Genomic DNA, 57,671 nt, shown 5'->3' with positions numbered 1-57,671 from the left:
CCCGTCAATGTTCATCGCGCAGGATCCGCAAATGCCTTCGCGGCAAGACCGGCGGAACGTCAAAGTCGGGTCAATCTCGTTTTTGATCTTGATCAGCGCGTCCAGAACCATTGGCCCGCAGGTGTCCATATCGACCCAATACGTATCCAACGACGGGTTTTTACCATCATCCGGATTCCAGCGGTAAATGCTGAATTTGCGAAGGTTTGTAGCGCCTTCGGGTTTTGGCCACGTCTTGCCCGTGGTCATCCGAGAGTTCTTGGGAAGTGTCAGTTGAACCATATCTGGTCTCCTTTCAAGCGGTCAGCACGGCAAGGCCGGCTTTCGCTACGCACTGTTGGGTCTTGGGGCGTTCAAGAATGCTTTGCACCAGAACGACTGTAGATTCATCGACGCCGACCACGGCATCTTTTGCAAATTCGCCGATTTCGCGCCCCGATGCGTTATCGATAACGCAGTCCGAAAATGGGGTCACAGCGGCTTTGGGCACAAAGGGAAAACGTGTGGACAAGGTTTCCGCCACAGCGGCTTTGGCGCTTTTACGCGCCACATCGTCCACCGCTTTGGTGGCCTCGTCGCAGCCCGCGAGGGCTACAACACAAAGTCCAAGTGCTGCGATGCGCATCAGAATGTGCGCACTTTCGGGGCGATTTTCTTGGGATCGATCCCACCATCATTGTGGCTGGTCAAAGGCGCCACATGCACGCCGCGATAGCCCAAAGAGGCTTTGTTTTCGCCTTGGAACCAGATCAGGGAGTGCTTGCGCCAGTTTTCGTCGTCGCGTTCGGGGAAGTCTTCGTGGGCATGCGCCCCCCGGCTTTCTGTACGCGCCTCGGCACCCACAATCGTGGCTACGGCATTGGGCAACAAATTCGCCAGTTCCAATGTTTCCATCAAATCGGAGTTCCACACCAAGGACCGGTCCGTCACACCCACGTCCGACCACTTGGCCGCCACGTCTTCCATCTTCGCTTTGCCTTCAGCCAGCGTGTCTTTGGCACGGAACACAGCGGCATCTTTTTGCATGGTTTGCTGCATTTCCAGACGCAGTTCAGCCGTTGGCGTGTGCCCTTTGGCGTAGCGCGTGTTGTCAAAGCGCTCGATCGCGGCATCCACGGACTTCTGGTTCGGCGTTGGGATTGCACTGTCGCGATCCACAACTTTGCCAGCGCGGATCGCAGCCGCGCGACCGAACACCACAAGATCGATCAATGAATTCGATCCAAGGCGGTTTGCACCATGCACCGACGCACAGCCCGCTTCGCCCACAGCCATAAGGCCCGGTGACACACGATCTGGTTCGTCCGCTGTTGGTGCCAGCACCTCGCCCCAATAGTTCGTCGGAATGCCACCCATGTTGTAGTGCACCGTTGGCAGCACGGGGATCGGTTCCTTGGTCAGGTCAACACCTGCAAACACACGCGCACTTTCAGAAATGCCCGGCAGACGCAGGTCCAGCGTTTCTTTGGGCAAGTGGTTGAGGTTGAGGTGGATGTGATCCCCCCCGGACCCAACGCCGCGCCCCTCGCGGATTTCCATTGTCATGCAGCGGCTCACGTAGTCACGTGGTGCAAGGTCCTTGTACTGCGGCGCATAGCGTTCCATGAAACGCTCACCTTCAGAGTTTGTTAGATACCCGCCTTCGCCGCGCGCCCCTTCCGTGATCAAACAGCCAGCGCCGTAAATGCCGGTTGGGTGGAACTGAACGAACTCCATATCTTGCAATGGAAGGCCGGCCCGTGCGGTCATACCGCCACCGTCGCCTGTACATGTATGTGCAGACGTCGCCGAGAAGTAAGCACGCCCATAGCCGCCCGTTGCCAGAACAACCATTTTGGCGCTGAACAAGTGCAGGGTGCCGTCGTCCAGTTTCCAACACAGTACGCCTTGGCACACGCCATCATCGGACATGATCAGGTCGATTGCGAAATATTCAATGTAGAATTCAGCATTATTCTTCAGGGATTGCCCATACAGCGTGTGCAAAATGGCATGCCCTGTGCGGTCTGCGGCGGCGCATGTACGCTGCACCGCAGGGCCTTCACCAAATTCAGTGGTGTGACCACCAAAGGGGCGCTGATAGATTTTACCCTCTTCGGTGCGCGAGAATGGAACGCCGTAGTGCTCAAGCTCATACACCGCTTTGGGGGCTTCGCGGGCCAGGTATTCCATCGCGTCAGTGTCGCCCAACCAATCAGAACCTTTGACGGTGTCATACATATGCCACTGCCAGTTGTCTGGGCCCATGTTGGACAATGACGCCGCAATCCCGCCTTGCGCCGCAACTGTGTGGGACCGTGTCGGGAACACCTTGGTGACACAAGCAGTACGCAAACCCTGTTCAGCCATGCCAAGTGTGGCGCGCAATCCAGCGCCACCGGCACCGACCACAACCACGTCATATTCATGCGTTTCGTATTCGTAAGCAGCCATCTCAAGGCCTCCTGTCGGTTAAAGCGCCAGCCGTGCAACGGCGAAAAGGCCTGTCGCGGCGGCAGCGTAGCTAAGGCTAATCATTGCAAGGATCGCTATTTTTTGCGCCGTACCATGAACGTAGTCCTCGATCATGGTTTGCACACCATTTTTGAAGTGCATCATTGTTACGGCGATGGTCAGCCCAGCAACGATCGCAGGAAACGGACGGGCGAAATACGCTGTGACCGTTTCATAATCTTGGCCCAGCATTGGGCCGAATGTGAAGACAAACAGGGGAATAAGAAGCAGCAAACCGAATGCGCTGACCTTCATCACCCAAAAATGTTCTGTGCCCGTTTTCGCGGACCCCATGCCCACAGCGCGTTTGCGGTCGGTCAAAAATGCCATGTCAGCGCCCCTTAAACTACAATTATGGTGATCAACGTCAAAAGAATGGAACCGCCAATGCAAGCGTACCCCAACTTTTCCGCTGTCGGAATATCAAGGCCGATGCCGTTGTCCCAAATCAGATGTCGCACACCTGCAAGTGTATGATACCACAGCCCAAGAACGGACAAGGTCATGACAATATCGCCAAACCAGCTTGTCAGAACACCATTCGCCACGGCGTAATATTCAGGCGATGTTGCTGCAGCTAAAAACCACCAAATCACCAACAACGATGAAATCAGCAATGCGTTGCCTGTGATCCGCGTCAGGATTGACGTCATGGATGTCAGTTGTGGGCGGTAGATCGTCAAATGCGGCGAAAGCGGGCGGCTGCCCCGGTTCACGTCGGCCATAGCGGTGTCCTTTTTCGTTCCCTGCGCTCTTAGTACCTGTTTTTCGCCCCATGTCACCTAGTGCGCGGGGGGAAAGCATGCGGTTTTTTGACCGTATTACCCTAATTTATCGTAAATGTGATCACAGTTTTGCGAGGCGTGATCACATTTAACGATTTTCTAATAATTGCATCTGAGTCTCTTCCAAAGCACTCACTTGCTTGGTGGTTTCGCGCTGTAATTTCCGCCTGATTTGCTCAGGATAGTCTTCAAAGCCCACAGCTGTGACCACAAACGCTTGTGGCCCCATGATAAGGTTCTCATAAAAGTACGCGGTTAAATCCGTGCTATCCGTCTCGATGGCTATCGCATTTACCGTTATGGATTCATGGCGGATCACAGCGTGCAAAGAGGTGGGCAAAACACCCTCATTGGACACACCATCGCCCGAAACGTCGATCACTTTTCGTGCACACTGGGGCACATCCTGCAGCACATCGCGCGACAGGGCCAAAGCCTCGCCAATAGCAGTGGAAAAGTTGCGCCACACGCGAGGATCTTGTTCCACAGCTTGCGCAAACTCCAACACGTCTTGTTCTTGTCGCAGCGCGGTCCACGGCAATGTCTGACGCTGCCGTCTCGATCCAGACCACTGGATCAAGGTGACATGAGCCTGTTGGGAAACAAGCGCATCCATAACAATTCCGTCCCGAAGGCCCGCAGACAGCCCATCCATCTGAATGCGATACTCTGTCGGATCAACCGATCCCGACACATCCACAGCCAACACCAGTGCCAGTTCGCAAGCAAAGCTCCGAAACGGAACGATTGAAGAAACAAGGGCAATGCAACGCAACATAAGGCCAAGTCTACGCGATCTTAGGCGACTTGCACCTCACGATTGTGTTCCGACACTTTATTCGGGCACAGGCAATTCACGCAACCACGCTTCGAACTCGGCGCAAACAACAATTTCCACACGCTGCGGGTCATAGAACGCGTTGGGCTCATCACAGGTGTCGACGCGGATGGTTATAGGTTGGGGAAAGACAAAATCTTCGTTCAAAGCAGCAACTTCTCCGGCGACAAGCCGTTCTGTAAAGCTGGTTGCGTCGCCATCAAAGATCAGACTTTGGCCAGGCGCTTCTTCGGCGAGTTCATCAAAAACAGGGGCCCAACTGTCGTGGGCCAACTCAAATTCCTCTTCGCAAGTGTCCATACGGTCGTCGGGCAATCCCAAGTCACGGGCAATGTCATCTCGCGCTTCCAAATCGGCACCGGCAAACAAACACACAAGTGTATAAAAACGTTGCAAGTCAGGACCGTGCACATCCCACCAGGCCTCTTGTTCGCTGTCTTTGACGCGTGCTTCGCCCAAAAAACCAAATGCGGCGTCATAGGCGATGCGCGTTGCCACCTCTTCGTCAAACAGATCGTTTATAAGAAGAATAGAGGCCACATCAGCCGCATCTTCTTCCTGACCGAAAACCGGTAACCTCATAACATCAATGATGGCATGGCCCAGTTCGTGGTACAGAACTGACAGAAGGTTCGCTTCCACAAAAGCATCATCGTTTTGTGCAAAAGCGGGGACAGACAGCACGCACAAACCGACAACGGCACACCAACGCTTCAATAGAAAAACCATCAAATACCCCTTCTTTTCGCTACAAATATCCCGGGGTCTGGGGCAGCGCCCCAGCACGTTCCTGCCTCAGGAACCCCGATCAGACAGGAATCAAAACCCAGTAATCCAAGTCCAACAAGACTTCAGGGGCGTATTTGCCATCGTCTGTACGCAAATTAAAGGGGGCGCCCCCTTTCGTAGCCACCAAACGCAACCGCAAAGCACCCACACCCGGGGCCGCTGTTTCGGCTTTGTCCAGCACTTCGGACCAAGCTCGAACTGTATCACCTGCGAGACACGGATTGGCGTGGGCACCTGCGTTCAGACCGACAACCATTTGCGCATTGGCCAAGCCATTGAAGGACAAGGCGCGGGCCATGGAGATCACATGCCCCCCATAGATCAGCCTGCTGCCGTCGGGCCGCGCTGATGTATCGAAATGCACTTTGGCTGTGTTTTGCCACAAACGCGTTGCCATCATATGTTCGGCTTCTTCGATGGTCACCCCATCAACGTGATCGATTTGCTCGCCAACCTGATAGTCGCCCCAACGGTGGGCTTCACCGGCTTGGTCAAAATCATAGTTGGAAAAATCCAAACCACTTGGAACAACAAGATCAGACACAGTCAGCGCTTTTGGCAAATCAGGAACCACAGTTTCAGGCGCTGGCGCATCGGCATCGCGTTTGCGCACCATGACCCAGCGCACATATTCCATAACCGTTTCATCGCGTTGGTTCAGACCGGTGGTGCGCACATAAACAACACCTGTTTTACCGTTGGAGTTTTGCTTGACCCCAATAACTTCGGACCGTGAACGCAACGTGTCCCCGGCATAAACAGGCAGCAACCAACGTCCCTGCGCATAGCCCAAATTGGCAACGGCATTTAGTGAAACATCTGGAACCGTCTTGCCAAAAACCACGTGGAAGGCTGCCATGTCATCCAATGGGCTGGAAGGCAGGCCGCAGTTCTGCGCAAACTGATCGGAAGAATACAGCGCATGACGTGCTGGATACAGTGCGTGATACAATGCGCGCTCACCACCCGAAACGGTGCGTGGTACGGCGTGATCCATAACCATACCAACACGGTAGTCTTCAAAGAAACGGCCGGCGTTGGTCTTGACTGCTTGCAGTTTGGTCATAGTGGTTGTCATGCTCATCGTTAATGTTGTCCCAGTTTCGTATCAGATGTGTAGGTGCCATCTGCTTCTTTCACCACGGCTTGCCCGCAGCGCATTACACCTGCTGCATGGTCCCATGTTTGGGTCGGCGCTCCATGCAGTTCCCAGCCTTTGTTCAAGGCATCGGTCACTTTATGGCAAAAGGCGGATGTGTCCTCTTCGGACAAAAATCGATAAAGTTTCATGTGCTTATCCGAACGGGTTCACGCCAAGCCAGATGTGCACACCAGCCGCAACGCCAAAGGTCACCAGCGTGATCACAACCAGCAATACGTCTTTTGATGCCGGCCCGGGTTCTGGACGTGTCCAGTTCGGTTCCGCCTTGTTGATCAAAATCACGGACCCCACGGCCCAAGCCAACATGCCGCCGAACAAAATGATTGCTGCCAGATCACCGTTCACCAGCAAATGGGCGATCGCCCAGATTTTGACCGAAATCAACATGGGATGGCGCCAATACCCTTTCAAACGCCCCGTTGTAGCGGACATGCCGAACACAAAAAACGCAACCAGCATCAGCAGGTTGTTGATGTGGCGAAAAAACTCGGGCGGGCTCCAGACATGTATGAAGTCGGCGGCGCGGTAGCCCACAACCATTAACGCAATCGCTGCAAAGCTGGACACCGTGACAACCAATTTGCCTTTGTCGCCAAATCCCGCACGGTGATCCGGCGCAAGTCGTTTCCAGTAATGTGCGCCAGTCCAAAGGATCAGACCAAGGATAATCAATAGCATATTGGAGCTCCGAAGATGGGGTTAGGCGGTCAAGGCCGCGATTGCCTCTACCTTTGCCAGAGTATCACGGGCCGTGGCAACATGCAGATTTTCTACGATCTTGCCATCCACCACAGCCACGCCCTGCCCTGTTGCCTCCACTTCGTTGAAGGCGTCAATTTGGCGGCGGGCCAGTTCCACTTCGGCATCAGACGGTGAAAAGGCTGTGTTTGTCACATCCACTTGCGCCGGATGGATCAGCGTTTTGCCATCAAACCCCATATCGCGACCCTGATCGCATTCAACTTTCAACCCATCATCGTCTTTAAACGCATTGTAAACGCCATCGATGATCACGCACCCGTTGGCTTTGGCGGCAAGCACGCAAAGCCCCAAACCAGCCTGAAGGGGCAAGCGGTCGGCGCGGTGGCGGGTTTGCAATTCCTTCGCCAAGTCGTTGGTGCCCATCACCATACCTTGCAACTTTGGGTGCGCCCCAATGGAAGCTGCGTTAATCATACCGGCGGGCGTTTCCATCATGGCCCACAACGGGGTGTCCCCAGTGATCTCGGCCAGCGCATCAAGGTCTGCCGGGCTGGATACTTTTGGCAACAAAATTGCATCTGCCCCCATTTTTGCGGCCGCCTCTGCATCGGCTTTGCCCCATGGCGTGTCGAACGCATTGATCCGGATGATTTTCATACGACCGCCGTAGCCATCTTGCGCCAAAGCTTCGGCCAGTATGGCGCGGGATGCCTCTTTTTCGTCCACGCTGACTGCGTCTTCCAGATCGAAAATGATCGCATCTACGGGCAATCCGCGAGCCTTGTCCAAAGCACGAGGCTTCGATGCAGGAATATACAAAACAGAACGCAATGGGCGTGCAAGGGTCATGAGAAGCGGCTTTCGGTAAGGACATAATATTGCGCAGAACCAGTACATTCGTTGTCAAAAAGTACAAGCGCTTTTCGCTGCGTTGCGGCAAAAATCAAATTGAAAGCAACCAGCGGACGCAGCGTTAACCATTGTTTCAGCCCTATTGGCGCAAAGTCCTGTCATCGGATGTCACCGGGAGGGCCGTTTCAGCAAAGCCGCTGAACCTTTGCGGAAGGGGCAATCGATACGCGATTGGAACCGGGGCCGCCCGGTCATCGCCGGATATCCGGCAAGGGCTTGATGACTGCGGGTGACGCTTTTTGACAAAAGGCTGAACAACATGAAACGCAAAAACAAAATCCTGCATCTGGGTGCACTGACCGTTACAACATGTCTTTACTTGACGGTCGCGACCGACGCCGTTGCACAAAATGCCCGCAATTGTGGTCCCCGTGAAATCGTGGTGGACCGTTTGGCAGACGGGTACGGTGAGACGCGCCAATCCATGGGCCTTGGCGCAAACAACTCTGTTGTTGAGGTTTTTGCCTCTGATGCATCGGGCACATGGACCATCACCATCACATCGCCAAATGGCGTGACCTGCCTTGTGGCATCTGGCCAAGCATTTGAACCCTTGGTCGAAGCTTTGCCCGCGAAAGGCAACGACGCTTAAAAAGCTGCAAATTTCGGCACTTGTGTCCGCGATACTGATGGTACCAGATTTGGAAGGCGGGTGTTTGCATCCGCCTTTTTTCTGTCTCGACAGCTTCTATGGCAGGTCAGCGATAGATCTGCGCTTTAGAATAAACCGTCCCAGATCAGCTTCATACCCGTGACCATCAGAACAAGATATGTGAACCCGAAAAACAGCCGCTCAGATACCAAATGATGCGCTTTCACGCCCAGCCACGCCCCCAGCAAAGCAAAAGGGGCCAAAACAATATTCGCTTGTATCGTTTGCACCGTAAACATGCCCAAGAATGCATAAGGTACAAACTTTGCTGCGTTTATGGCCCAAAAGATAAGCACGGTGCTGGCTTGGTATTCTGTTTTGCTTAACCCACGTGACAACAGGAACACGGCTGCAGGCGGCCCGCCGGCATGGCTGACAAAACTGGTAAAACCAGCTGCAAATCCTGCAATCCAGCCGATCCAATCGGGCCAAACCATTTGGCCCAGCTTGATCAGGCCCTGTCCCACCGACAACTGCCACACCACAAATCCTACAGAAATCGCCCCGATCAGAACGCGCAACGCGTCATCGCTGACCATAGTAAAAAGCACGACCCCGAAGGCCACTCCCGGAACGCCGCCGACAATCATCAATTTCGCATCTTGCCACCGCCATTTGCCCCAATAGGGGCGCAGGCTGGCGACATCGATCAACATCAGCATGGGCAGCATGACACCCAAAGCCATGGCAGGCGGCACCACAAGGGCAAGAATCGACGCTGCCGCAAATGCGGCCCCGGACCCAAATCCACTTTTGGAAATTCCTGCAAACATGACCGCAGGCCCTGCAATCGAGAAAAAGCTCAAATCCAAGCTAAGCACTGTTTGCTCCGTCAAAATCCAGTTAGTCTATGTGCTTAAACGCTTGATTGGGGACAAGGTACACCCAAAGGTGACAGGCGCCGCGGCGCCACACACTTGCGCGGAACGCAAAATGGCTCTAGTCACGCGGGCGAAATTCAACCCAGAACGGAGAATTAAAATGGCCAGACCCAAGATCGCGCTTATCGGCGCAGGTCAGATCGGTGGCACGCTTGCACACCTCGCCGCGATCAAAGAATTGGGCGACGTCGTCCTGTTCGACATTTCCGAAGGCACACCAGAAGGCAAAGCCCTCGACATTGCTGAATCCGGCCCCTCCGAAGGCTTCGACGCAAAAATGTCCGGCACACAGTCTTATGCAGACATTGCAGGCGCAGACGTTTGCATCGTAACAGCAGGTGTACCACGCAAACCAGGCATGAGCCGTGATGATTTGCTGGGCATCAACCTGAAAGTCATGAAATCCGTTGGTGAAGGCATCCGCGATCACGCGCCAAATGCATTTGTGATCTGCATCACCAACCCGCTCGACGCGATGGTTTGGGCGCTGCGCGAATTTTCCGGTCTGCCCCACGAAAAAGTCTGTGGCATGGCGGGTGTTCTTGATTCCGCTCGCTTCCGCCACTTCTTGGCAGAAGAATTCAACGTCTCCATGCGCGACGTTACGGCCTTCGTTTTGGGCGGCCACGGCGACACAATGGTGCCTTTGACACGGTATTCCACCGTTGGCGGTATCCCGTTGGACGATATGGTCAAAATGGGTTGGACCACGCAGGAAAAACTGGACGCCATCGTTCAGCGCACCCGTGATGGTGGCGCAGAAATCGTTGGCCTGTTGAAGACTGGGTCTGCGTTCTATGCCCCTGCGACGTCCGCCATCGAGATGGCAGAAGCCTTCCTGAAAGACCAAAAGCGCGTGTTGCCTTGTGCAGCCTATGTTGACGGCGCTTTGGGTCTGAAAGGCATGTATGTCGGAGTGCCAACAGTCATCGGCGCAGGCGGCGTTGAGCGCGTTATCGACATCCAAATGACCAAAGACGAGCAGGCCATGTTCGACAGCTCTGTCAAAGCCGTTCAGGGTTTGGTTGAGGCGTGCAAAGGTATCGATGGCTCTTTGAGCTAAATGCAACGTATTAAAAACGCATGGAAGGCCGCTGCAACCAGCGGCCTTTTTTGATCGTTAGTCGTTAAGATACCGCAGCGCGATTGATGACAGCCCTGCCCCGTCTTGAGACGTGACACGATCTTTAGTCTTTGGATAAAAATGAATATCTGAAGAATCTGCAGCGACCTGTCCCGTCAAAAGACAAGTCCACGCAAAGGCAAGAACGAGTGACTTCATGTTTGCTGGCCTCATTATTATGAATGACTGCTTTGATTCGGCGTCCCCAAGTCTATTGCAACTGTAACTTAAGACTGACTGCAAAAAATTATTCTAAAACCAAACATCCTGAATTGCCTCCCGCCAGTTTGTGATCACACGATTTTTTAATGTGATCACAAATGCTTCAAATCAGTGTGAAATACATGCCATAATCTATTTTCCCGTTTACCCCACCTTCATGGATAATCGTATACCGACAGGTAAATGCAGCCAAACGGGACTGAAGACACATGAACATCCACGAATACCAAGCCAAAGCTCTTTTGCGCAGCTACGGGGCGCCGGTCTCTGACGGTCGCGTTGTTTTGAAAGCCGAAGACGCCAAATCCGCCGCAGGCGAGATGGACGGCCCGCTGTGGGTGGTCAAAGCCCAAATCCATGCCGGTGGACGCGGCAAAGGCAAGTTCAAGGAAGCTGACGCAGGCGAAGCCGGCGGTGTGCGCTTGACCAAGTCCGTTCAAGAAGCTGCCGAGGAAGCAAAGAAAATGTTGGGCCGCACATTGGTCACGCACCAAACGGGTCCGGCGGGCAAACAAGTCAACCGCATCTACATCGAAGACGGCTCTGGCATTGAAACCGAACTGTACCTTGCATTGCTGGTCGATCGTCAGACATCCCGCGTATCCTTTGTGTGCTCTACCGAAGGCGGTATGGACATCGAAGAAGTGGCCGCCGAAACACCTGAAAAAATCTTGTCTTTCTCCGTTGATCCGGCGTCAGGGTATCAGGCATTCCATGGCCGCCGCATCGCATTTGCGCTGGGACTGGAAGGCAAACAGGTCAAGCAGTGTGTCGCGTTAATGGGTCTGTTGTTCAAAGCCTTCATCGAAAAAGACATGGAAATGTTGGAAATCAACCCGCTGATCGTCACTGACAGCGGTGATCTGAAAGTGCTCGACGCCAAAGTGTCCTTTGACGGCAACGCCCTGTATCGCCACGCCGACATCAACGAATTGCGTGATGAGACCGAAGAAGATGCAAAAGAACTCGAAGCATCCAAATACGACCTGAACTATATCACTCTGGACGGTGAAATCGGGTGCATGGTCAACGGCGCAGGCTTGGCAATGGCGACCATGGACATCATCAAGCTGTATGGCGCGGAACCTGCGAACTTCCTGGACGTAGGCGGTGGTGCAACCAAAGAAAAAGTCACCGAGGCATTCAAGATCATCACCTCTGATCCAAACGTCAAAGGCATTCTGGTCAACATCTTTGGTGGTATCATGCGCTGCGATGTTATCGCAGAAGGTGTTGTCGCCGCTGTAAAGGAAGTCGGCTTGCAAGTGCCGTTGGTCGTGCGTTTGGAAGGCACAAACGTGGAAGAAGGCAAAGAGATCATCAACTCCTCCGGTCTGGATGTCATCGCAGCAGATGATCTGAAAGATGGTGCGCAAAAGATCGTGAAAGCGGTCAAAGGCTAAGCCAATGCGCTCTGGTGCCCTCTCAATTGCAGCTGTGGTTTCGATGGTTTCAGCTATTGCTTTGTCTGCCGAGCAGGCAAAGCAAGCTGATGGCCTGACTACACCTCATTTGGCGATGGCCACGGATGCGGCGATCGCAGCTTTTACAGGGTTTTGCTTTAAAGCGGGGCAATCTCCGGATCAAGCACGTCAAAACATGGAAAAGGCCGTGGGGTCGCCCCTACCCTTTGAATTGACCTTCTGGGACAGCACACGTGCGCCTGCCCCAGACGCACCAGGCATAATCGAACGGCGCTGCGAAGTTGCTTGGCCCGGCCAACACACAGCCGTCGCCATCGTGGCTTTGCGGTCCAAAATGGCAGAACCACCAGTATTTGGAACGCAAACTGCACTGCCAGAAACCCACCAATCCTTAAGTGGCACCGCCTTGATCGAAGGCCGTGCTTTGCTGCGCGGACGGATTGCTGTGGTCCATGTTGGAACGCGCGATACTGCAGGCGTGAAACAAACCTTCATCGCAGTAGACCGCCTGCCTGCTGATTGGCAAACGCGTCTGGAAGCCAAAGCATGATAGTGAAAGTTCAACCTACGATAGCGAAAAACATCGCCATAAAACAGGCAATGGCTGTCGCCGGCATCGGGCTATTGCTGTCGGGATGTGTGCATGTTCCAAAAGGCGAAATGACTGAAGAAAGCTATTTTCCACCTCTGGGTCTCGGTCAGGAAGGCGCCGCTTTAGACGCGCGACGCAGCCAGCACTATACAACATCTGGCGCGCCTCACACCGTGCGCACGACTGAACCGGTTGCCAACGCCGAAGTCCCCTTGGACGAAGTGGTCTTTGAAGATGCCGCGGCGTTTCAAACACACAGCCAAACGATTTTGCCCACATCAAACACATCCGCCGCGCCTTTTCGCGGCGCCTCATACACCGCCCTCACACGGCACTGAAATACACACGAAGGAAAACAACACATGGCAGTTCTCATCGACGAAAACACCAAAGTCATCTGTCAGGGCCTGACCGGCTCTCAGGGGACATTCCACACAGAACAAGCCATCGCGTACGGCACGAAAATGGTCGGCGGTGTAACGCCGGGCAAAGGGGGCCAAAGCCATTTGGACCTGCCCGTGTTCAACTCTGTCCATGAAGCGATGCATGTGACCGAAGCCAATGCGTCCGTGATCTATGTACCACCGCCATTTGCAGCCGATTCCATACTGGAAGCCATCGACGCCGAGATGCCGCTGATCGTGTGCATCACCGAAGGCATTCCGGTTCTGGATATGATGAAAGTGCAGCGCGCGCTGGAAGGCTCCAAATCACGCCTCATCGGCCCAAACTGCCCTGGCGTGATCACGCCCGACGCCTGCAAAATTGGTATCATGCCTGGCCACATCCACAAGCGTGGGACCTGTGGTGTTGTGTCCCGCTCCGGCACTTTGACGTATGAGGCCGTGAAGCAGACAACCGATCTTGGCCTTGGCCAGTCTTCGGCTGTGGGTATCGGTGGTGACCCCATCAAGGGAACCGAACACATCGACGTATTGGAAATGTTCTTGGCGGACGACGAAACCCAATCAATCATTATGATCGGCGAGATCGGCGGCTCTGCGGAAGAAGAAGCGGCACAGTTCCTCGCAGATGAGAAAAAGAAAGGCCGTTGGAAGCCAACAGCTGGTTTCATCGCAGGTCGCACAGCCCCTCCCGGTCGCCGCATGGGCCATGCTGGCGCGATTGTTGCAGGCGGCAAAGGCGGCGCGGAAGACAAGATCGAAGCGATGAAAGCCGCTGGTATCGTAGTTGCCGATAGCCCTGCTACGCTGGGCGAGGCCGTACAAGAAGCCATCACCAAAGGCTAATTCGGAACGTGTCCTTCGCTTTGCTTCATTCTTCCAAATGAAACAAAGCGCACCTTGACGGCAATCTAGACCAAAGCGTGTTGGGAAACAAATATGACACTTGTCAGTCACGACCATAAATTCATTTTGCTGCGAACGCGCAAAACTGCGAGTACTTCTGTGGAGATGTTCTTACAGCCTTTTTGCACACCTCCCAACACGCCCGTCGTCGAAGTCAGCCGCAGTATTGTGTCTCCTCATGGTATTGTTGGACAAAGGCTTGGAAAAGAGCGCCACACGATGCCAGTAGAAGAAGGCGAAATCCGAGACGTTTGGTTTTCGCACCAAAACGCCGACAGTTTGAAAAAGCTATTGGGAAAGAGGGTTTGGTCAAATTACCAGAAAATTTCGATTGTACGCAACCCATTCGAAAAGGTGCGTTCCGCGTTCATTTGGACCATGCGGGCTAGGCTTCAGGATCTAACAGACGAACAAAAAATTGCGAGGTTCCGCAAAAAAGTCCGCGCGGGAAAATTCAAGAATGACGCCGAAGTTGTCTTTACCGGTTTGAAAACAGGAAAAAAACCAAAGTTTGAGCCAGATATCTTGTTAAAAACCGAGAACATCGCAAATGACCTCTTGGATTTGTGCAAAACACTCAAGCTAGATCCTTCAGGAACAGAGCTTCCGATCACAAAGCAAATTGTAAAGAAATCTAAGGCAATTCCTTTGGCCGATTGGTATGATGACGAAACGATAGACAGTGTCAGACGAGATTTCAGTTGGATATTTGAACACGGTGGGTATCCAGATGCACCAACTTAACTGAAGTCAGCAAATTAACGCCAGCAGTTGAATTTTGTTACCACCCGAAATTCAAACTCTCCCATCATATCCCTCATGTGAGGTAATCACCATGACCGACCATCCAGCCAACGACCAGTTCCATGCCTCCAGCTTTATGCAGGGTCATAACGCCGAATATCTTGAACAGATGTATGCGCGCTACGCCAACGACCCGTCGGCGGTGGATGAAAGTTGGCAAGCCTTTTTCAAGGCCATGGGCGATGATGAGGTCAGCGTGAAACGAGAAGCACAAGGTCCCAGCTGGGCGCGTGGTGACTGGCCGCCAATGCCAGCCGATGATCTGACGGCTGCATTGACGGGCGAATGGGCCCCTGAGGCCGAAGTCAAAGATGCCGGCAAAAAGATCAAAGACAAGGCCGCCGAAAAAGGTGTCTCGATCAGTGATGATCAAGTAAAACGTGCTGTGCTGGACAGCATTCGGGCATTGATGATCATTCGGGCGTACCGCATCCGTGGCCATCTGGTCGCTGACCTTGACCCCTTGGGCATGCGCGATCAGACCCCGCACCCGGAACTCGACCCAAAATCTTATGGCTTCACAGAAGCCGATATGGATCGTCCTATCTTCATCGACAACGTTCTCGGCCTTCAAGTCGCCACGATGCGTGAAATCCTCAGCATCGTGAAGCGTACCTACTGTGGCACCTTTGCGCTTCAGTACATGCATATTTCCAACCCCGAAGAAGCGGGTTGGCTGAAAGAACGTATCGAAGGTTTGGGCAAAGAGGTTCAATTCACCCGCGAGGGACGTAAAGCGATCCTGAACAAGATGGTTGAAGCCGAAGGTTTTGAGAAATTCCTGCATGTCAAATACATGGGCACAAAACGCTTTGGTCTTGATGGCGGCGAGAGCCTGATCCCCGCGATGGAACAGATTATCAAGCGCGGTGGCAGCCTTGGCGTGCGCGATGTCGTGATCGGCATGCCGCACCGTGGTCGGTTGTCTGTTTTGGCAAACGTCATGCAGAAACCCTACCGCGCCATTTTCAACGAATTTCAAGGCGGCAGCTTCAAGCCTGAAGACGTAGACGGCTCCGGAGATGTGAAATACCATCTGGGCGCCTCCTCTGATCGTGAATTCGACAACAATACTGTTCACCTGTCGTTGACTGCCAACCCCAGCCACCTCGAAGCGGTAAACCCGGTTGTTTTGGGTAAGGTTCGTGCCAAACAGGACCAATACAAAGACAACGAACGCACATCCGTCATGCCAATATTGCTACATGGCGATGCAGCTTTTGCTGGCCAAGGTGTGGTCGCAGAGTGCTTTGCCCTGTCCGGTTTGAAGGGCCACAAAGCCGGCGGCACCATGCATATCGTTGTGAACAACCAGATCGGCTTTACGACTGCGCCGCATTTTTCGCGCTCAAGCCCTTACCCCACGGACAACGCGCTGGTTGTCGAATCTCCGATTTTCCATGTGAATGGTGACGATCCCGAGGCCGTGGTACATGCAGCCAAAGTTGCCACCGAGTTCCGTCAAAAATTCCGCAAAGATGTTGTTATCGACATCATTTGTTACCGTCGGTTTGGGCACAACGAGGGTGACGAACCCATGTTCACCAACCCGATCATGTACAAAAAGATCAAAACCCAAAAGACGTCGCTTAGCCTTTATACAGAACGTCTGGTGCGTGATGGCCTGATCCCAGAAGGCGAGATCGAAGACATGAAGGCCGCGTTCCAAGCCAAGATGAACGCCGAATTCGAGGCGGGCAAAGACTACAAACCGAATAAAGCCGATTGGCTGGATGGCAAATGGTCCCATCTGGACCGCAACAAGGACGATTACGTGCGTGGCAACACCGCGATTGATCCGGAAACTTTGGCGGATGTTGGCAAAGCTTTGTCCACGCCACCCGCGGATTACCCGTTGCACAAAACCGTCGGGCGTTTGCTGGACAGCAAAGCAAAGATGTTTGAAACTGGCGAAGGCTTTGATTGGGCCACTGGCGAGGCATTGGCCTTTGGATCCTTGTTAACCGAAGGATACCCGGTACGGTTGGCAGGTCAGGATTCCACCCGTGGGACCTTTTCACAACGCCATTCGGGACTGGTAAACCAGAACACGGAAGAACGTTATTACCCTTTGAACAACGTTCGTGCGGGACAAGCGCATTACGAAGTTATCGATTCAATGCTGTCAGAATATGCCGTGCTTGGGTTTGAATACGGATACTCGATGGCGGAACCAAATGCGTTAACGCTTTGGGAAGCGCAATTCGGGGATTTCGCCAACGGCGCACAGATTATGTTCGACCAATTTATCAGCTCGGGCGAAAGCAAATGGTTGCGCATGTCTGGTTTGGTCGTGTTGCTGCCACATGGGTTTGAAGGCCAAGGGCCGGAACATTCGTCCGCACGCCTCGAGCGCTTTTTGCAAATGTGTGGCCAAGACAACTGGATCGTTGCCAATTGCACAACGCCCGCAAACTATTTCCACATTCTGCGTCGTCAGCTGCATCGGTCCTTCCGCAAACCGCTGATCCTTATGACACCTAAATCATTGTTGCGTCACAAACTGGCCGTCAGCAAAGCAGACGAATTCACCACCGGGTCGTCCTTCCACCGCCTGATGTGGGACGATGCACAACACGGCAATTCCGACACCACGCTGGTCGCAGACGAAAAGATCAAACGCGTCGTTATGTGTTCTGGCAAAGTGTACTACGACCTTCTGGAAGAACGCGACGCACGTGGCATCGACGACATCTACTTGCTGCGGGTCGAACAATTTTATCCCTTCCCTGCCCAATCCGCCGTACGCGAATTGGAACGGTTCAAGAATGCCGAAGTGGTCTGGTGCCAGGAAGAGCCCAAAAATCAGGGCGCTTGGACCTTTATCGAACCAAACATAGAATGGGTTCTGGGACGCATCGACGCCAAACACAAGCGTCCCGTTTACGTGGGCCGTGCGACATCCGCATCCCCTGCCACGGGCCTCGCCTCCATCCACAAAGCACAACAAGCAGCCCTCGTTGACGACGCGCTGACCATCAAAGGAAACTGATCCATGACAATTGAAGTACGGGTGCCCACATTGGGCGAAAGCGTCACGGAAGCCACTGTTGCCACATGGTTCAAGAAACCGGGTGATGCAGTCGCGGTCGATGAAATGCTGTGTGAGCTGGAAACAGACAAAGTCACCGTCGAAGTGCCAAGCCCGGCAGCAGGCACGATGGGCGACATTGTGGCTTCCGAGGGCGAAACAGTAGGCGTTGACGCGCTGTTGGCCACGATCGCCGAAGGTGGCGAAGCTGCCGCGCCCGCGTCCCCAGCTGCGGAACAAAAACCGCAAGCTGATGCGCCAGCGGTATCCGGTGGCGACAGTGTAGATGTTATGGTTCCCACATTGGGCGAAAGCGTCACGGAAGCCACAGTTTCAGCATGGTTCAAAGCCGTCGGAGACAGCGTCGCGCAAGATGAAATGCTATGCGAACTGGAAACAGACAAAGTCAGCGTAGAAGTTCCTGCACCTGCTGCCGGCGTTCTGGCAGAAATTTCTGCCCCCGAAGGCACAACAGTCGATGCAACAGCCAAATTGGCCGTGATATCTTCCTCTGGTGCGGTTGCGGCGGCGCCCGCTGCTGCCTCTACCCCAACTGAATCCTCCTCGTCCAAAGACGTCGAAGATGCCCCTTCCGCCAAAAAAGCCATGGCCGAAGCCGGTGTATCGCGCGATCAAGTCACAGGCACAGGCCGCGATGGTCGTGTCATGAAAGATGATGTCGCCAAAGCCGTCGCCGCTGCGGCCTCTGCCCCGGCACCGACTGCAGCCCCGCGCGGCCCTGTGTCCGCTGATGACGCATCCCGCGAAGAGCGCGTAAAAATGACCCGCTTGCGTCAGACCATCGCCAAGCGTCTCAAAGACAGCCAGAACACAGCTGCCATGCTGACCACATACAACGAGGTCGACATGACCGAGGTGATGGCGCTGCGCAACGAATACAAAGATCTGTTTTTGAAGAAACATGGTGTGAAACTTGGGTTTATGTCCTTCTTCACGAAGGCTTGTGTGCATGCTTTGAAAGAAGTGCCAGAGGTCAACGCCGAGATTGACGGAACCGATGTGGTATATAAAAACTTCGTGCACATGGGCATCGCCGCCGGTACGCCGTCCGGTCTTGTTGTGCCGGTGATCCGCGACGCCGACGCCATGAGCTTTGCCGCCATCGAAAAAGCTATTGCCGAAAAAGGTGCGCGGGCACGTGACGGCAAATTGTCCATGGCGGAAATGCAAGGCGGCACCTTTACCATTTCCAACGGTGGTGTGTACGGATCGTTGATGTCTTCCCCAATCCTGAATCCACCGCAATCGGGCATCTTGGGCATGCACAAGATCCAAGATCGCCCTATGGCGATCAAAGGACAGGTTGTGATCCGCCCGATGATGTACCTCGCGCTTAGCTATGATCACCGTATCGTAGATGGCAAAGGGGCCGTCACCTTCCTTGTGCGTGTCAAAGAAGCCTTGGAAGATCCGCGCAGGTTGCTGATGGACCTCTAAGTGTTTCCAAACCCCAAACCCTTCTTCGACCAGCCACCGTTCAGCGGACAGCAACGCAACCGAAATCTTAGGTTGTCGGCTGAACGCTATCCTGACCGGTTGGTCGACGTGCGTCATGCAAAGCGTGTGATGCAAAGGATCGTTATGCCAGCCGATGGCACGTGGGCCTATGCGGAAAACCAAAAATCCGCAACAATGACCACGTATGCCGCGCTTTATGAATTGACCTTCGGGGTCAAGTTAAGCGCCCATATGGATGAGGATATCGAACAGTGGTTGGATCAGTCGCCACAAAACCTAGATAGAGCTCAAATCTTTTATCAATTGGCGCAATTCGAAACAGCATTGAGGCTTTGGACAAAGCCTTTCGCTTTTCCGTGGTCCGCAATCCGGTTGAACGCGCCGCTTCGTCTTTCCATTTTATTTGCTTCACCCAGAAAAAGTCCCTGCCGCAGTTCTATGCAGATCGGGTTCGCATGAATGTCTTGGGGTTTGACTGGGACAACGATCCCTACACACAAATCGGGTTTTCGAAGTTCCTGCATTACGTGGAACAAGAAGCGATAATGGTGCACACAGCAGGGCGATTGGCCGATCCCCATTTTCGCCCCCAAGCGATGAACATGTCGCTTGAACTGCTTGATCCGCATCTGGTTTTTCGCGTCGATGATTTGGCTGAAGGGTTGGATACACTGGCGCACAACCTTGGGCGACCTGCCGTCGCGCAGGACACATCCAAGGCAAGATTGAACGCTCAGCCTGAACGCCAAACATATACTGCGGAAATGGCATTGATCGAACGCGTCTATGCAGACGACTTTGAAATCTACGAAAGCGCAAGCCTGCAATTGCGCAAAGACTGGACCATCCCTAACCGCGCACTTTGACGCGCCAAACACGGAACAACAGACGTCATGCCTTTAATATGCGCCTTGATGAAACAACCCGAAGCGCCGTCTTTTTTGTCGAAACGCCAACACGCCCGCGTATCCTGTTGCGCGACCTTAGGGGCATAGGGAAATGGCATACCTGCAACCTGCAAATCTGCACTGCCCCAGTTGCGGTTTTGTACAACAGATATCAACAGTTGTCGGCGTCGGGCCTGGCTCCGAAAAAGGGGACACTCCGTATCGCACCTACCGCTCAACCGGGGACTGCATCGAAGGCAACCGCGATGACGGCAACAAGGACGGCACACTGCGCTGCCCGCATGACGACACGGTTTTGTGGTCGAATGTCGCTGGAAAAAAGGCGCAGCACACATGAAACGCATCGCTGTTTTCGCCGCCATCGTTGTGAGCCTGTTTTTTGTTGCTGTCATCAACGCATCACAACCACAAACACCGCCACCGGCCGTCGCGAAACAACACGAAGCGCATGAGGTGTTGGTCATCAAATCAACACGCGAACTGCATCTTCTGCGAAATGGAGGCACCTTCAAACGCTATGCAGTTTCTTTGGGTGCCGCGCCAAGCGGTCACAAAACCCAAGAAGGCGATGAACGCACCCCCGAGGGCAAATACATTATTGATTGGCGGAATGCAGATTCTATCGCGCATCTCAGTTTGCACATTTCCTACCCAAACAGCGACGACAAAGCCCGGGCTGCGGCCAACGACACAGCCCCCGGCGGCAACATAATGATCCACGGGCTTCCCAATGGCTGGGGATGGTTGAACAAGCTTCACTTGGCTTGGGATTGGACAGACGGCTGCATAGCAGTCACAAATAAACAAATGCGTGAAATATGGGCACATGTACCCAATGGCACGCCCATCACGATAGTGGATGCAATATGACACATGAACTTACCGCTTTGACGCTGGCGGGCCTATTGCAAGTGATACAGTTTGTATTGATGTCGGTGCCTGCAAATCTTGAATTGGGCACACGGCAAACACTTGGAAACCGCGACAATTTGAACTTTGAAGGCGAAGTCAGCCCGCGAACAGCCAGACTGTACCGCGCACTCAACAATCACTTCGAAGGTTTAATTCTGTTCTCGATCGCCTGTGTGGTTGTTTCTGTCAGTGCACAATCCACAACACTTACCGTCGTGTGCGCCTACACCTACCTTGCCGCACGCGTGCTCTATGTGCCGGCCTATGTATTTGGATGGACGCCTTGGCGTTCCTACATCTGGATGATCGGCTTTTTCGCAACTTTCGTGATGCTGGCGGCAGCACTCTTTTAAACACTTTTTTCTAAAACATCCCGGGGGAGGCGCGAAAGCGCCGGGGGCAGCGCCCAAAACCCCTTCAGACGCAAAGGACCACATCTCATGGCCAACTACGACGTTATCATCATCGGCTCAGGCCCCGGCGGCTATGTCAGCGCAATTCGCTGTGCGCAACTTGGACTGAAAACAGCATGTGTCGAAGGGCGCGACACTTTGGGTGGCACCTGCTTGAATGTAGGGTGCATTCCATCCAAAGCCTTGCTGCACGCCAGCCATATGCTACACGAAGCGGAACACAATTTTGCGGCCATGGGTCTGAAAGGGAAAAGCCCTTCGGTCGATTGGAAACAAATGTTGACGTACAAGGCAGACACCATCGGCCAAAATACAAAAGGTATCGAATTCTTGTTTAAAAAGAACAAGGTAGACTGGTTGAAGGGCTGGGCTTCGATCCCGGAAGCCGGAAAAGTGAAAGTCGGCGACGAGGTGCACGAAGCAAAGAACATCATCATTGCGTCCGGCTCGGAACCGGCATCACTGCCGGGTGTTGAAGTCGATGAAAAGACTGTGGTCACATCGACAGGGGCACTGGAACTTAACAAGATCCCCAAGAAACTCGTGGTGATCGGGGCTGGTGTTATCGGCCTTGAACTGGGCAGCGTGTATGCCCGCCTTGGCGCTGAAGTCACCGTGGTTGAATTCATGGATGCCGTCACCCCGGGAATGGACGCTGAAGTTCAGCGCAGTTTCCAAAAGCTGCTGACAAAGCAGGGACTGACTTTTGTGATGGGTGCGGCCGTGCAGAAAACTGAAACGGCCAAAGGCAAAGCGAAGGTACATTATAAACTGCGAAAAGACGACAGCGAACATGTGCTGGAAGCCGACGCAGTTTTGGTTGCCACAGGACGCAAACCCTTCACCGACGGACTAGGCCTCGATGCTTTGGGGCTTGAGATCAGCAAACGTGGCCAGATTAAAGTGGGCGCAGATTGGCAGACAAACATCAAAGGCATATACGCCATCGGTGACGTCATTGACGGCCCAATGTTGGCGCACAAAGCCGAAGACGAAGGCATGGCAGCAGCTGAACAGATCGCCGGCAAACATGGCCATGTAAACTATTCTGTCATTCCGGGTGTCATCTACACCCATCCAGAGGTGGCCAATGTCGGCGAAACAGAAGAAACGCTAAAAGACGCGGGGCGCGCCTATAAAGTGGGCAAGTTCAGCTTCATGGGCAATGGTCGGGCCAAGGCGAATTTCGCAGGTGACGGCTTTGTCAAAATTCTGGCCGACAAGGACAGCGATCGAATTTTGGGCGCACATATCGTTGGCCCTGCTGCTGGGGATCTGATCCACGAGATTTGCGTGGCAATGGAATTTGGCGCGTCTGCCGAAGATCTAGCAATGACATGTCACGCGCATCCGACATACTCCGAAGCGGTACGAGAAGCCGCTTTGGCCTGCGGCAGTGGTGCAATCCACGCATAAAGCGGTAAGGTGGGCCTTGGCCCACCATCTGCGGTCAAAACATCCAAGCAGGGTGCGTGAAAGCGCCCTGCTTACCACATGGTTTGCGCGGCGCGAGAACCCCATGCCTGATCGTAAGGTGCACCGCCTTCTTCCCCGTCGGTCATTTCCGCAAGAATATCTCCGACGCTTGGCAAATCTGCGCTATCGTCGCGCACCCATGTTTCAGCACGCATCAATGCGCGGGCACATTGGGTGTAAATTTCCGAAATCTCGATCACGATAACAGTGGCTGGTTGTCTGCCCTTTTTCTCAAAACGGGCTTTCAGCGCCGCATCTGTTGTCAGTTTCGCATGCCCGTTGACGCGCACCACGTTGTTCGACCCCGGCACCACAAACATCAAAGATACATGGCCATCCAACACAATATTACGCAGCGAGTCCAACCGGTTGTTGCCTCTCCAATCTGGCATAGCCAGCGTGCCCGGATCCAATTCGGCAACGACAGGGCCGTCATCACCGCGTGGGCTGCCATCGGTACCGTCTGGCCCAACGGTGCTGAGCACACATAAGCGCGATGCCATGATCCACTTACGGTACAAAGGGGTCATGCGCCGCGCAACCTTGCGGGTGGCGGCAACCCCTGGAGAGCCGTAAAGCGCTTCTAGGCTTTCAATGTCATTGACGAATTGCATCCGGTTTAAACCCCGCGTCTTGCATCAAGCGATCAGAATTGGTTTCCACAACCTCTTCGAGTTCGGCCATGAAAGCATCACGCGACACGCCGGGTGCGATGGTGGGAAGAAACTCCACAACAGCATGGCCCGGTTTGCGCAAAATCCCACCCTTCGGCCAGAACAGGCCAGCATTGGTGGCCGCAGGCACGCAGGGTTGTTCCAGTTGTTGGTACAAAACCGCAGAGCCTACTTTATAGGGCACTTTATCACCTGGTTTCACGCGTGTGCCCTGACTGTAGATAATCAGCTGACCCGGCATAGCGCGTCCGGCTTTCACGTCCGCCACCATTTTGGCAATGGCTGCCCCGCGTTTACCACGTGCCACGGGCACACAGCCCAGACGCTTGGCGTAAATTCCGATGATCGGCGTCCATAACAGTTCGCGCTTCATGATAAATTTTGGCACCGGCACCGCATAAAAAATCATCATGATGTCCAAGAAAGACTGATGTTTTGCAGCGATAACGACCTCGTCTGTGGGCACGGGCCCCCGCACTTCGGTCGTCAACCCGATCATCCAACGCGCTGTCCAGAAAATCCAACGGCAATAGGTTTTACAGGCCGTTCGTGCACCCACGGGGCTGAATATTGCCCAAGGCGCGAATACTATTCCCAGCACCAGCATCGCCACAGCGCCTTGCACCACAAACACCAAAGACCGCAGCCATTGAACCATTAACTTAGCGCCTCCAACGCGCGACGGGACGCAAAGGCCGTCGCCATCAACGCGACCCCGGCAGTAAGAACAGGCACAAATAGCGGCACCAACCATGACATGCCTTGAAATCCGAAGCCTGTCAAAAAGCCTGACGCATCCCCTGACGATGGCAATAGAATAATTGCAATCATGCCCAAGACCATGCCAATCACGCTACCAACCAAAGCCCGTAATGTGAACCGACGCACGAAGGCTTGTGAAATGTAACGGTCTGTCGCGCCCACAAGGCGCAACACCGCGATCACTTGCGCATTGGCGGCAAGGGCCGCATTCGCAGCAAGGGTCACCATCGCTGCGACGGCTGCAGCAATCAAAAGCAAAGCCACCCATCCCAACAACCGCAATCGCGATGCGGCTTCGACCAAAGGTGCGCGCCAGCGGGTATGATCATCCAGAAACGCGCCCGGCACCTCAGCACTTAGTCGCAAGCGCAATCCATTTGCATCAAAACCGCTTGCCGCTTCAATCACCTCAATCAAACGCGGCACAGGCAGGCTGTCCAATTGCAAATCCGCCCCGAACCAAGGCGCAAGCAGCGCCTCTTGTTCCTCATCCGTCAAGGCACGCGCAGACGCGACCCCTGCCGTTGTGCTCAAAACCGCCAAGGCCGCGTCCGTTTGTGCACCCACTTGGCCCACAGGTGCGACAATGCGTATTGTCGATGTCCGCGCCAATTCATCGCCCCAGCGTTCAGCCAAACGCCCGGCCGCCAAAGACAGAGCCAGTGCGAAAACGGCCAAAAACGCCATCGCCCCTGCTGCAAAAAGCGTCAGCTGCGCTGTGAAACCCGTGGGCGGCACGATACGGTCGGCCTGCCTGTCTCCTGCGATCAATGCGCCGACCAGTTTGAAATCAACCTTCACAAATCCGCCCCTGCCAATTGGATACGACGGTTGGAAATGCGCAAAACCCGCGCTTGCACTTCGGCTTTGGCAGCGCGGATCAAAGACAGATCATGCGTTGCGATCAAAACGGTTTTCCCCATTTTGTTCAACTCAAGCAACAATTTGAGAATACGCTGCGACATTTCCCAATCGATGTTGCCAGTCGGCTCATCTGCCAAAACCACGTCCGGGGACATAATGACGGCCCGCGCCACCGCTGCACGTTGGCGTTCCCCGCCCGACAGTTCAGGAGGCAATGCCGCGGCCCTGTTTGTCAGACCAACCCATTGCATCAGCTCGTTCAGATCAGCTGAATGAGCATCGGCAGCCTTCCCCGAAACAGTCAGAGGCAACGCAATGTTGTCGGCCACCGGCAAGTGATCCAAGAACTGCACATCCTGATGCACAACACCGATCTTGCGGCGTACGTTGGCAACATCATCCCGATCAAGGCCACGCACATCGGCATCAAACACCCGCACATGTCCCGCAGTTGGCAACAGCGCACCATAACACAGCTTTAAAAACGTTGTTTTGCCGGCCCCGGACGGTCCGGTCAGAAAGTGGAAAGATCCCGGTGCCAGTTTGACGGAAATGTCCGACAAAAGCTCTCCTCCGCCGTAGCTATAGGCCACATTTTCAAGATCGATCACACGCCGTCCCCACTTCTTCGCACCTGTTGTGCCTTAGCAGCACTTGGCATGCAATCCGCCTCTGGGACCCATCGCGTCAAAGTTAGCACTTTTCTGTGCAAATCCACCGACATAAGGTGCGAACCAAGAAACTCATGAGGCACTTTATGCGGCAGGCACCAAAATGCGACTGATTTGTCCGAATTGCGATGCGCAATATGAAGTCCCTTTGGACGTCGTTCCCACCGAGGGTCGTGACGTCCAATGTTCCAACTGCGGCCAAACCTGGTTTCAGCACCATCCCGATCACATGCCTGCCGAACCGGAGCCGGAATCCGAGACCGAAGCCCATGTGAAAGAGGCCACGATACCGCCTGCCTCTGATGAAGAACACGTAGCTATTCCACCGTCTGCGCCGCCGTCCAGCCCTGCCCCGACGCGGCAGGAATTGGACCCGCAGGTGTCGGATATTTTGCGCCAAGAAGCAGAACTGGAAACTGCCGCACGGGTTCAGGATGCGGACCCTTTGGAAAGTCAGCCGGAACTGGGTCTGCCTGACACCGAAGACGAAGCTGCAAAGCGTGCCCGCGAAGCCCGTGACAGGATGGCGCGTATGCGTGGTGAAGACCCGCAGCCCGATGTGGCAGCCGCCGCTGTCGGGTCACGCCGTGATCTGTTGCCCGACATCGAAGAAATCAATTCTACCTTGCGCTCTACCGGTGATCGCCAAATTTCCGGTGACGCCGCCGCAGCGGCATCTGAACCCAACCGTCGCAAGCGCGGCGGGTTCAAGCGCGGCTTTTTCTTTGTTGTTTTGATCGCGGTTGCGCTGGCGGCATTGTATATTTTTGCACCTGCCTTGGCCAAGACAGTGCCTGCGTTGGATGATCTTCTGGCTGGGTACATTGGCGTGATCGATCAAGCACGCGTCTGGTTGGACGTCAAAGTGCAAGATCTGCTGAAATGGCTGGACGCAACGGCGGCATCCCAATCACAATAGGCACACCCGTTTTTGTCACCAACGGCCTTGGTGCGTTCAGAAGCGATCCAACAGGCGTTTGAGGTAATCCAATTCCACCTCGCTGCGTTCGTTTTCACCCGAGCGGCGACGGATTTCGTCTAGCAAATCCTGTGCGCGTCGATACACATCTTCGCCTTGCAGCAATTCACCGTCGCTGCTGCCACCTTCGCCATTGCCTTGGTTGCGGCCCAATGGGTCAGTGTTCTGGGTTTGGCGGTTGGCTTCTGCGTTGCCTTGGCCCTGCTGTTGCTGTTCGTTTTCTTGCGCCAGTTGTTCGCCCAGCGCTTGTAACCCGTCGCGCAAGGCCTGCATGGCTTGCGCCTGATCATCAATGGCACCGGCAAGATCATCGTTGCGTAAGTTTTCCGCCGCGTCGTCCATCGCACGGCCGGCACGATCCAATGCGTCGCGTGCAGCTTGACCTTCAGGCGTTCCCGCACCCGGCAAACTGCCTTGCTGACGGTTCAGTTCATCCCGTAAGGCTTGCTGGCGGTCTGCCAATGACTGTTCGCCTGCACCAGATTGTCCCGACTGTGTGCCGCCTTCGCCTTGTTGCTGGCCTTGTTCTTCGCCTTCGCCGCCTTGCCCCTCATGGCTTTGGCCTTGCCCCTGACCGCCATTTCGTCCCTCGTTGCCCTGGCTTTCGCCGGTTTGAGCGTTTGGGTTGAACTGTTCTTGCAGATCGCGAAATGCCTGATCGCTCAGCCCTTGCTGGTTGCGCAGCGATTCCGACAGGTCTTCCATAGCTTGTTCGCCAGCAGAGCCTTCGCCCCCCTGTTGTTGCGACATCTGCATATTTTCCATCATTTCCTGGAATTCACGCAACGCTTCTTCGGCTTCGGCCATACGGCCCTGTTCCATCAACTCCTGGATGCGGTCCATCATGCGCTGGATGTCATCTTGCGTCAGCGTCAGCGCATCGTCAGAGTTCTGACGCTGCTCCGCGCCGTTTTCCTCATCGGAACCACGTTGTTGGGCCTCCCGCCGCAACTGGTTCATGTAGTCTTCGGTGGCACGGCTCAGTTCTTGCATCAGCTCCTGGATTTCCGCATCAGATGCGCCGTCGCGCATTGCCTGACTTAGGCGTTCCTGCGCACGGCGCATGCGTTCCAATGCGTCTTGCAAATCGCCCTCTTCCAGCTCAAGCGCCAACGCCCAAAGATCGGCTGCGATGGCCTCTTGCTGTTCCGTATCCAGTTCCAGTCTGGCTTGGGTTTCCAAGCTGCGGATCACTTGGCGCAAACGCAATGCCGTGACTTCGGATCGCATAATATCTGAGGGGCGATGCACCACAGCCCGCAAAATCTGCGCCACGCGCCCGGCATTGCTGCGCGACCACAAAAGATCGCGCCGTTGTTCGATGATCGCCGCCGCCGCAGGGTCAAAGAACCTACGTCCCGGCAGAACAATCGCCCGAGGTGCCGTTTGTGTGATCTGTTCGGATGCATCAAGCGCCGTAAGCGTAATTGTGACGGGTAAATTGGACCATGGATGCTCTGAAAAGTCTTCGACCAGATTTTCTTCAAATTCGGCGCGGTCCCCCGAGATTGGCATCGGCAAAGGCACGACAATTTCACCGCGCATTTCGGGTGTGACCGCAAGTCCATGTGTGCGGGTCACTGCCTTCAGGTCTAACGCGATGCGGGCTTCGCCTGCTTCAACGCCATAGTCATCACTGGCAGCAAAAGGCAATGTCATTTGACCAAGCGCAGATGCTTCAGGATCGGCGAGCACTGCGACCCGCGGGGCTGCGTCTTCAACCACAGCAATGTCCCACACCCGACCGCCTGGACCGTTGATGGCAATCGTGCCGTCTTGTAAGATTGTGAAGTCCTGTTCGCTGTTGGACGCAGGGGGCACTTCGGTGCGGCCCGACACAGTTTCCGACAGGGTCAATGCGCCCACTTCGCCGTACATTCGCAACGTGATCAAACTGCCTGAAGGCACCGACAACGGACCTTCAGGAATGTCGTTCAAATAGATAGTGGGCTTTCCGGTATAGCGCGGCGCATCCAGCCAGCCTTCCCAAACAGGGCCGTTCGCAAGCGCTGTGCCACCTGCCCCAAGGTCTGTCACCGACCCAACACGCGTCAATGATCCGAAAAAGACAGCAACCACCAATGCCAGCAAGGCAGCATAGCGCAACGCATAAGGGTCACGGTCCGCTACACGCAAATCGCCAGCCACAGGTGTTGCAGCTTCGGCCCGCGCGGCCATCCGCGCCTGATGTGCGCGCCAAACGGCTGTGGATGCCGCATCGCTTGCACCGATTGCCTGACTGTCGCGCAACGCCTGAATGGGCCGCCCGGGCAGGCTTGCATCAAGTCGTGCAAGAGCCTGTTCACGACTGGGCAGCCGAAATTTACGAAACGCGTAGAACAGCGCGACCAGCCCAAAGGCGCCCGCAACAACCGCGCAGATCCAGATCGCTTCAAGCGGCACCATATCGTGCAGGCCCATCATCAAGAAGGCGAGCACCGCCATCACCACCGTCATAAGTGGCCACAAGGCACGCATCAGGTTTTCCGAAACCATGCCGAACCACGTCAGGCGCAAAGGCCACACCAGTGACTTCATGCTGCGGGCAATGTCATGTTTCGAAAAAGAAGCCATTTGGTAAACTCTCCGACCCCTTCCGACGCAAACCGACGCCTAGAGCCATTCTGGAATGGTATCTCGATTTATCATTTCGTCAAAGGTCGGACGTCGGCGGATAACCGCGAATTGATCGCCGTGCACCAAAACTTCCGGAATAAGGGGCCGGGAATTGTATTCAGACGCCATGACAGCGCCATAAGCACCGGCAGATCTAAAGGCGACCAGTTCGCCTGCCTTCATTTCCGGCATATCGCGGTGCTTTGCAAAAGTGTCGCCAGATTCGCAAACCGGACCAACAATATCGTAGGTCGCAGGCTCTGCGCCGGGCGTTGGTTCTACCACGGGGATGATATCGTGGTGTGCATCGTACATTGCGGGGCGGATCAGGTCGTTCATTGCACCATCAATGATCAGAAATTCGCGGTCTTCGCCTTCTTTGACGTAGATCACTTCGCTGACCATGAGCCCCGCATTGCCCGCGATCAAGCGGCCCGGTTCTATTTCGATTTCGCACCCCAAATGACCCAAAGTGCGCTTGACCAATGCGCCGTAGTCGCTGGGCAGTGGCGGGGCCTCGTTTGATTGGTGGTAGGGAATGCCCAAGCCGCCGCCCAGATCCAGACGCGTGATGGTGTGGCCTTCGGCGCGCAGTTCCTGCGTCAATTCCGCCACTTTGTTGTAGGCGTCTTCATAGGGTTGCAGGTCTGTCAATTGACTGCCGATATGCACGTCAATGCCGATCACTTGCAAACCTTTCATGGTCGCGGCCAATGCGTAGACCTCTTTGGCCCGTGAAATCGGAATGCCAAATTTGTTTTCGGATTTGCCCGTTGCGATTTTCGCATGCGTTTTCGCGTCGACATCGGGGTTCACCCGAATGGTGATGGGCGCCACTTTGCCCAGCCGCAACGCAACAGCGTTCAGCACGTCCATTTCAGGTTCGGATTCCACGTTGAATTGACGGATACCTCCGGTCAACGCCAACTCTATTTCCTCAGCCGTTTTGCCCACACCTGAAAACACGATACGGTCGCCCGGCACACCCGCAGCCCGCGCCCGGCGGTATTCACCACCCGAAACCACGTCCATACCCGCGCCCGCGTCGCCCAAAGTCTTCAGGATCGCCTGATTGCTGGCTGCCTTCATTGCGTAACAGACAAGATGGTCCATGCCCTCCAAGGCATCATCAAACAACTTGAAATGACGCAGCAAGGTCGCAGTCGAATAGACGTAAAACGGCGTGCCCACAGCGGCGGCAATCTCGGCCACAGGGACATCTTCGGCGTGCAAAGCGCCGTCTTTGTAAAGAAAATGATCCATGGCACCGCATTAGCCACGAATCCAGAAACCCGACAACCCCAAAGGCGTATCAATACAACGCCAGTCAAGAAGCACACCGGAAGAAAAGCGCGGAAAAAAACGACGTACCGTGCAAAGGGTACGCCGCTTGGCAGCAAGTCTGACTTGGAGGGTCAGTAAGCCGTCATTTACCCTTCAACCGGGCCAGTTGTTTTGTTTGTCGCGTCGCAACAGCGGCCCAAACGGGGGCCAAGTCAGCGTTGTTGACCCCTTTGCCTGAAGCAAGCTGATAGAGCATATGCGATGGGTTATCGTTGCATTCCAGAACCTTGGGACCATCTGGCGTTACGGCAATGTCAAATCCACAGACGCCGAATTCAGGAAAAACTGCATGCGCGTCGGTGGCCATTTGAAGCGTTTCTGCCCAGAATGGCAATGTTTGCCCAACCACGGCAACACCAGAAACCGGATGATCATCGAAGGTTTCCGTCTCAAGGCCTGTGCCCCGATTGCAGGTTGTCACTGTGCCGCTGGCCAGATCCAGCATCGCCAATAGGCTGCCGTGTTGCCAGAAGTTGTCCGACATCGCGTCCGGCGCGGGCATTTTCCAGAGTGCGTAAGCTGGTTTCGCGCCGGTCCCGTCATTGACAGTCACCACACGGACGCATCCCACCGCAGGCCCTGCAATGTGGGCCATATCCGCATGCGGGTCCAATGCCGTCTGTATCATAAAGCCGCCTGGATACTGTGCGAACACATCCTTGGCAAACTGCTCGACCCCGATGCGGCGGCCGTTGGCCATCAGCAATTCGTCACCGTCGGTCCCGTTGATGCGCACCGACCCTTCAGACAAAGATCCGTGATGCGGTTTGCCAAACAGCGGATATTTGGCATCGTTTCGCAAGAAATCGACAAGCGTTTGCGCGTCTTTCAGAACTGGTAGCGTTCCCAATGTGCGAAACGTACTGACCAACGCCTGAGTGTGTGATGTGGCAATGCCCAACTTCGCCAACAGTTCTGTGTACAGCAGTTTATTGCCCACAAACGCGCGTGTCGGAACCGCCATCGGCGGGTTCATCGACGCGTTCAGTGCGTTTATACCGTTTTGTCCTGTAAATGATGCTTTGTCTGCACGTGCTGGGTCAAACAGCCGCAAACTGTAGTATTCTGCCCCACTCATTTTGCGCGCACCGAACCGCAGCCCCATGATATCGCGCATTTGCCGCACGGGCGATACGCCATATTCTTTTGCAACCTGAACGATGGCCGGTGTCTGCGGGGTCGCCGTTTCGGTTGGGGCCTCCAACAATGAGGACTGGGCTGTATCTATGCTTGCGTCTGCCATGGGATTTCCGTCTTGCGTTGCGTCAAAAATATCTATCGCACACACATATATTCAGAAATAATGGCGCAAATTGGGCAGTATTGTTTCCAATTTGAACGAACGCAGTGTTACGCTACAGGCCGCGTCCGTAAAAACAAATACAGTGGGAGCCCGCATGAAACCCCGATGCAGAAGGTGGCGGGAATAGCCATCAGCGCCAGCCAATTGCGCCGCACAGCCACCTCCGCAATGATCCAGATTGTTAACGTCACAGCGGCAATCGTCAGATCCCACACCAGACCGCTGGCTGCTGCATTGACGTGCCACGCATCGACCATAGCCATGATATCATAGCCATTTTCGTTGAACCACGTGATGAAGTAATACATCGGGTGGATTGCCCCCCAAATGGCAAGGGCAAGATAAATCATACGCAGCAAAGACATTCAGAACGACCTTTTGACGCCCACCTTGGCATGGCCCGACACTGTGACGCCGGGTTCATATTTGGAAGGCTGTTGCTTGTCTGACGTATACGTAGGACCACCGCCGCCCGGATCACACGCCCCGAGCCCCAGAACGATCAATATCGCAGCAAAGCGCATCAAAAGATGTTCCAGCCGATGCTGACCGGGCCTTTGCGTACGGACACGCCGACATTGCCATTCACGCCGCCGGATCCGACACTGACGCCTGCGCTTAGGTTCGGCTGTACTGGTTCGCCATCGGCGCCGCAGGCCGCCAACACAACTGCAAAGATCAGCCCAAAGGTCAGTCTCATGCCAGAATTTCCTTCCACCGTTTGATCTGTTCACGCACCTGTGCCGGTGCTGTCCCGCCATAGGATATACGCGAATTGACCGAGTTTTGCACGCCCAACACGTCAAACACGTCAGCGGTGATGTGCTTATGCACCGATTTCATATCATCAAGACTAAGGTCCGGCAGGTCACATTCTTTAGATTCCGCCATGCCCACAAGGGTGCCCGTCACGTGATGCGCATCGCGAAATGGCATGCCCAAAACACGCACCAGCCAGTCTGCCAGATCGGTCGCAGTCGAAAACCCTGAGGCTGCGGCCACTGCAAGGCTTTCGCGGTTGGCGGTCATGTCTTTGACCATGCCTTCCATCGCAGCCATCGCCAGCATCCAACTGTCGGCGGCGTCAAAGACCTGTTCTTTGTCTTCCTGCATGTCCTTGGAATAGGTCAGTGGCAATCCCTTCATCACCATCATCAACCCGGTGTTGGCCCCGTAAATGCGCCCCACCTTGGCACGGATCAATTCCGCAGCATCGGGGTTTTTCTTTTGCGGCATGATCGAAGAGCCTGTGGAAAAGCGGTCCGACAAAGCCACAAAGCGGAACTGGGCAGATGACCAGATCACCAGTTCTTCGGCAAAGCGCGACAGATGCATGGCGCTGATGCTGGCCACGCTCAGGAACTCAAGCGCAAAGTCGCGGTCGCTGACGGCGTCCAGCGAATTGGCGGCAGGGGCGTCAAAGCCCAGCGCCTTGGCCGTCATGTGGCGATCAATCGGAAAGGACGTGCCAGCCAAGGCCGCCGCACCCAAAGGCGAAGTGTTCATACGCGCACGCGCGTCGCGGACGCGGGACAGATCGCGGCCAAACATCTCGACATAGGCCATCATGTGGTGACCCCATGTGACGGGTTGGGCCACTTGCAGGTGCGTAAATCCGGGCATGACCCAATCCGCGCCGGCCTCAGCCTGTCCCAAAAGGGCGTGGATCAAAGCCAACAAACCAGCTTCCGCGGCATCAAACTGATCGCGCACCCACAGTTTGAAATCTGTGGCGACCTGATCGTTGCGCGAACGGCCTGTGTGCAAACGCCCCGCCGGTTCGCCAATAATCTCTTTCAACCGGCTTTCCACATTCATGTGGATGTCTTCCAAAGCGGTGGAGAACTTGAAATCCCCACCCTCAATTTCTGACAAGACCGTGAGCAGGCCTTCACGGATCGCTTCAACATCGGTATCTGTCAAAATGTTCGTGGCGCCCAACATGGCGGCATGGGCGCGCGAGCCTGCGATATCCTGGGCTGCCATGCGCTGGTCAAATCCGATGGATGCATTAATTGCTTCCATAATCGCATCGGGACCAGCGGCAAAGCGGCCGCCCCACATGGTGTTCGAGGTATTGTCTGTCATCTGCCTGACCCTTCGGAGGGAATATGAAAACTACTGTTGCTGCGCTCGTTTATACGGCCCTTGCCGTCTTCGCAAACCCTGCCTTGTCCGATGTGGACGCCGCAGCGGCCTTGCGCACTGGCGACATGAAAAAACTGGTCTTTCATAGCAGCCCCGAGGCCGTACCGAACAAAGCCTTTCAATTGGCCGATGGCGCGGGCGACAAATCTTTGAACGCCTATCGCGGCAAGCATGTGTTGGTCAATTTCTGGGCAACCTGGTGTGCACCCTGCCGCAAGGAAATGCCCATGCTGTCGGAATTGCAAACCGAATTTGGCGGCGATGATTTTGAAGTCGTGACCATCGCCACAGGGCGCAATTCACCCGCTGGCATACAAAAATTCTTTGCTCAGACAGGCATAGACAACCTGCCCCGCCATCAAGACCCCAAACAACAACTGGCCAGCCAGATGGGTGTTTTTGGTTTGCCCATCACCGTGATCATCGATCCCGAGGGCCGCGAAATCGCACGCCTGCGAGGTGATGCGGACTGGGCGTCGGATAGCGCGAAGGCGATAATTAGGACATTGGTGGCTGAGTAACTCAAAGCCTTTTCATGAATGTCAGCTTAGCGGGACAAAGTGATGCTTGAACCTGGTGGGATGAATGGCTGCTTTCGAGAAAATAGCCTCTGTCCTAGTGTAATTCGATCCATCCAATATACGTTGTCTTTGAGTGTCTATTAGACCTGCACTTTGCAGTTTTAGTTGAAGCTCCGCAGCACTGCTTAAAAGATGCAGCCAGCCATATATTGGAGCAAAATCCAGAACGGAAGTACGCTTGATCTTTTTCTAACGAAACGCTTACATGAGCCTGTCCGGGCGAACAAACAATTTGCTGATCCCGCTAAATCCGCACCTGTCGAATTCCAACCTCTGTTACTTCGCAATGCCGCTCAGAACCGTTTGGTTACAGACATGGGCGTACCCCTGCCACAAGCAGGCGCTGCGTCAGGGGAGAAGAAGAACATTTCGCACGGCCAACGGAATCAAATGCGATACTCGTCGTTGAAGTTTGAATTGTCGATACCGATGTCCGCCACGGTCAGTGCCTGACCTCCTGTCACACGGGCTACAACAATATCACCAATCAAAATCTCGGAACCGGTGCCATCCGCAAACACGTTCAAAGAAATATCAGCAACGTCAGGGGGCCCGCTACCCGGGAACCCTGCAAGAACAACGTAGTCTTCAGCAGGGTCAAAATCGGTAATAATGGTAGGGGGCAACTGCTCCGGCGCATCCGAATATCGCGGATTGTCGATGATACCAAAAACATCAGATCCCGCGCCACCTGTCAGAATATTGCCGTTGGTCGAAATCAGATCGTCGTCTCCGTCACCGCCCAGCAGCGTATCTGTTTCGATGCGTGTCTCGTAATCCAGTTCGTGGTAATATGGAATGATCGTTCCACCATCGCCAATCAGTGTGTCGTTGCCACCGCCCCCTTCAAGCAGATCACTACCGCCGTAGTTGCTGGAAATACGATCATCACCAATATTGCCTATAATGTGGTCATTGCCGTAGCTGCCGGTCACGTCAATGCCCGTGTCGCCATCGTTTGGCCCTAGGGTGTAAGTGGTAAGTCCGTCGTCATCATATTCAAGCTCAACTGATATATCCAAATCGACAAGCGTGAAGGTTTTGGCGCTAAGGATTTCGGCAACAAGATCGTCACCAACATACAGGTCATTGCCACTGCCATCTTCGCGCGGCTGCAATGCAAACCCACCGCCATCGCCGTCGCCGTCGCCTGCGGTCACGGTAACCCTTAGTTGATCAACGTCAGGATCGAAATCTTCGATCCGTGAAACAAGATCATCATCTAGAGCGTCAAACAAACGGAAAACGTCTGCGCCGTCGCCGCCAGTGACGGTACTGCCATGCTCAAAGCTAAGTGTGTCATCACCGTCGCCCGCATCAATGACGCTGGTGTTGATTGGTCCAGAGTTGCCGCCGTATCCTCGGCGTCCAAAGATGAAATCGTTGCCATCACCGCCGTTCATGGTGTTTAGTCCGTTGCCGCCTTCAAGCACATCATTGCCGGCACCGCCGTCTAAATGATCATTGCCGTAACCACCGCGCAATTCATCACTACCGTCACCGCCAATCAGCGTGTCATTGCCGCGATTGGCCCAAATAGTGTCATTGCCGGTGCCGCCATCGACGACATCGTCACCATTATGCGTACGCAAATAATCGTTGCCGCCTTCACCAAAGACGGTGTCGTTGCCAAAATCTTCTTCTGATGGTTCGGAGTAATAGACTTCGGTTACAGAGTCGTCACCCTCACCAGCGAAAATCAAGTCTGCACCCGCCCCGCCGATCATAATGTCGTCACCAGTGCCGCCAGACAGTGTGTCATCGCCTTGTTCGCCATACAGCCAGTCATCGCCAGCATCACCATTGAGGATGTCGTCGCCGCCACCGCTTTCAATTGAATCTGCGCCCGTGCCGCCGTTGATTGTATCCAAACCACCCTGGCCGATCACGGTGTCGTCGCCGTCGTTCATATTGACCAAATTGTTTTCGGGTTCAGTCATATAGTTGGTGTTGTTTCCGTCTTCATCGTCGAATTGAAAGACCTCGGATGGCTCTACCTGATCTGTCTCGATAAACAGGATCTCGGTCAAATCGGTCGGCTCGGACAATCCTTCTAACGAAACGATCACACCATTGGACAATTGGATTTGCACGCCGTCGGGACCTACTGTTTGACTTGCAACCGTTACGTCTTCTCCAGGGGCGACCTCGACAATAATGTTGTCCTCGCCTTCGGTGAAATCAGAAATCGTGCCAAAGTCGGTGCCACCGTTCACAAGCTTGAAGATATCGCTACCTTCACCACCAATAGCCGTTCCAGCACCCGCGAGATGCAATTCATCATCACCCTCACCGCCAAACAACGTATCTTGGCCACCCTCGCCAAACAGGCTGTCAGAACCTTCGCCGCCAATCAGGACATCGTCTTGTCCGCCCCCGGAAAGAACATCATCGCCAGCTCCACCATCAAGCGTGTCAGCGCCACGGGCACCGGTAAGTGTATCGTTGCCTGAATCACCGGACAGGCCATCATTACCGGCCCCACCGGCGACACTGTCGTTCCCGTTGCCGCCTGATACCTGATCGTCACCCGCATCACCGTTGACGTAGTCGTCGCCTTCGCCACCCAATACTGTGTCATCGCCCGTGCCACCACGCAGACTGTCTTCGCCAGCCTCGCCTGTGATCAAATCATCATCGCGTGCACCATGAATTGTGTCGTTGCCTTGGTTGCCCGACAAAGTGTCATCGCCCCATGATCCATAAATCAGATCGTCCCCACCTTCGCCCGAAAGCAGGTCATCGCCGCGATGGCCGCGTAAAAGATCATCGCCTTCTCCTCCGGAAACGTTGTCGTCTTCTTGGGTTCCAACGACGTCATCATCCTCTGGACTTGCAACAAAGACCGAACCGGCCGCGAGGCTCAAAAGAGTCAATAAATACAACATGGCAAAAAATTCCCTGGTGAAATCTGGTTAAAACTTCGCGATCGCTACCCGCTATGCGGGCAGATGGATTGGGTATTGTCAAGCAATGCACTTCCGATTGTTTCGCATTAAGAAACAAAAGGCATCTAAAGTTCAAACCAATGAAAACTTGCCCTGTAATGATTTCCTTAGCTCCAATTGTCCGTTCAAACATTCGACACTGGCGCGATCAGATTTAACCACCTTACATGTAGTGCTCGATCACGCTCCAACGCTGCCTTGGCCTCCATTCGTATTTAAGCCTATTTGTCCCAAGTGATCGTCTGGGACATGGCGCACAGCACGCGCGAATATCTTTGACAGACGACTTTGAATATTTGTAAGCGCTGAAGATAGACGCCTATATTAACTTGTCAGTTTGTTGGAAGCTAAGCGCAGGAAAAATTCTTTGGGGTCGCAAGCGATATCAGTCCTACTTGTCAAAGTTCCATGGCATGAGCTCGTCGATACCAGCGGCATGATGCCCTGCCGCGATAGGTTCCAGCGTCGTTGTAATAAGCGTAGGGCTTAGGGTTTGAAGCTGCGCTTACGATACCGTTTTTAGCCTCAGCGGTTGGGGCATCCATCTTAGCTGCAGTATCATGGTGACCGACTGGCCGTCGCTTCAAATGATCAGAACGAAATTTAGGCACCCGACATTCTTGCATCGTGCAGCATTCGTCAAATTGGGCTCAAACCGGACTTGCGGCAGTGCGGCACCTAAAAATCAGCGGTTCGGTGCAGTTAAGGTCAGCTTAGCGGACGAAGCCGCCATTCACGGTCTCATTCGGAAAGTCCGCTTTCGCCGCTACATTATCCGCTGGTCTAGCTCCGACGGGTCTTTGACATCGACATGCCAGAACGCCACGGTCTCTTCGGGGAACTGCATCAGCACTCTTTCGAAATCTCTATTGTCAGTGCACCGTCGGATTGCCCAAAGCTGTCGCTTCGATTGCGTTGTCTGGCGTTAGATTGTGCTTAACGCGGACTTGTTTAGCCTCATTTGTTAGCGCCTGCCGCTCCTCAAAAGGAACCGGCGGTTTGGAAACATCCCAATCCTTTACAAAAATCGCGCGAAGGACTGCCGGAAGAACACTTGCGAATGCCAGACCCTGTTGTGCTGTCAGGCGGCATCTGAAGACCTGCAAAACCGCATCTACGGCGGTATAGGCCATATTGTCAGATTCGAGAGACATGCGCTCTTTCACATCAACAAGAAAGGCGCGTCACTCTTTGGAAGCGTGGCGGTATGTCCAAGGCATCGGCATTTACGGTCTAACCTCACCCACAATCAGTTATTGCCAAATATAGCCGAAAGACGGCCGAGGCGTCGAGCCCAACGCTTTTGCAACAGCAGGCATTCGTGCAGATCGCAGCACTGGTCATTGTGGCCTCATCGCGTCCGACCGTGTCATGCATTCACTTAGGAGTCATATGCGCACTTTACTCAACTCAGATAAAAATGCCGAATAGCTCAGGCAATTTGGAAATATCGTCTAAAATGAAATCAGACAGTGGCTTCAGATCATCAATTTTTCCATTTCCGCTTAGCACTGCTATGCACAAGCCTGCATTGGCGTGACGGGCCATTTCCATATCCTGCGGATTGTCACCGATCATGGCAACCTGCGACGGTTCAAGCTTCAGTTTTCGGCAAAAACCCTCGAACATGCCCGGTTCCGGCTTGTGCCCGTATCCGGAGTTGTAGCCTGCGGTATAGCCGAAAAACGGTGTGAGGCCCAGGCTATCCAGAAACACCTTGATTGATTGCTCACTGTCGCTGCTGGCAACGCCAAGTTTGTACTCTTGGCCGTGAAACGCTCGGACGACCCCGCCAACATTGTCTGCCGGGACAGCGCTTTGCATTGCTTCAGTAAATATTCCATCAAGCAATTCGATGAGGTCTGGTTCAGAAAGACGAGCTCCGGACATCATCCACGCCTGCGCGATTTCTTCGGAATTGCCTGCCCCTAAGATTGTTCCGGCCTGAACAGTTTTGGTCGCGAGGTCGTAGCCGGTGGATACGAGAAGTTTGTTGGCAAGATTTTCATTCTGGCTCGCAGCAGCAAATGCGGCTTCGCGGTTGATAGGTCCCCAGGTTTCTTCGTATTTCAGAAGTGTCCCGTCTTTGTCAAAGAGGATACCCTTGATATCGCCTATTTTCATTATGCTTACCTGATCAATGAGATTTTTTTTGCGCCGCCAACCCAAAGGATAGTGCGCACGATAAGAAGCATCGCGAGAACGATTGCCATAATACAGACCGAAAATGCCGCCGCTTGATTGCTGGCACCTCGGTCGGCAAGTTGCAGGACAGATACGGCAGCCACTTGTGTTTTGGGTGTGATGAGAAAGATGACAGCAGACAGCGACACCATGGCGCGCATGAAGAAAAACACCCCAACCCCTAACAACGTTGGCCACAAAAGTGGCAACGTCACTTTGAAGAGGGTGCGCAGCGTACTGCCACCCAGAACCGACGAGGCTTCATCGAATGATTTGCTGATTTGCTTGAGGCTGGTTGTGGTGATCAGAAAACCCTGCGCGTGGTTGTAGTATATGTAAAGCAGGACAATCAAAGGGAAGGTTCCATAGAGGAAATTAAGCGGGTTCGACAGGCTGTTAAATGCTAGAACATACCCCAGACCCAGAACCATGCCCGGGACTGAGGCCGGCAAGATGGACAAAAATGAAATGGGGCCCACGAAGACATTTCGATACTTTTGAGACACGATCGCTGCGGTTGCGACAATCGCAACACCTATGGTCGCGGTTAGGATGGCGACGATAACCGAATTCCAAAGCGGGCGGGTACCATTCTGCACGTCGAATGCATAATGCTTCAACGAGAATTCCAAATTGTACGGCCAGAGCACCACAAAACTTGCGACGATCACAATCGCCGGTATCGCCAGGAAGATCAGTGTAATCGCACAGGAATACGCGCCAAAAGCCATGTCGCGCAGGCTGTTTGGTCGGATCTGAAGTGCCGAGGACTGATCAGTGATCTGGGCGTGCTGACTTTTGGAAATGCGGCGCTCGATGATTTTTGTCACGACTGCTGGGAGCAAAAGCATGACACCGATAACGGCACCCAGTCCGAATTTGCCTTGACCGATAACTTTGTTGTAGATTTCTGTAGCGAGCACGTTGAACTCACCGCCGATGACAATGGCATTCCCGAAATCAGTGATCGACAGAGAAAATGTTACAAAAATTGCCGCCACAATTCCATAACGTGTCGAGGGCAAGGTGACTGTACGGAAAATGCGAAACGGTTTGGCCCCCATCACAATGGCACCTTCGTAAAGCCGAGCATCAGTGACGGCCAAGGCGGCTGACAAGATCAGGAAGGCGTAAGGAAAAGTATAAAGCGTGTTGGCCAGCGCCACGCCCCAGAAGCCATAAATGTCGATGTCAAACCCAAGGAACCGGTTCAGAACGCCATTACGACCTAAGATAAAGATCAGGCCTTGGGCCTGAACCAATGATGGCGCAAACAGTGGTGTCATGATCACGATGCGCAATAGGCCCTTCAGTGGGATATTTGAGCGTTGCAGTGCATAGGCATACGTATATGCCAGAATAACCGCCAGACTTGCCGAAACTGAGGACATCAGAAGACTGTTTGCGATGAGTCCCCAAAACCTGCCTGCTGTGAGCGTTTCAACATAATTGCTTATCCCGAAACCATCCCCAGTTTCAAAACTGCGCCAGAAGATTGATATAATCGGTACGACTAGAAAGGCGATCATCAATGAAAAGACAGCAATCGACAGGATCATCGCGACAGCATTGTCTGTTATATGAAAACTCGATCGTTGGGTTCCCGTTGTGGGCGGCGCTTTGTTGGTAGAAAGGTTCATGATTGCAACTCGCGTAGATGGTCAGGGTTCAGGTTTGCAAAAACCTTGTTACCGACTGCAGCGGTCGCGGCTGCCCCGTGCAATTCAACCGTAAGGATCTGGTCAGGTGCACAGTCCGGCGAAATGCCAACAATGCTAAAGTTTCCAAGAAAGCGGACTGTTGTCACGGTCGCAGGCAGGGATACGACGTTTTGAAAAGGCTCTGTAGACAATGTAATCGCTTCGGGTCTTATCCCGAGCACAGCATCGTGAGACATTGGCGTTAACGCCTTCAATGGTTGCGAGCCAAAAAACGGCACACCATCGGCACCGCTTGTGACACGCAGCGTATTGATGCTGCCTATAAAGTTGGCGACGAATTCTGTTTTGGGGGTGTTGTAGAGGTCTTGGGCAGAACCGACCTGCTCTATCCGGCCGTCGCGCAGAACAACGATCTGATCAGCCATTTCCAGGGCTTCGGCCTGATCATGCGTGACCATGATGGTTGTAATTCCGGTATCGTGTTGAATTCTTTTGATTTCCTGACGCAACTCGGTGCGGACCTTGGCATCAAGTGCTGACAAGGGCTCATCCAATAGCAAGACCGACGGTTCGGTAGCGATAGCGCGGGCAATGGCCACGCGTTGCTGCTGCCCGCCCGACATCTGGTTTGGAAGTTTGTGCGCCTGATCGACAAGGTGCACCATATCTAGCATCTCTTTTGCCCGGGCATTTGCCCTTTTGGGGTCCCAGCCACGACACTCCAGACCATAGGTGACGTTTTTTAGGGCGGTCAGGTTGGGAAACAGCGAATACGACTGGAAGACAACACCGAAGTTCCGCTGAGAAGGATGTTTGTTCGATAGATCGACGGCATCTAGATGAATGGTACCGGAATCGGCCGTTTCAAGCCCGGAAATCACCCGCAATAGAGTTGTTTTTCCGCAACCAGAAGGACCAAGAAAACTAGTGAAGCTTCCATCCGGTATTTTTAGGGAAACGTCGTCCAATGCACGGACGCTATCAAAAAATTTGGACAAATTTCGAATTTCGAGTGTCATTGGCGCATCCGATTAGATTGGGAATTAGGTTAGCCGAGAGGGCCCTGCGATCCTCTCGGTGTTAGAACCTAGGCGCGTGAAATACTGGGAGATCGCGCCTAGGGAATTCGAGCAAAAGTAGAAGTACTACTCGTATCTGCTTTGCCACTCAGCAATGATTGCTGCGCGATCGTTTGCGGCGGCTCCAAAGTCGGTCGGGTGCAGAACCGTCGACGTGTCTTCAGGCAGGCCCGCGTCAATGAACCGCTGCGGCATAGTTCCTCCGGGAATGGTCACAATCGCCTTCCAGTCAAGATAGGCAGTTGCAGCTTCAGTCGTGACCGTCCAGTCTAAGAAACGACGTGCATCTTCTTTGTTGTCCGACGACGCAACTAGAGCGTTAGCTTCAAGTTCGTTGCCTGATCCTTCTGACGGGATGGCCATCGAAATCGGAAAACCCTCTGCAATATTCTTGATTGCACGCATATCATAAGAGGCACCAACTGCGTATTCACCCGCCGACGCGGCGTGGCATGGTTTGGAACCCGACTTGATGTATTGAGCGACATTGCCGTCAAGCTGGTCAAGCATAGCCCAACCAGCCTCCTCACCCATCATTTGCAGGAGCGAACTTACCATGATGTAACCTGTCCCTGAAGAAGCAGGGTTCGGCATCACGACTTCACCTTGATATTCGGGCTTAAGAAGATCGGCCCATGATGTCGGCGCTTCAAGCCCCAATGTTTCGAGACGTTCGTTATTCACGCAGAACGCAGCCATATACCCAGTTACCGCAAACCATTTGTCATCTTCCGATCGGAATGCTGCGGGGATGCTGTCCACGCCGACTGGTGTGTAGGGCTCCAGTGTTTCTTCTATTTCAGGGTTTACAATGGTAGATGCGGCGAAACCCCAGATGACATCGTGCTGTGGATTTCCCTTTTCCGCGATGATGCGGGCCGCCAGATCGCCTGTGGAAAGGCGTAGCATGTTGAATGCGATATCGGGCATGGCCTCAGCAGCCAATTCCAGAAAAGCCGCTGCTTCGTCCTCTTCGTAGGACGTATAAACTGTTAGTTCGCCGGCGAGCGCTGTCGTCGAAAGAAGTGCAGCCAGGGCACTTGTTGCTAGTAGAGTTTTCATGGGGCCTCCTGTTTATGTTGGAGCGAAGTGCTCTAGCAACACTGTAAGAAATGTAAGATAAATTACAAGTATTCTGTCAACTTTCTTACATTTATGAGTGAAACGGACCTGAATTACTGATAAAATCAGACCCAAATCGGCAATTTATGGTTTGAAGAATTCTGTTAATCTGCGCATTCTAGTCCGAAATATGTCAGGGACGTTACTTTGAAAGCTGGGCAAAACCCCAAGTCGATTCGCCGCCGCGCTCTATTGGACCTGATTGTTGAACGAGGATATCTTAGCCTTGTCGAAGCATCACGAGAATTGGGTGTCTCAGAGCAAACGGTGCGGCGGGACGTCAAGGCATTTGAAAAACTAGGCAAGGTTCGGCGTACGCATGGAGGCGTTGCATTTGCAGGTTCTTTGAGTTCTGGTACCTACCTGAAACGACAGCTTTCGCAGACCGCTGAGAAAGCAAGTATTGCGCGTCAAATCGCTTCAATGATCCCTGATGGCGCGTCTGTTTTTCTCGATAGCGGGACGACGTGCGAGGCGATTTCCGAGGCGTTGCTGGAACGCAGAAACCTCAAAATTGTGACCTATAGCATCCGGTGTGCATCCCACTTTTTGGGGCGGAGTGATTTCAGCGTTGCGATACCCGGCGGCTTTGTTCGGCATATAGACGGGACCATCATCGGCCCACATCATGATGACTTTATCGAACAATTCAGGTTCGACTATGCTGCGATCGCGGTCTCTGGCATGGACCAACACGGGCGACTAAGCGACGATGACGTGTTCGAGGTCAACCGCGTACGTGCGGCAATTGGCATGGCACGCGAAACCATCTTGGCGCTTACTTCGGACAAAATTGGCTTGAGTGCTCTGATCAATCTGGCAGATTTAAGTGAGGTCGATTTCGTTGTGGCAAGTGGTGAGCGCATTCCGGGGCTGGAACGCTTGGTAAAGGACAAAAATGTCCATTTAGTTTATTCGGAGTAATCTGGATCGGGCACAATATCGCTGTGTTTGGTTACTGCAATCCAATCAGAGCTAGCCAACACTATAGCACATTCGTAACGAAGAGCAGACATTCGCGGCGTTACATCAATAACGTCACTCAGGGCTCAAAGCGGACCATCGAAGTATAACTTCAACTTTGGCCTTCGATCACATCCATCGTATTTTGGCAGCAGGAAAGCAGGCCGATGTGCACCACACACACCGGCCCAAGGTAACTTGTCTACGCCGCATGCCGCAAGATCGCGGCCTCGGATGCAGACAGGTTGCGCCGCGCATATCCACCGTAGGTATGCGGGTCGTATTCAAGGTCGGGAAAGCCCGCCAGCAGACGGACACGGTCATTGTCATCCAGCGTAGACAAAGCTGCGTTTGCCGGGTGGAAGCTTTCTGTTTCAACGCCGTTTGCCCAAAGAACCTGATGGTTTTTCAGCAAAATATGGATGTACGTCACGCTTGGTACATTCAGATCGACCTGAATGTTGCCACCGTTGACCAAATCCTTAGCGGCGACCAAAATCTCGCGTGTGTTGAACAGGGCCTGCGCGTGTTCGCCCTGAATCAACAAACGATGCGCAGGGCTGACCAACAGCTCTTGATCCGGGCGTTCCACACCCAAAGCGCCAGCCCCGATACGGATCGGACGCAGATGGGGCATCGCAAACAACCTCGCACCCGTCATGCGCCGGCTGCCCGCCCATAGAATTTCCTGAGCGCCATTGTCTTTGGTCTGTACCTTGTCGCCGATCCGTAAGTCCTGGATCATTTTCGCGCCATCGGGGGTCTGGATGCGTGTGCCTGGCGTAAAGCAAATGACACCACCGCTTTGCGGGCTCATCGGGTTTTCGGCAACCGCACCAAGGGTATGGTGCACCACCCACAAATCGACATTGCGGGGTGGCATTTGGTCCATGAACATCAACAATGGCTGCCCGCCCTTGCCAACATCAATCATCGTCACTGTGTAGCTTTGCGCCCCGTCCGTCACCACGAAGCTGTTGTCGACCATAAGCGCCTCGTCATCGCTTGTGTCCAACGCCCCGAGGGGCTTATGTTCCATTGCTGCGCCAACAAGACGATGCACCATGCGTGCTGCCCGTTTGCGCAAGTTTTCCGACCCGTCTGCTCTGTCCAGACGCAAAACATCAACCGGGCCGTCCACCCGGAGTGCATCGCCATTCCAGGACCACGCCGCACCTACATTGAGAGTGTGCAATGACGCGGCCTCTAGACCGTCCACTTCTGTTTGCGACCAGGAAATAACAAACGTGCCTCGAAAGCCCGTTTCCATTGCCGTGTGCCTGCCTCTTAGTTTTTTTATTTTATTAAGAAATCGTTAACAAACAGGTTGTGTCATGCATAGACACAATTTGTGTCAGGTGCATAAGTGTTGCATTTAGAACTCTAGGTTGAATCTGATCGACCCGATGACCTGCGATTCCTCCTGTCCTTCAAACTCTTTTCCCAGCCATGTCAGCCCATAAAAACCGGCACGTCCGCTTTCGCCTTGCCAGTGGACGCCTGCACGTACACGCTCGCGACTGTCGTTTAGCGCGAACCCACCACTTTCGGGCAAATAGATACTGTCCGCCACATGGGCCACATCCGCGCCAAGCACAAAGCTATACCCTGTCCAGTCACTTCGGATCGTGCGGTAAAGATGCCCCGTCACCTTGTCGCGTGTCATCAGTTCGCCACGTCCGACTTGCCCGAAAGCCAAATCAAATCCGGCCCGCAACAAAGTTTCATCGCCCGCCCGTCCCTCGATGAAGGGGCGTAGCGCCACGCTGTCACTCAGTTTATGTGTCTTGCCCAGTTCAACGACCACGGTGGGACGGATCGTATTTTGAATTTGCCCGGCTTGCGTTGCCGCAGAAGGTTCCCGCACGCCCAAAAGGTCGTGCAGCCCGCTTTGGAGATCCAACAGCCCCGTGTCGGGACCAACAAAAACCAGATCAGCACCCATCGAAACTTCAAGGGCGTTCAAGCCGTAGTGCGTATGCAAGCCCGCACTTAAAGCGCCGGCATAGGGGCGATCCCCTGCCCCGGGCGTCACCAAGTTGGCAGGAGCCAGAACTTCTGCCCCCAATCGCAATTCGAACAATGCGCCGATTTGCTGGGGCAACGCACCATCCCATTGTGGCCCCCAAACGCGCGACGTTTGCACCCCGCCCGTGCGCCAACGGTCTTCGCCATCCCCAAAGAAATCATTGGTTATCAATCGCCCATAGCCAATGCGTGTGCGTTTCTTATGGGCATCTTCGGGAAAAACCACATCCGCATTTAAAGCGGGTTGCGTTGCGTCATCCGCAAACGCGGCGGGGATCAAAGGCGTGGCAATGGCAAGTAGCCCTGCCAAAAAACTGCGAAGCATTGGGAACGTCCCGAATAAATGCCCCCCCGAGCGTCGCCATCTATAGCCCTCCATCGGCAACAGAGCCAGCCGCAAAAAGACAGGCGGCCCAACTTGTGGCCCGCCTGCAACCATTTCATGCCCCAAACATGTCCGGCCAGGCCCGTTGCCGCACCTCTTGCAAGGTTTGGACGTTCAGCAGACGCCCGTCGCGAAACACCGGACGCAATGCATCGGCACCCTCAGGAATGTTTTCAAGCCGCCGTGCGACCATGGCGCCATTGTCACTGCGCATGACGCCTTGCCGCCCCCGCTTTGAGGTTTTCGCCCCCTGAGCGGTCAACGGGTCTTTGTACACATCATGCCACACCCCACCCCGCTGCAGGGCGGAGGCTTTCATGGAGTAGCCAAAGCAATCGCGATCCACTTTTTGCAGCAAACCACCGCCCATGCCAAAGGCGATGTTGCCGATGGCAAGGCCGCGCTGCATCATGACTTTCATGATCTCGACGATGGAAAACCGGTTCACCCCGTCGCCCTGGATCACCCGCACTTTTTCATTCAGCAACCGGTACCCTTGGGCAGTGGTGGTGTACCCGAACTTGGCCATCAACGCCTCGATCACGTCCGGCACGATCTGCAAAGGATCGCCACTGTCGGGGCGCACCACCAACACGCCGTCACGCGCCAACACGGCGTCTTTCAGCGCGTCCCCCCAATAGTCGCGGATCGCCCGCATCAGATCATAGCTATCGGACACGCAAGCCAACAATCCCGATGGGTGCGCCGCCAACAGATCACGCATCTGTGCCAATTCGCCCTCTTCACCCAGCGCAGTCATGGTCGAGTGTTCGGTCGCCGGGATCGAAAACCCCGCCATATCAGCCCCATAGAAGTTGCGGGCATAGACCAGTGCCATCGCGGTATCGGTGCCCATGGAACTGACAAGGTGCGCCAATCCGCCCATCGCGGCAGTCTGTGCGCTGGATGCCCCCCGCGCCCCGAAATCATGCAGCTTGAATTCCGCGCCTTCGTCGGACCCGTCAGTTTCAATCATCGCGGCGCGGATTTTGCCCACCACATAATGCGACAAGGTCGCCACAGTGGAGGGGTACCAAACGGCCCGCAACAGCCGGGTTTCCAAAAACGACGGCAACCACCAACATGCGGGATCGGTGTTTTGGATACGCATCTGCGGCACGCCCACCGGGGCCAAAGTACCTTCGGGCAACGCTTCGATCAACACCGGCAAACGACCCGCGTGGGCGTCCACGATACGCTGCCACCCTTCCACATAAAGCGACAAACCGTGGGCTGCCAATACTGGCGCAGCCTCATCTATCATGGATTGGGTGATGCGGATCTTGGCAAGTGTCGCCAATTCCACCTGCAACCCGAAGAACATCACGTCGTCGATGCCATCCCAGCCTTTGCGCGGCTCTATATAGGACGACACGTAATCAGTGCCTTGCGGATATTGGGTTGCGTGGGAATATTTATAGCTGTCGGTGTCAAACAGCGGATTTTGCACGTCAAGTGCCTGCGCAAACAATGCAGTCATGGTCCTGTTCCTCCTCGGATATGGACATTTATGGGGTGACGCACCGGACCTCCCGGAGCATCACATGCGGATGTGTCGTCATGCACCCGCGCACGTAACTTGTATCAGGCGTGCGCCATCACAATCGAGGCGTAGGCAAAAGGCACATCAGGCACCAAGGCTTGCAAGATATCGAAGTGGTCTTCGAACATCGCGTCAGGGGTAATGGCTGTGATCGGCACCCAAGCCGCACTTATCGCGTCACTGCCGGGTTTGATCTTTTCCAGCTTTGCGCGGTCTTGCAGTTCAAACACAAACGCCTCGGTGCGCACCCATCCACGTTCAGACCGTTCCGGATGGTCAAACACACGCCTTGCAGTCAAACGACTGCGCATGGCCCCTTTAGGCATATCAAGGCCCGCTTCTTCGTAAAGTTCCCGCACGGCGGCGTCCAACGCAGTCTCACCTTGATCAATATGCCCCCCCGGCAAGGCCCAAAGGCCGCGCCCCGGTTCTGATTTGCGTTCCACCAACAAAACATGGCCCGATTGCACCACAACGCTGTCGGCGGTGTTGATGGGGATCGGATAGCCAAAAACGGCTTCGGCCTGCGCGGTGCGGGCACGGTAGGATTTCACAAAAACGGCTTCTGCCTTGATCTGCGCAACGGGCTTGGGGTTCTGTGCGATCCAGTCTTGCGCCAAGGCCATGTGGCTGGCCCCAAAGCGGTCCAGTTCAGCAGGTCCAAAGAACAACTGTTCACGCATTTCAGTGGCGTTGATGATCTGCCCGTCATGTTCTTTTGCATCAGCTGCAATCATTTTCCATTCGGGGAACCAACGCAAATACCTTGAGGATTGATCCTTTTCAAACCCCGTCAACAGAATGTCGGTGTCTGCCGCATCAAGGCCTTTGGCCCGCATATGCAATTGGACGGCTGTGCGCACATTGGTGGCCCACGCGCGGTCATTGTAAAGCGTATCGACCAGCGGCAAAATATCGACAGGCAACCGGATGTCAGAACATCCTTGCCGAATAAAATCTGCGCGCTCCGCATAGCTGAACGGATTTTTCCACGACCGTGCACGATAGGCACTGCCCACCAGAATCAGCAGAGTGTCAGCACATGAAACCATCGACGCCACCACGTCATGGTGACCTATGTGAAAAGGTTGAAAACGACCGATAAACACGGCCAAAGAATGGCGTTTATTGCCCATAGCAAGCGACCTCCGCTGCGATATATTCACCAACAGGACCTCCCTGCTGATAAGTTCACTTTACCTGTAAATGTGCGAAAGGTGAATTGCAAAAACAGCATGGCCGCTATCCAGCTGGCGTAAACCGGGCACGCGGGCGAATAATTTGATCGCTTTGGGATTGTTCAATCGCATGTGCAATCCACCCGGCCACACGGCCCAACGCAAAGATCGACAGCGCTGCGTCAGCAGGCAGGTCATGATGCAACGTCAACGCAGACAACGCTGCATCCACGTTGGACGGAATGCCCAGAAACACGCTCATGTCCTGCACAGTTCGGCAGATCGGCGCATCCAAAGCCTGCAAAATCGCGTGGGCGCGTGGATCGCCATCTGGATAGAGCGGATGCCCGAACCCGTAGCTGTAAGGACGCAGGCCCGCCTGCGCCGTTACAAAGTTATCAAATGTGCCAGCCTGCCCTGCCCGCAAAGCTTCAAGGGACTTGCCAGCCACGCCGCCGTGTTTCGGGCCAGACAATGTGGCAAGCCCAGCCAATGTGCAGGCCGCCAGACTGCCCCCTGTTGATGCACACACACGCACTGCAAAAGTTGACGGATTCAATTCGTGATCACTGAGAAGAACCAAAGCCATACGGATCAAGTCTGCCCCAGCTTGGTCTAAACCCCATTCCTTAGCCAAGCGTGAATGGACCAGACCATCGGTGCGCCCCGTCATGGCATAGGCCAGATGCGCCATCACCTTAGCACCGTCCTTGGCCAAGGCGTCACGGCCCCGCCCCAAACTGGCTGGCGCGGTTGCCGCCATATCCGCCAAGGCCGCAAGCGCACGGGCCATAGGCGTTCCGAAAGCCCCGTTTACAGCAGCACATGCGCCCACATCCGGCGGCTCCAAAACCGCCACACCCATGTGGCGTGCGGCGACATCTTCCAATGTCAGCGATTGTGCAAGATCAATGGCCCGCGCGGAACCAAAATAAAGTGTATCGTTATGGACGCCCGAAATGCGCGTTTCCAACACCGGATCACCCCAACGGATACTGCCAGCAGCCACATCCGCCCGCGCACGGGGTCTGCGATTGCTCTGCGCCAAATGCGCCACGTCGCGTGCAGAATACAGGCTTCGCCGTGCCTCAGACGGGTCTTGCATGACGCGCAGCAACTTACGACTGGCATAGGCATACAGTGTTTGCTTGCGCACCCCAAGTTGCGCACAGGCTTGCTCTGCGCTTATCCATTCATCCTGCTTCATAAGTTGATTATGTTTATCAAGATTGATCGAAGCGCAATGGCCTTGATAGCGTCTGGACAACACAGGAGCCAAGATATGACAGATTTTGCATCAACGATCGCCGCGGCCTTAGGGTCTTCCATGCCAGTGGATGTCACCAGCACACGGCACGGCGTGGGTCATTTGCCTTCTGTTTATGCAGTGACCGATCTGGCCACAGCGTCAATTGAGGCGGCAGGGCGCGAGATCGCGGCCTTGCGCGGGGCGCAGTCAACTGATGTGGATCGCCGCCTTGCGTCCTTCTGGTTTGACATGACTTTGCGTCCGCAGGGCTGGGAATTGCCATCTATCTGGGATGATCTGGCGGGTGACTATGCCACATCGGATGGGTGGATCAGGTTGCACACCAACGCGCCACAGCACCGCGCAGCTGCCTTGCGGGCCTTGGGTTGTGAAGGCACAAAAGATGCAGTGACAAACGCTGTTGCCAAACGCCAGAAAACCGAACTGGAAAGTGCTATCGTCGCCCAAAACGGGTGTGCTGCCGCGATGTTGACCGAAGGTGAATGGGCCGCACACCCCCAAGGCAAGGCCGTTTTGTCCGAGCCTTTGATCGCATGGGAAACAACCGGGCAAACCAGCCCCGCGCCCCTTAAGTCAATGGAAAAATTACGAATTTTGGATTTAACACGCATTCTTGCAGGCCCCGTCGCAACACGGTTTTTGGCAGGGTTCGGCGCAGAAGTGTTGCGCATTGATCCGCTAGATTGGGAAGAACCTGCAGCAGAACCCGAAGTGACACTAGGCAAACGCTGTGCCGGTCTTGATTTACGCGACACTGCGGATCGCAAGCGATTCCAGACGCTTCTCGCGCAAGCTGATGTGCTGGTGCATGGCTACCGCGCCGATGCTTTGGAAGGTCTTGGACTTGGTTCAGGCACACGGGCTGCAATCAATCCGAACTGCATCGATGTCTGCTTGAACGCTTACGGGTGGTCCGGACCATGGACGAACAGGCGCGGCTTTGACAGCCTTGTGCAAATGAGCGCGGGCATCGCGGCCTCTGGCATGCAGGCTGCAAACGCGTCCCGCCCCAAGCCCTTGCCTGTGCAAGCCCTTGATCACGCTACAGGTTATCTGATGGCGGCAGCAGTATTACGTGGACTGCGCGTTAGGGCCGCGACGGGCGAAGTGATGACAGCCAAACTGTCACTGGCCCGCACCGCGCGATTGTTGGTGGATGCCGGACCGCGAAACGACGCTGAAATGTTTGCACCAGAAACCTTAACCGACTGCGCACCCCATATCGAACAGACCGTTTGGGGGCCAAGTCAAAGGATCACTTTTCCACTGTCGGTTTCAGGAATTACACCGCATTGGCGTTACCCGGCGGGCCCTTTGAAGACCGAAGAACCAGTCTGGACGTGATATGTGATAGCCCCTTATGGGTATTCAGAAACCCTCGGCTATTGCGGCGAAGGTCCACGACATTCCAAGCCGCATTAAGAAGATAACACTCCAACAAAATGAAAAGGCGGATCCTAAGGATCCGCCTTTCTTAGTCGTAGCGCTTTTTCGGCTGTGGATTGACCCATAGTATTGCCATTTCACATTCATAGACCTTTGAATTCGTTGATCCCAATATTTCATATTGTAAGTCAGTTTGCCATTTTTGACCCCATAAAACTGCCATTCAAGCGCAAATCTCGAAATTTGGACCAATTACTAGTCGAGGATGGGTGTTCTGTAATCTTCTATCACATCAATCGCATCCAACATCGCTTGAAGCTCCGTTCGAACCAAATCGAGGCGCGCAAAGGCATGCGCCTCCCTACGTCCTGCAAGAGCGAGTACTGCAGAAAGTACGGCATCGGAATTCCGCATCAGTTCGACCAGATGCTCTCCTGCAGGGGCATGAGTACCTGAAATCCAGTTTCTCGCAGTCCGTTCACTCACCCCAGTCCACCGCATCGTCGTCTTGGCCGCCTGATGTGTGCCGCCCAACTCGCTCGTCAGCGCAATCCAAATCGCATCACGGTATTCTATCTGCGTATTAGGTTTCTTGCCTACATTTTGAAAAGTGTTGCCTGTCTTAGGAAACATGTTGCCGCCCTTCCTCTGTTAAAAATGGAACAAGGAATCGCAGGCAACCTGTGCTGAATTAAGAACTTGGACGAAAGAGAGCCGAAGCATTGAATTTGTCAGATAGCGATCATCGTGGGGCTAATGCGCCAAAGGCACGCAAAGCAGCACAATACGTCCGCATGTCGACAGACCATCAGCGTTACTCAACTGAGAACCAGTCCGATGCTATTGCGCGTTACGCTGAAGAACGCGGTTATCAGATCATTGAAACTTATACCGATGCGGGCAAAAGCGGGCTACGGATTGAAGGCCGTGATGGTCTGACGCAGCTGCTTGATGACATCCAAGCTGGGAAGACGGATTTCAAAACTGTTCTCGTCTACGACATCAGCCGCTGGGGTCGGTTTCAGGATGCCGATGAGAGCGCATATTATGAATACATCTGCAAACGTGCAGGCATAGCGGTCGAGTATTGTGCGGAGCAATTTGAGAATGACGGCAGCCCGGTTTCCACCATCGTTAAAGGCGTCAAACGCGCGATGGCTGGCGAGTACAGCCGTGAGCTATCGCAAAAGGTCTTTGCCGGTCAGTCACGGTTGATTGAAATGGGCTATCGCCAAGGTGGTCCGCCCGGCTTTGGCCTGCGGCGGATGCTGATCGATGAGGCCGGCAATCAGAAAGGCGTTCTTTCGCGAGGCGAGCATAAGAGCATTCAAACTGATCGTGTGACGCTCATACCAGGCCCGGATAACGAGATCGCTGTTGTGAACCGGATTTTCCATAGCTTTGTCGATGAGAATCAATCTGAGGCCATGATCGCTGCCGATCTAAACGCCAAAGGCGTCAAAACTGATCTTGACCGGGACTGGACACCTTCTGTGGTGCGCCAGCTCCTCTCAAACGAAAAGTACATCGGCAACAACATCTGGAACCGCCATTCCTTCAAACTGAAGAAACGCCATGTGAACAATGATCCAAACACTTGGGTCAGATCTGAAGGCGCATTTGAAGCGATTGTGGATGCGGGATTGTTTGCCGCCGCTAAGGCAATTTTTGCTGCTAGAGCGCAGCGCTATTCTGACGAAGAAATGTTGGATGGATTACGGGACGCGCTCGAAACGCATGGTTTCCTATCTGGCATTGTCATCAACGAAGCTAGCGCCTTACCCTCCAGTGGCGCATACCAAAGCAGGTTTGGCAGCTTACTGAGGGCTTACAAATTAGTCGGTTTCACACCTGACAGAGACTACCGATACATCGAGATCAACAAACGTCTGCGTAAGATCCATGCCGGGATCATCCATGAAACGATGAATGGGATTGAACAGATTGGCGGGCACGTTCATCGGAATGCTAAAACAGGTCTTCTGACCATTAATCATGAGCTTTCTGCATCTGTTGCCATTGCCAGATGCACCCAAACTGGTGCCGGTGCGTATCGCTGGAACATCCGGCTAGAAACAGGTCTTTTGCCGGACATCACGGTTGTCGTGCGCATGGATCAGGCCAATGAAACGCCACTCGACTATTATCTGCTACCAACAGCAGACATGATACTCCCAAAGCTGCGACTGTCGCAAAACAACGGTCTATCTCTTGATGCTTACCGATACGATGATCTCACGCATTTTTTCACCATGTGCGAGCGCACTTCAATCTTGGAGATCGCATGATGTCTGATGCCCCCCATGAGCACACGGAACTCATTTCCGTTGATATGATCACCGTGGTCAATCCGCGCATCCGCAATCAAAAGGTCTTTGATGAAATCGTCGCAAATATCGCTGAGCTTGGCCTGAAACGCCCAATCACGGTTGCAGCCCGCAAAGATGAAGCACGCGGTGATTTGACATACGAGTTGGTTTGCGGCCAAGGCCGATTGGAAGCCTTTAAGGTTCTAAAGCAAGAGAAAATCCCTGCTGTCGTCATCACCGCGAGTTCTGAAGATTGTCTTGTGATGAGCTTGGTAGAGAATTTGGCGCGCAGGCAGCATCACTCGCTTGATTTACTGAGAGACATCAAACGCCTCAAAGAAAGTGGATATACCGAGCGCGAGATCGCCGCGAAAACACAGCTTTCGGCCAAATATGTGCACGGCGTCATTCGGCTGTTGGAAAGCCATGAGCACAGGTTGTTACGCGCCGTCGAAAGTGGAAAGATCCCTGTGAGTGTCGCCGTTGATATCGCCGAAGCCGATGATGTTGGTGTGCAGGCAGTCTTGCGCCAAGCCTATGAGAGTAAGGTATTGCGAGGCGGTCGCCTGATGGCCGCAAAACGATTGGTGGAAGCACGCAGAAATTTCGGCAAGGGGCGTGGCACATCAGACAAGCGGACCCGCAAAAACCTCTCAGTCGAAACCTTGCTAAGAACGTATCAAAACGATGTGGAAAAGAAGAAGATCTTGTTGCGTCGAGCGGGGGCAACCCGAAGCGAGATGATCTTTCTGACCCAATCCTTGAAGACGCTGTTTTCAGACGAGAACTTTGTCACGCTTTTGCGCGCTGAAGGCCTATCCAACATTCCCAAAACCATCGCGGACCGATTGACCCGCATTGACGGAGCCATGACATGACTTCCGAGCGCAAAGAGCAGGTGGTTGCCGCTGCATTTGAACGCGATCTGCTGCGCATCACTTTCGATCAAATCGCACCTTTGTATGTAGTTAGCCCTCAAACAAAAGAGTCAGTTAAATTCAAACGCATTGTAGCGTCTATTCAAGAGATTGGGCTTGTTGAACCAATTGTGGTTTCCCGAGACGCTAAGGACCCCAAGCAATTTACGCTTCTTGATGGGCATCTTCGCCTTGAAATATTAAAAGACCGAGGGGCAACGGACACGCAGTGCATCATTTCGACTGACGATGAGGCCTTCACTTACAACAAAAGGATCAGCAGGCTTGCGACCATCCAAGAACACAAGATGATCTTGCGCGCCTTAACCCTTGGTGCGTCCGAAGATCGTTTAGCCAAGGCATTGAACGTGAACATCAGAACACTTCAGGAAAAGAGACGCCTACTCGACGGTATTTGCCCCGAGGCAGCAGAGATGTTGAAGGACAAGCAGGTTGCTTTGACCGGGTTTCAAATCCTCAAGAAGATGAAACCCATGCGCCAGATAGAAGCTGCACAGTTGATGGTAACGATGAACAAATACACCATCAACTACGCCCGGTCCTTGTTGGCTGCGACGCCAGACAACCAACTGATTGCTGGCGCAACGCCCAAGAAGTTTACGGGCATATCTCGCGAACAGCTAGATCTGATGGAAAAGGAGTCTGCCAACCTCGAACGAGAAGTTCGTTTGGTTGAAGACAGCTATGGCGCTGATCACCTCGATCTCATTTTGGCGCGCGGCTACGTCACGCGGTTGGTGAGCAATGAGCGGATCGCCAGATATCTTGCGTTGCACCATGAAGAATTTTTGCCTGAATTTGAGAAGATCACGGAACGAGAAGCATTCGCGTCCTAAGCTGCGCGATCGGCGAGATAGAATTTGGGGACCCGGACCCATAAAGCGCGGGGACCGCGGGAGACGCCGCACTGTGGGGCGGATCAAGTGCGGTGATGGGGATGGCGGCGATCCCGCCTGGGCCCATCATGCCGGACCATATGTCCGGTCACCTTGCTCTAAACCGTCTGCGTGTGCTTTTGAATTTGGGAGGCACGCGCAGACAACCCATAGCTGAAATCGCGCGCCATAACGAAGCGTGAACGTCGTCTAACGGGTGTTATGTTAACCGCCTTAAGGTTGAACGTTATAGCCGAAGTAGGCGGAGGTCGTGTATCATATTTCAAACAAAATGCTGGCACATCAAGCGGAGGAAATCCCAATCGCAGACTTTGAAAAAGAATATGCTTTTGCAAGCGACAAGAACGCACAATTTCAACTCATCAAAGATGCATTCCGCAGTGGAGATGAGCAAAAATTCGAACAAGCGCTTCGTACAGTTCTTGATGCAAGAGACAGTCTTCGTCGTGGCATTCTCGACATGTTAAGAGACGCAGATTGATTTCGACCCACTGCATGCCATCAAGCACACAGTGAGCGCTTTAGGGCACCTAGCGCTTGATCGCGAATGTAAATGCTGCCAATCCCGCCGCTTGGCATGGTCAACTTCTCAACCCCCAAGCTCTTCAGCTTCGCGATGATGGTCGGTGGTTTCAGACCAAAAAGCCTGCCGAGTTCTTTTGCTGGAGCATAGGTATCCAAGAACTGGTCGAGTGTTCGTCGTCAGGGTTTTTGGGGCCAATTGCGTCCTAAACTAAGAGAGAGTTTGGCTCATCCGGTTGGTTTGATTATGCGGCTCACTGGCGGTGATGCAAGCGTCGCGCTTCGAGTGTCTTTCGTTTGATCCTTTCCCTTTGCTTTAGAATGGCTTTGTCCCTACCGAAGTAGACGTCGGCGGGTGTGACGTTGTTGATGCTCTCGTGGTATCGCTGATGGTTGTAGTGATCGACGA

56 protein-coding genes and 1 pseudogene (1 of these 57 running past the window's edge) are annotated in these 57,671 nt (G+C 54.1%); 22 read left to right on the top strand and 35 right to left on the bottom strand.

Annotation, left to right across the window (positions count from 1 at the left end):
- The 11 genes from ABJL60_RS17845 to ABJL60_RS17795 all read right to left on the bottom strand — a co-directional run.
- A protein-coding gene (locus tag ABJL60_RS17845; RefSeq protein WP_108827485.1) for a succinate dehydrogenase iron-sulfur subunit crosses the window boundary here: on the bottom strand, positions 1-282 show its start. Its footprint begins 498 nt before the window's first position; the window shows 282 of its 780 coding nt (coding positions 1-282); its start codon is at positions 280-282; its stop codon lies off the left edge, out of view.
- Positions 283-295: 13 nt separating this feature from the next.
- Positions 296-625 (bottom strand): hypothetical protein, encoded by a 330-nt coding sequence (locus tag ABJL60_RS17840; protein WP_108827484.1) that lies wholly within the window; start codon positions 623-625, stop codon positions 296-298.
- Positions 625-2,433, bottom strand: coding sequence for a succinate dehydrogenase flavoprotein subunit (gene sdhA / locus ABJL60_RS17835; RefSeq protein WP_108827483.1), 1,809 nt, complete (start codon positions 2,431-2,433; stop codon positions 625-627). The genes ABJL60_RS17840 and sdhA overlap by 1 nt, the downstream gene beginning before the upstream one ends.
- An 18-nt stretch (positions 2,434-2,451) precedes the next feature.
- Positions 2,452-2,823, bottom strand: a complete 372-nt coding sequence (gene sdhD / locus ABJL60_RS17830; protein WP_108827482.1) for a succinate dehydrogenase, hydrophobic membrane anchor protein — start codon at positions 2,821-2,823, stop codon at positions 2,452-2,454.
- An 11-nt stretch (positions 2,824-2,834) separates the two neighbouring features.
- Positions 2,835-3,218, bottom strand: coding sequence for a succinate dehydrogenase, cytochrome b556 subunit (gene sdhC, locus ABJL60_RS17825; RefSeq protein WP_348374186.1), 384 nt, complete (start codon positions 3,216-3,218; stop codon positions 2,835-2,837).
- Between the two features lie 148 nt (positions 3,219-3,366).
- On the bottom strand, positions 3,367-4,056 hold the full coding sequence (locus ABJL60_RS17820; RefSeq protein WP_348374185.1) for a DUF1194 domain-containing protein: 690 nt from the start codon (positions 4,054-4,056) through the stop codon (positions 3,367-3,369).
- Between the two features lie 57 nt (positions 4,057-4,113).
- A complete protein-coding gene (locus tag ABJL60_RS17815) occupies positions 4,114-4,845 on the bottom strand; it encodes a DUF4344 domain-containing metallopeptidase (protein ID WP_348374184.1) in 732 nt (243 codons plus the stop codon).
- Between the two features lie 79 nt (positions 4,846-4,924).
- Positions 4,925-5,971, bottom strand: a complete 1,047-nt coding sequence (locus tag ABJL60_RS17810) for a MaoC family dehydratase (RefSeq protein ID WP_348374182.1) — start codon at positions 5,969-5,971, stop codon at positions 4,925-4,927.
- Between the two features lie 20 nt (positions 5,972-5,991).
- Positions 5,992-6,195, bottom strand: coding sequence for a DUF1737 domain-containing protein (locus ABJL60_RS17805; RefSeq protein ID WP_348374181.1), 204 nt, complete (start codon positions 6,193-6,195; stop codon positions 5,992-5,994).
- A 4-nt stretch (positions 6,196-6,199) separates the two neighbouring features.
- Positions 6,200-6,745, bottom strand: a complete 546-nt coding sequence (locus tag ABJL60_RS17800) for an NnrU family protein (protein WP_348288580.1) — start codon at positions 6,743-6,745, stop codon at positions 6,200-6,202.
- A gap of 21 nt (positions 6,746-6,766) precedes the next feature.
- Positions 6,767-7,618 (bottom strand): CoA ester lyase, encoded by an 852-nt coding sequence (locus tag ABJL60_RS17795; protein ID WP_348374180.1) that lies wholly within the window; start codon positions 7,616-7,618, stop codon positions 6,767-6,769.
- Positions 7,619-7,940: 322 nt separating this feature from the next.
- Between ABJL60_RS17795 and ABJL60_RS17790 the strand changes: the two genes are divergently transcribed.
- Complete coding sequence (locus tag ABJL60_RS17790) at positions 7,941-8,273, top strand: hypothetical protein (RefSeq protein ID WP_348374179.1); 333 nt, start codon at positions 7,941-7,943, stop codon at positions 8,271-8,273.
- A 125-nt stretch (positions 8,274-8,398) separates the two neighbouring features.
- Here ABJL60_RS17790 and ABJL60_RS17785 read toward each other — a convergent pair whose 3' ends face one another.
- Complete coding sequence (locus ABJL60_RS17785; protein WP_348374178.1) at positions 8,399-9,154, bottom strand: sulfite exporter TauE/SafE family protein; 756 nt, start codon at positions 9,152-9,154, stop codon at positions 8,399-8,401.
- 160 nt (positions 9,155-9,314) lie between these two features.
- Between ABJL60_RS17785 and mdh the strand changes: the two genes are divergently transcribed.
- The 13 genes from mdh (at position 9,315) to lpdA (ending at position 22,848) form a co-directional block, all read left to right on the top strand.
- Positions 9,315-10,277, top strand: a complete 963-nt coding sequence (mdh, locus tag ABJL60_RS17780; RefSeq protein ID WP_108827473.1) for a malate dehydrogenase — start codon at positions 9,315-9,317, stop codon at positions 10,275-10,277.
- 491 nt (positions 10,278-10,768) lie between these two features.
- Positions 10,769-11,962: an ADP-forming succinate--CoA ligase subunit beta gene (sucC, locus tag ABJL60_RS17775; protein WP_348374177.1), complete on the top strand. Its 1,194-nt coding sequence runs from the start codon at positions 10,769-10,771 to the stop codon at positions 11,960-11,962.
- A gap of 4 nt (positions 11,963-11,966) precedes the next feature.
- Positions 11,967-12,533, top strand: a complete 567-nt coding sequence (locus ABJL60_RS17770; protein ID WP_348374176.1) for a hypothetical protein — start codon at positions 11,967-11,969, stop codon at positions 12,531-12,533.
- Positions 12,530-12,913, top strand: coding sequence for a hypothetical protein (locus ABJL60_RS17765; RefSeq protein WP_348374175.1), 384 nt, complete (start codon positions 12,530-12,532; stop codon positions 12,911-12,913). Before ABJL60_RS17770 ends, ABJL60_RS17765 begins: the two co-directional genes overlap by 4 nt.
- A 24-nt stretch (positions 12,914-12,937) precedes the next feature.
- A complete protein-coding gene (gene sucD / locus ABJL60_RS17760) occupies positions 12,938-13,825 on the top strand; it encodes a succinate--CoA ligase subunit alpha (protein WP_348374174.1) in 888 nt (295 codons plus the stop codon).
- Between the two features lie 93 nt (positions 13,826-13,918).
- A complete protein-coding gene (locus tag ABJL60_RS17755; RefSeq protein WP_348288596.1) occupies positions 13,919-14,629 on the top strand; it encodes a sulfotransferase family 2 domain-containing protein in 711 nt (236 codons plus the stop codon).
- Positions 14,630-14,720: 91 nt separating this feature from the next.
- Positions 14,721-17,681: a 2-oxoglutarate dehydrogenase E1 component gene (locus ABJL60_RS17750; RefSeq protein WP_348374173.1), complete on the top strand. Its 2,961-nt coding sequence runs from the start codon at positions 14,721-14,723 to the stop codon at positions 17,679-17,681.
- Positions 17,682-17,684: 3 nt separating this feature from the next.
- Positions 17,685-19,178 (top strand): 2-oxoglutarate dehydrogenase complex dihydrolipoyllysine-residue succinyltransferase, encoded by a 1,494-nt coding sequence (gene odhB, locus ABJL60_RS17745; protein ID WP_348374172.1) that lies wholly within the window; start codon positions 17,685-17,687, stop codon positions 19,176-19,178.
- Positions 19,179-19,531: 353 nt separating this feature from the next.
- Entirely contained in the window at positions 19,532-20,065 is a 534-nt protein-coding gene (locus ABJL60_RS17740) for a sulfotransferase family 2 domain-containing protein (protein ID WP_348374171.1), read from the top strand.
- 133 nt (positions 20,066-20,198) lie between these two features.
- Positions 20,199-20,444 carry a hypothetical protein gene (locus ABJL60_RS17735; protein ID WP_348374170.1) on the top strand — a complete coding sequence of 82 codons (246 nt, stop codon included), beginning with the start codon at positions 20,199-20,201 and terminating at the stop codon, positions 20,442-20,444.
- Entirely contained in the window at positions 20,441-20,977 is a 537-nt protein-coding gene (locus tag ABJL60_RS17730) for a L,D-transpeptidase family protein (RefSeq protein WP_348374169.1), read from the top strand. The genes ABJL60_RS17735 and ABJL60_RS17730 overlap by 4 nt, the downstream gene beginning before the upstream one ends.
- Positions 20,974-21,372, top strand: coding sequence for an MAPEG family protein (locus tag ABJL60_RS17725; RefSeq protein WP_348288606.1), 399 nt, complete (start codon positions 20,974-20,976; stop codon positions 21,370-21,372). The genes ABJL60_RS17730 and ABJL60_RS17725 overlap by 4 nt, the downstream gene beginning before the upstream one ends.
- A gap of 87 nt (positions 21,373-21,459) precedes the next feature.
- Positions 21,460-22,848 carry a dihydrolipoyl dehydrogenase gene (lpdA, locus tag ABJL60_RS17720; RefSeq protein ID WP_348374168.1) on the top strand — a complete coding sequence of 463 codons (1,389 nt, stop codon included), beginning with the start codon at positions 21,460-21,462 and terminating at the stop codon, positions 22,846-22,848.
- A gap of 71 nt (positions 22,849-22,919) precedes the next feature.
- Here the strand turns inward: lpdA and ABJL60_RS17715 are convergent, their stop codons facing one another.
- The 4 genes from ABJL60_RS17715 to ABJL60_RS17700 are packed head-to-tail and all read right to left on the bottom strand — an operon-like array spanning position 22,920 to position 25,819.
- Positions 22,920-23,522: a pyridoxamine 5'-phosphate oxidase family protein gene (locus ABJL60_RS17715; protein WP_348374167.1), complete on the bottom strand. Its 603-nt coding sequence runs from the start codon at positions 23,520-23,522 to the stop codon at positions 22,920-22,922.
- On the bottom strand, positions 23,506-24,240 hold the full coding sequence (locus ABJL60_RS17710) for a lysophospholipid acyltransferase family protein (RefSeq protein WP_348288612.1): 735 nt from the start codon (positions 24,238-24,240) through the stop codon (positions 23,506-23,508). The genes ABJL60_RS17715 and ABJL60_RS17710 overlap by 17 nt, the downstream gene beginning before the upstream one ends.
- A complete protein-coding gene (locus ABJL60_RS17705; protein ID WP_348374166.1) occupies positions 24,240-25,145 on the bottom strand; it encodes an FtsX-like permease family protein in 906 nt (301 codons plus the stop codon). The genes ABJL60_RS17710 and ABJL60_RS17705 overlap by 1 nt, the downstream gene beginning before the upstream one ends.
- Complete coding sequence (locus tag ABJL60_RS17700; RefSeq protein WP_348374165.1) at positions 25,142-25,819, bottom strand: ATP-binding cassette domain-containing protein; 678 nt, start codon at positions 25,817-25,819, stop codon at positions 25,142-25,144. Before ABJL60_RS17700 ends, ABJL60_RS17705 begins: the two co-directional genes overlap by 4 nt.
- Positions 25,820-25,982: 163 nt before the next feature.
- Here ABJL60_RS17700 and ABJL60_RS17695 point away from each other — a divergent pair, with 163 nt between their 5' ends.
- Complete coding sequence (locus ABJL60_RS17695) at positions 25,983-26,798, top strand: zinc-ribbon domain-containing protein (protein ID WP_348288616.1); 816 nt, start codon at positions 25,983-25,985, stop codon at positions 26,796-26,798.
- Positions 26,799-26,834: 36 nt separating this feature from the next.
- On the opposite strand, the gene ABJL60_RS17690 is transcribed toward ABJL60_RS17695, so the two are convergent.
- The 6 genes from ABJL60_RS17690 to argH form a co-directional block, all read right to left on the bottom strand.
- Positions 26,835-29,432, bottom strand: coding sequence for a TIGR02302 family protein (locus tag ABJL60_RS17690; RefSeq protein WP_348374164.1), 2,598 nt, complete (start codon positions 29,430-29,432; stop codon positions 26,835-26,837).
- Between the two features lie 39 nt (positions 29,433-29,471).
- On the bottom strand, positions 29,472-30,737 hold the full coding sequence (gene lysA / locus ABJL60_RS17685; protein ID WP_348288619.1) for a diaminopimelate decarboxylase: 1,266 nt from the start codon (positions 30,735-30,737) through the stop codon (positions 29,472-29,474).
- Between the two features lie 163 nt (positions 30,738-30,900).
- Entirely contained in the window at positions 30,901-32,061 is a 1,161-nt protein-coding gene (locus ABJL60_RS17680; protein WP_348374163.1) for a sugar-transfer associated ATP-grasp domain-containing protein, read from the bottom strand.
- Positions 32,062-32,168: 107 nt separating this feature from the next.
- Complete coding sequence (locus ABJL60_RS17675) at positions 32,169-32,486, bottom strand: DUF2834 domain-containing protein (RefSeq protein ID WP_348288623.1); 318 nt, start codon at positions 32,484-32,486, stop codon at positions 32,169-32,171.
- A gap of 158 nt (positions 32,487-32,644) precedes the next feature.
- A complete protein-coding gene (locus tag ABJL60_RS17670; RefSeq protein ID WP_348288627.1) occupies positions 32,645-32,821 on the bottom strand; it encodes a hypothetical protein in 177 nt (58 codons plus the stop codon).
- Positions 32,818-34,209 (bottom strand): argininosuccinate lyase, encoded by a 1,392-nt coding sequence (argH, locus tag ABJL60_RS17665; RefSeq protein ID WP_348318594.1) that lies wholly within the window; start codon positions 34,207-34,209, stop codon positions 32,818-32,820. The genes ABJL60_RS17670 and argH overlap by 4 nt, the downstream gene beginning before the upstream one ends.
- Positions 34,210-34,232: 23 nt before the next feature.
- Between argH and ABJL60_RS17660 the strand changes: the two genes are divergently transcribed.
- Positions 34,233-34,790 carry a TlpA disulfide reductase family protein gene (locus tag ABJL60_RS17660; RefSeq protein WP_348374162.1) on the top strand — a complete coding sequence of 186 codons (558 nt, stop codon included), beginning with the start codon at positions 34,233-34,235 and terminating at the stop codon, positions 34,788-34,790.
- Between the two features lie 446 nt (positions 34,791-35,236).
- On the opposite strand, the gene ABJL60_RS17655 is transcribed toward ABJL60_RS17660, so the two are convergent.
- The 6 genes from ABJL60_RS17655 to ABJL60_RS17630 form a co-directional block, all read right to left on the bottom strand.
- Positions 35,237-37,738: a calcium-binding protein gene (locus ABJL60_RS17655; RefSeq protein WP_348374161.1), complete on the bottom strand. Its 2,502-nt coding sequence runs from the start codon at positions 37,736-37,738 to the stop codon at positions 35,237-35,239.
- Between the two features lie 932 nt (positions 37,739-38,670).
- Positions 38,671-38,952, bottom strand: coding sequence for a DUF2267 domain-containing protein (locus ABJL60_RS17650; protein ID WP_348376571.1), 282 nt, complete (start codon positions 38,950-38,952; stop codon positions 38,671-38,673).
- 256 nt (positions 38,953-39,208) lie between these two features.
- A complete protein-coding gene (locus ABJL60_RS17645; protein WP_348374159.1) occupies positions 39,209-39,922 on the bottom strand; it encodes an HAD family hydrolase in 714 nt (237 codons plus the stop codon).
- A 5-nt stretch (positions 39,923-39,927) separates the two neighbouring features.
- Entirely contained in the window at positions 39,928-41,622 is a 1,695-nt protein-coding gene (locus tag ABJL60_RS17640) for an ABC transporter permease subunit (RefSeq protein ID WP_348374158.1), read from the bottom strand.
- A complete protein-coding gene (locus ABJL60_RS17635; RefSeq protein WP_348374157.1) occupies positions 41,619-42,662 on the bottom strand; it encodes an ATP-binding cassette domain-containing protein in 1,044 nt (347 codons plus the stop codon). The genes ABJL60_RS17640 and ABJL60_RS17635 overlap by 4 nt, the downstream gene beginning before the upstream one ends.
- Positions 42,663-42,788: 126 nt before the next feature.
- A complete protein-coding gene (locus ABJL60_RS17630) occupies positions 42,789-43,784 on the bottom strand; it encodes an ABC transporter substrate-binding protein (protein ID WP_348374156.1) in 996 nt (331 codons plus the stop codon).
- Positions 43,785-43,991: 207 nt separating this feature from the next.
- Here ABJL60_RS17630 and ABJL60_RS17625 point away from each other — a divergent pair, with 207 nt between their 5' ends.
- Positions 43,992-44,768 (top strand): DeoR/GlpR family DNA-binding transcription regulator, encoded by a 777-nt coding sequence (locus tag ABJL60_RS17625; RefSeq protein WP_348288640.1) that lies wholly within the window; start codon positions 43,992-43,994, stop codon positions 44,766-44,768.
- Positions 44,769-45,009: 241 nt separating this feature from the next.
- Here the strand turns inward: ABJL60_RS17625 and ABJL60_RS17620 are convergent, their stop codons facing one another.
- The 5 genes from ABJL60_RS17620 to ABJL60_RS17600 all read right to left on the bottom strand — a co-directional run bounded on the left by ABJL60_RS17620 (position 45,010) and on the right by ABJL60_RS17600 (position 51,148).
- On the bottom strand, positions 45,010-46,077 hold the full coding sequence (locus ABJL60_RS17620) for a Hint domain-containing protein (protein ID WP_348288642.1): 1,068 nt from the start codon (positions 46,075-46,077) through the stop codon (positions 45,010-45,012).
- 105 nt (positions 46,078-46,182) lie between these two features.
- Entirely contained in the window at positions 46,183-47,160 is a 978-nt protein-coding gene (locus ABJL60_RS17615; RefSeq protein WP_348374155.1) for a lipid A-modifier LpxR family protein, read from the bottom strand.
- 115 nt (positions 47,161-47,275) lie between these two features.
- The gene (locus ABJL60_RS17610; RefSeq protein ID WP_348374154.1) at positions 47,276-48,700 is read right to left on the bottom strand and encodes a nicotinate phosphoribosyltransferase; all 1,425 of its coding nucleotides are present in this window, start codon (positions 48,698-48,700) and stop codon (positions 47,276-47,278) included.
- A 104-nt stretch (positions 48,701-48,804) separates the two neighbouring features.
- The gene (locus ABJL60_RS17605; protein WP_348374153.1) at positions 48,805-49,899 is read right to left on the bottom strand and encodes an NUDIX domain-containing protein; all 1,095 of its coding nucleotides are present in this window, start codon (positions 49,897-49,899) and stop codon (positions 48,805-48,807) included.
- A 106-nt stretch (positions 49,900-50,005) separates the two neighbouring features.
- Positions 50,006-51,148, bottom strand: coding sequence for a citrate/2-methylcitrate synthase (locus tag ABJL60_RS17600; RefSeq protein ID WP_348374152.1), 1,143 nt, complete (start codon positions 51,146-51,148; stop codon positions 50,006-50,008).
- Between the two features lie 75 nt (positions 51,149-51,223).
- Here ABJL60_RS17600 and ABJL60_RS17595 point away from each other — a divergent pair, with 75 nt between their 5' ends.
- A complete protein-coding gene (locus ABJL60_RS17595) occupies positions 51,224-52,555 on the top strand; it encodes a CoA transferase (RefSeq protein ID WP_348374151.1) in 1,332 nt (443 codons plus the stop codon).
- Between the two features lie 297 nt (positions 52,556-52,852).
- Here ABJL60_RS17595 and ABJL60_RS17590 read toward each other — a convergent pair whose 3' ends face one another.
- On the bottom strand, positions 52,853-53,230 hold the full coding sequence (locus ABJL60_RS17590; RefSeq protein WP_348374150.1) for a hypothetical protein: 378 nt from the start codon (positions 53,228-53,230) through the stop codon (positions 52,853-52,855).
- 95 nt (positions 53,231-53,325) lie between these two features.
- On the opposite strand from ABJL60_RS17590, the gene ABJL60_RS17585 reads away from it, so the two are divergent.
- The 4 genes from ABJL60_RS17585 to ABJL60_RS17570 all read left to right on the top strand — a co-directional run bounded on the left by ABJL60_RS17585 (position 53,326) and on the right by ABJL60_RS17570 (position 57,221).
- Positions 53,326-54,885, top strand: coding sequence for a recombinase family protein (locus ABJL60_RS17585; RefSeq protein ID WP_348374149.1), 1,560 nt, complete (start codon positions 53,326-53,328; stop codon positions 54,883-54,885).
- Positions 54,882-55,784 (top strand): plasmid partitioning protein RepB C-terminal domain-containing protein, encoded by a 903-nt coding sequence (locus ABJL60_RS17580; protein ID WP_348374148.1) that lies wholly within the window; start codon positions 54,882-54,884, stop codon positions 55,782-55,784. The genes ABJL60_RS17585 and ABJL60_RS17580 overlap by 4 nt, the downstream gene beginning before the upstream one ends.
- Positions 55,781-56,680, top strand: a complete 900-nt coding sequence (locus tag ABJL60_RS17575) for a plasmid partitioning protein RepB C-terminal domain-containing protein (protein WP_348374147.1) — start codon at positions 55,781-55,783, stop codon at positions 56,678-56,680. Before ABJL60_RS17580 ends, ABJL60_RS17575 begins: the two co-directional genes overlap by 4 nt.
- Before the next feature lie 310 nt (positions 56,681-56,990).
- Positions 56,991-57,221 carry a hypothetical protein gene (locus tag ABJL60_RS17570; protein ID WP_348374146.1) on the top strand — a complete coding sequence of 77 codons (231 nt, stop codon included), beginning with the start codon at positions 56,991-56,993 and terminating at the stop codon, positions 57,219-57,221.
- Between the two features lie 295 nt (positions 57,222-57,516).
- On the opposite strand, the pseudogene ABJL60_RS17565 reads toward ABJL60_RS17570, so the two are convergent.
- Positions 57,517-57,671: pseudogene (locus tag ABJL60_RS17565) on the bottom strand (IS3 family transposase); the annotation flags it as partial.

It is taken from the genome of Ascidiaceihabitans sp. (genome assembly GCF_039986515.1).
Lineage (GTDB): Bacteria > Pseudomonadota > Alphaproteobacteria > Rhodobacterales > Rhodobacteraceae > Ascidiaceihabitans.
This window is presented reverse-complemented; position numbering and strand designations above follow the sequence as displayed.

Coding starts and splice junctions, on each gene's coding strand:
- ABJL60_RS17840 (WP_108827484.1), bottom strand. CDS start 625: ATGCGCATCGCAGCACTTGGACTTTGTGTTGTAGCCCTCGCGGGCTGC.
- sdhA (WP_108827483.1), bottom strand. CDS start 2,433: ATGGCTGCTTACGAATACGAAACGCATGAATATGACGTGGTTGTGGTC.
- sdhD (WP_108827482.1), bottom strand. CDS start 2,823: ATGGCATTTTTGACCGACCGCAAACGCGCTGTGGGCATGGGGTCCGCG.
- sdhC (WP_348374186.1), bottom strand. CDS start 3,218: ATGGCCGACGTGAACCGGGGCAGCCGCCCGCTTTCGCCGCATTTGACG.
- ABJL60_RS17820 (WP_348374185.1), bottom strand. CDS start 4,056: ATGTTGCGTTGCATTGCCCTTGTTTCTTCAATCGTTCCGTTTCGGAGC.
- ABJL60_RS17815 (WP_348374184.1), bottom strand. CDS start 4,845: ATGGTTTTTCTATTGAAGCGTTGGTGTGCCGTTGTCGGTTTGTGCGTG.
- ABJL60_RS17810 (WP_348374182.1), bottom strand. CDS start 5,971: ATGACCAAACTGCAAGCAGTCAAGACCAACGCCGGCCGTTTCTTTGAA.
- ABJL60_RS17805 (WP_348374181.1), bottom strand. CDS start 6,195: ATGAAACTTTATCGATTTTTGTCCGAAGAGGACACATCCGCCTTTTGC.
- ABJL60_RS17800 (WP_348288580.1), bottom strand. CDS start 6,745: ATGCTATTGATTATCCTTGGTCTGATCCTTTGGACTGGCGCACATTAC.
- ABJL60_RS17795 (WP_348374180.1), bottom strand. CDS start 7,618: ATGACCCTTGCACGCCCATTGCGTTCTGTTTTGTATATTCCTGCATCG.
- ABJL60_RS17790 (WP_348374179.1), top strand. CDS start 7,941: ATGAAACGCAAAAACAAAATCCTGCATCTGGGTGCACTGACCGTTACA.
- mdh (WP_108827473.1), top strand. CDS start 9,315: ATGGCCAGACCCAAGATCGCGCTTATCGGCGCAGGTCAGATCGGTGGC.
- sucC (WP_348374177.1), top strand. CDS start 10,769: ATGAACATCCACGAATACCAAGCCAAAGCTCTTTTGCGCAGCTACGGG.
- ABJL60_RS17770 (WP_348374176.1), top strand. CDS start 11,967: ATGCGCTCTGGTGCCCTCTCAATTGCAGCTGTGGTTTCGATGGTTTCA.
- ABJL60_RS17765 (WP_348374175.1), top strand. CDS start 12,530: ATGATAGTGAAAGTTCAACCTACGATAGCGAAAAACATCGCCATAAAA.
- sucD (WP_348374174.1), top strand. CDS start 12,938: ATGGCAGTTCTCATCGACGAAAACACCAAAGTCATCTGTCAGGGCCTG.
- ABJL60_RS17755 (WP_348288596.1), top strand. CDS start 13,919: ATGACACTTGTCAGTCACGACCATAAATTCATTTTGCTGCGAACGCGC.
- ABJL60_RS17750 (WP_348374173.1), top strand. CDS start 14,721: ATGACCGACCATCCAGCCAACGACCAGTTCCATGCCTCCAGCTTTATG.
- odhB (WP_348374172.1), top strand. CDS start 17,685: ATGACAATTGAAGTACGGGTGCCCACATTGGGCGAAAGCGTCACGGAA.
- ABJL60_RS17735 (WP_348374170.1), top strand. CDS start 20,199: ATGGCATACCTGCAACCTGCAAATCTGCACTGCCCCAGTTGCGGTTTT.
- ABJL60_RS17730 (WP_348374169.1), top strand. CDS start 20,441: ATGAAACGCATCGCTGTTTTCGCCGCCATCGTTGTGAGCCTGTTTTTT.
- ABJL60_RS17725 (WP_348288606.1), top strand. CDS start 20,974: ATGACACATGAACTTACCGCTTTGACGCTGGCGGGCCTATTGCAAGTG.
- lpdA (WP_348374168.1), top strand. CDS start 21,460: ATGGCCAACTACGACGTTATCATCATCGGCTCAGGCCCCGGCGGCTAT.
- ABJL60_RS17715 (WP_348374167.1), bottom strand. CDS start 23,522: ATGCAATTCGTCAATGACATTGAAAGCCTAGAAGCGCTTTACGGCTCT.
- ABJL60_RS17710 (WP_348288612.1), bottom strand. CDS start 24,240: ATGGTTCAATGGCTGCGGTCTTTGGTGTTTGTGGTGCAAGGCGCTGTG.
- ABJL60_RS17695 (WP_348288616.1), top strand. CDS start 25,983: ATGCGACTGATTTGTCCGAATTGCGATGCGCAATATGAAGTCCCTTTG.
- ABJL60_RS17690 (WP_348374164.1), bottom strand. CDS start 29,432: ATGGCTTCTTTTTCGAAACATGACATTGCCCGCAGCATGAAGTCACTG.
- lysA (WP_348288619.1), bottom strand. CDS start 30,737: ATGGATCATTTTCTTTACAAAGACGGCGCTTTGCACGCCGAAGATGTC.
- ABJL60_RS17680 (WP_348374163.1), bottom strand. CDS start 32,061: ATGGCAGACGCAAGCATAGATACAGCCCAGTCCTCATTGTTGGAGGCC.
- ABJL60_RS17675 (WP_348288623.1), bottom strand. CDS start 32,486: ATGTCTTTGCTGCGTATGATTTATCTTGCCCTTGCCATTTGGGGGGCA.
- ABJL60_RS17670 (WP_348288627.1), bottom strand. CDS start 32,821: ATGAGACTGACCTTTGGGCTGATCTTTGCAGTTGTGTTGGCGGCCTGC.
- argH (WP_348318594.1), bottom strand. CDS start 34,209: ATGACAGACAATACCTCGAACACCATGTGGGGCGGCCGCTTTGCCGCT.
- ABJL60_RS17660 (WP_348374162.1), top strand. CDS start 34,233: ATGAAAACTACTGTTGCTGCGCTCGTTTATACGGCCCTTGCCGTCTTC.
- ABJL60_RS17655 (WP_348374161.1), bottom strand. CDS start 37,738: ATGTTGTATTTATTGACTCTTTTGAGCCTCGCGGCCGGTTCGGTCTTT.
- ABJL60_RS17650 (WP_348376571.1), bottom strand. CDS start 38,952: ATGTCTCTCGAATCTGACAATATGGCCTATACCGCCGTAGATGCGGTT.
- ABJL60_RS17645 (WP_348374159.1), bottom strand. CDS start 39,922: ATGAAAATAGGCGATATCAAGGGTATCCTCTTTGACAAAGACGGGACA.
- ABJL60_RS17640 (WP_348374158.1), bottom strand. CDS start 41,622: ATGAACCTTTCTACCAACAAAGCGCCGCCCACAACGGGAACCCAACGA.
- ABJL60_RS17635 (WP_348374157.1), bottom strand. CDS start 42,662: ATGACACTCGAAATTCGAAATTTGTCCAAATTTTTTGATAGCGTCCGT.
- ABJL60_RS17630 (WP_348374156.1), bottom strand. CDS start 43,784: ATGAAAACTCTACTAGCAACAAGTGCCCTGGCTGCACTTCTTTCGACG.
- ABJL60_RS17620 (WP_348288642.1), bottom strand. CDS start 46,077: ATGGAAACGGGCTTTCGAGGCACGTTTGTTATTTCCTGGTCGCAAACA.
- ABJL60_RS17615 (WP_348374155.1), bottom strand. CDS start 47,160: ATGCTTCGCAGTTTTTTGGCAGGGCTACTTGCCATTGCCACGCCTTTG.
- ABJL60_RS17610 (WP_348374154.1), bottom strand. CDS start 48,700: ATGACTGCATTGTTTGCGCAGGCACTTGACGTGCAAAATCCGCTGTTT.
- ABJL60_RS17605 (WP_348374153.1), bottom strand. CDS start 49,899: ATGGGCAATAAACGCCATTCTTTGGCCGTGTTTATCGGTCGTTTTCAA.
- ABJL60_RS17600 (WP_348374152.1), bottom strand. CDS start 51,148: ATGAAGCAGGATGAATGGATAAGCGCAGAGCAAGCCTGTGCGCAACTT.
- ABJL60_RS17595 (WP_348374151.1), top strand. CDS start 51,224: ATGACAGATTTTGCATCAACGATCGCCGCGGCCTTAGGGTCTTCCATG.
- ABJL60_RS17590 (WP_348374150.1), bottom strand. CDS start 53,230: ATGTTTCCTAAGACAGGCAACACTTTTCAAAATGTAGGCAAGAAACCT.
- ABJL60_RS17580 (WP_348374148.1), top strand. CDS start 54,882: ATGATGTCTGATGCCCCCCATGAGCACACGGAACTCATTTCCGTTGAT.
- ABJL60_RS17575 (WP_348374147.1), top strand. CDS start 55,781: ATGACTTCCGAGCGCAAAGAGCAGGTGGTTGCCGCTGCATTTGAACGC.